Consider the following 57,258-nt stretch of genomic DNA (forward strand, 5'->3'; position numbering starts at 1 on the left):
ATGCGGCGGATCACCCTCGCGCCCTTGCGCGTCGGGAATCACGAGATCCCGGCGGCCAGCTGGGTGATCGGCGCCTTGGCCGCCGCCAACCGGGACCCGGAATTCTGGGGCGCCGACGCCGACGAGCTGCCTGGACCGGCCGAACGCGCACCAGAACGTCTCGCTCGGCGCGGGCATCCACCACTGCCTCGGCGCCGCGCTGGTTCGGATGGAGGCCCGGATCGTGTTCCCGCGCTTCGTGACCCGCTTTCCCGCGGCCACGGTGGTCGATCAGACCTGGAACGGTCGGATCAACCTGCGTGGCGTCGCGATCTTGACGGTCGCGGTGTAAGTCCGCCCAGCCGACTCGGATCGAAGATTGCGATCCGACCATCGCAGTTCCCGATCGAATCGACCTCGTCAGCGCTCTGACCTGGGCACGCAGTCGGAAGTCTGTTCTGAGAGAGCGGATTTCACAATTCGTAGTGTCCGGTGCCGAATACCGTTGACCCACGTTGCGAGTGGTGCTGTGAAAATGAGATCGGGGATTGTGATGACCAACAGTGCGAGTTCTTCGATGGGCCGGGAATTACCGCTGCGTGGTGCGGTGAACGCGCGGGACCTGGGTGGGTTGCGAACAATGGACGGGCGGCAGGTGCGTCGCTTGCGGGTGCTGCGATCGGATCTGCTCACCGGGCTGGATGCTGAGGACATGTCGTTCCTGCTGACCGAATGCGGGCTTCGCACGATCGTCGACCTGCGCGCACCGGGCGAGATCGCCACGGACGGAACAGGTGCGGTGGTCGACGCCGTCGCTCATTACCGGAACCTGCACGTCTACGGCGCGGACCGGGTACGCCTTGACCTCACCGAGGTCTCGCCCGACGGGAGCATGTTCGATCGGTATTGCGAATACCTCGAGCACAGCAGTGAGAACATCGCCGCCGTGCTGCGTCTGCTCGCCGCGCCGGGGCAGTTGCCCGCGCTGATCCACTGCGCCGCGGGCAAGGATCGCACCGGCGTGGTGATCGCCCTGCTGCTCGCGGTCGCCGGGGTGCGCGCGGACGACATCATCGCCGACTACGCCGCCACCACCCCGAACATCGCGGCGCTACGGACCCGAGGGGGACGGGCAGCCGGCCCGGGGCCCGACGCGGTCGACCGGCTCCCCGCCTGGGTTTTCGCCGCCGACGCCGACACCATGCGTCAGTTCCTGGCCCACGTGGACGCCGTGTACGGCGGACCCACCGCGTGGGCGATCGACGCCGGGCTCGACCTCGCGACGCAACGGCAGCTGACCGCCAACCTGCTTTGTGACTGAGGTCACAGATAGACGGCGATTTCGTCCCATTCTTCCCAGAACATTTTCGAATGCTTGGGAAGTTCTTTACCATTGTCAGGACTCTGTGTCTGGAGTCCGATCTCTTTCGAGCAAAGTGCTGCAGATCCGCCGTTCGCTCGCAGCTCAGCATCAATTGCCAGTGCATGTTCGACCGATGAACCGGGAGCTCATCCGCCCCGGCGAAGGAGAATGATGACCGACAATGATCCGGGCACCACAACCACGGCGACAGCGCGCACGCTGTCGCATGCGTCACTGAAATCGGTTCTCCAGCAAGACCTTCCAGCGTCAATCGTGGTCTTCCTCGTCGCACTACCGCTGTCGCTCGGGGTCGCGCTCGCCTCCGGTGCGCCGGTCGTCGCCGGGCTCATCGCCGCCGCCGTCGGCGGTGTGGTCGCGGGATTGCTCGGCGGCTCCAAGGTCCAGGTCAGTGGGCCGACCGCGAGTCTCGCGGTCGTGGTGGCGGGAGCGGTCCAGCAATTCGGTTGGGCCGCCATGTGTTTCATCACCGTGGGGGCGGGTGTACTGCAGATCCTGTTCGGGCTCAGTCGGATTGCCCGAGGCGCGCTAGGCATCGCGCCGGTCGTGGTGCACGCGATGCTCGCCGGCATCGGGGTGGTCATCGCCCTGCAACAGGTCCATGTGCTCCTGGGCGGGACGACGGTCAGCTCGCCGTGGGCCGGCATCGTCGCGCTCCCGCGTCAGGTGATGTCGGCGCAGAAGGGCGACTTGTTCGTCGGGCTGCTCGTGATCACCGTGCTGATCGGATGGCAGTACCTGCCGCGCCGGATGCGGGTGGTGCCCGGCCCGTTGGTCGCGGTGGTGCTGGCGACGGTGCTCTCGTTGGTGCTGCCGGTGACGGTGGAACGGGTACGCCTCGACGGCTCGCTGCTCGACGGCATCGGGTTGCCCGCGCTGCCGCACGGCGGGTGGCTGCCGCTCGTGCTCACCATGCTCACCGTCGCCCTCATCGCCAGCGTGGAGACCCTGCTCTCGGCGGTGGCGGTCGACAAGCTGCGCCCCGACCAGCGCACCGACTTCGACCGGGAACTCCTCGGTCAGGGTGCGGCGAACATGACCTCCGGCCTGCTGGGCGGTCTGCCGATCGCGGCGGTCATCGTGCGCAGCATCACCAACGCCAACGCGGGCGCTCGCAGCAGGGCGGCCACCGTGATGCACGGTGGCTGGATCCTGATTTTCGCCGTCGCGCTGGTCGGCCTGGTTCGCCAGATCCCGACGGCGGCGCTGGCCGGGCTGCTGGTGCTGATCGGGGTGCAGTTGGTGAAGCTGGCGCACATCAAGCGTGCCCGCCGCACCGGCGACCTCTATGTCTACCTGATCACCGTGATCGCGGTTGTCGCGCTGAACCTGTTGCAGGGCATGGTGATCGGCCTCCTCGCCGCGGTCGCCCTGCTGCTGTGGCGGGTCGTGAAGTTCACCATCGCCGCGGCGCCGCGCACCGACGGGACCTGGCTGGTGCGCATCGCGGGCACCTGTACCTTCCTGGCCGCGCCCCGGCTCACGGCCGAACTGGCGAAGGTGCCCGCCGGTGTGGACGTGACGGTCGAACTGAGCGTGGACTTTCTCGACCACGCGGCCTGCGAACTGCTTTCCGAATGGGCCGATACCCGTGAATCCAACGGCGGCACAGTCGACTTCGTGGAGCTCGGCACCGCGAGGATGGCCCGCACCCACGACGGTCCGCCCGAACACGGACACGCGCGCAAGTCGGTCGTCGATCCGATTCGGCCATGGCGGCGCAGCGGCGGCGTGGATCCGATCGCCGCGGGGATCGCGGCCTGTCATCGCGAGCACGCGCACCTGGCCGGGTCGCGACACCGGCCCGATGCCGACACCTTCTTCCTGACGTGCGCCGACGCCCTCATCGTGCCCGACGTCATCACCAACAGCGGCCCCGGCGATCTGTTCACGGTGCGCAACGTCGGCAATCTGGTGCCGGTCGGCGGCTCCGATGTGTCGGTGGAGGCGGCGCTGATCTACGCGCTCGACAAGCTCGACGTGCGCTCGGTGGTGGTGTGTGGGCATAGCGGCTGCGGGGCGATGGAGGCGCTGTACCGGCAGGTGCAGGCCGGGCCGGGCCTCGACGACTGGCTGGCTCATGCTCAGCCGACACTGGCGGCCTTCCACGCCGGGCACCCCGTCGCCGCGGCTGCCGGGTCGGCGGGCTTCGGCCCGATCGACCAACTCGGCATGGTGAACGTGGCCCGGCAGGTGCAGACACTGGTCGACTATCCGGCGGTGCGAAGTGGCATCCAGGAGCGCGGTGTCGCGGTGTCGGGGCTGTTCTTCGACCTGGCGACCGCGCGGGTCATCGAGATCACCGCCGACGGGATCGCCCACTTCGACGAGGCCCGTCGTGCCGCCGCCGAACCCGTGTAAAGGGGGATGGTTGTGGGTCACACCACAGACGGCCTGCCGTTATGGCGACACCCACTGTTTGTGCGGCACACTGGCTTTGCCAATTCTTTACCAATAGGTTGGCCTAATTCGTCCCTGGCTCTATCCCGACCCGGTTCGCCGTCGCACCGGGGTCCCCTTTGCTTCACCGTCCTCGTGATGATCGGCCTCGGCCCCGCGCCGGGAGTCGGCGAAGGAGAATCATGTCTGTCGAGAACGACCTTGCTCCGCCCCACGCGGACAGCCCGTCGAACGAGTCACCCCGCCCCGCGTGGCAACAGACGCTACTGCGTCACGACCTGCCCGCGTCCATCGTAGTTTTCCTGGTCGCGCTGCCCCTGTCGCTCGGTATCGCCGTCGCCTCCGGTGCCCCGATCGCCGCCGGCCTCATCGCCGCCGTGATCGGTGGTGTGGTCGCGGGCCTGATCGGCGGCTCGGTCCTCCAGGTCAGCGGACCGGCCGCGGGCCTGACGGTGGTGGTCGCCGAATCCATCGCGCAATTCGGTTGGCGCCTCACCTGTTTCATCGTTGTCGCCGCCGGCGTGCTGCAAATTCTGTTCGGGCTCAGCCGGATCGCGCGCGCCGCACTCGCGGTGGCCCCCGTGGTGGTCCACGCCATGCTCGCCGGTATCGGTATCACCATCGCCCTGCAGCAGATCCACGTGCTGCTCGGCGGTTCCTCGCACAGCACCGCGCTGCGCAATCTGATCGAACTGCCCGGTCAGTTGCTGTCGCTGCACGGTGGTGACGCGCTCGTCGGCGCCGTGGTGATCGCGGTGATGCTCGGCTGGAAGCACGTCCCGTCGAAGCTGCGCGCGGTACCGGGTCCGCTGGTCGCGGTGCTCGTCGGCACCGCGCTGTCGCTGGGCCTGCCCGATATCGAGCGCATCGCGCTGAGCGGATCGGTTTTCGATGCGCTCGGTCTGCCGGAACTGCCGTCGGGCAACTGGTCGGCCGTGGCCATGATGGTGCTGACCATCGCGTTGATCGCCAGCGTGGAGAGCCTGCTCTCCGCCGTCGCGGTGGACAAGATGCACACCGGTCCGCGCACCGGTTTCGACCGGGAGCTGATCGGTCAGGGCACGGCGAATGTCGTCTCGGGCATGGTCGGCGGCCTGCCGATCACCGGCGTGATCGTGCGCAGTGCCACCAATGTGCAGGCGGGCGCCCGGACCAGGGCCTCGACTGTCCTGCACGGACTCTGGATTCTGTTGTTCTCGGTGGCGTTGGTCGGCCTGGTGGAACAGATTCCGAAGGCCGCGCTGGCGGGCCTGCTGATCGTGATCGGCATGCAATTGGTGAAGCTGGCCCACATCCGGTTGGCCCGGCGCACCGGCGACCTGCTCGTCTACGTGGTGACCGTGCTCGGCGTGGTGTTCACGAACCTGCTCGAAGGCGTGGTCATCGGGTTGGCGCTGGCGTTCGGGCTGTTGCTGTGGCGGGTCGTGCGCGTGCAGGTGACGGCGGCGCCGCTGCCCGACGGGAGCTGGCAGGTCCACATCGACGGATCGTGCACCTTCCTCGCGTTGCCGAAACTGTCGGGCGAACTGGCGAAGGTGCCCGCAGGCGTCGATGTGACGGTCGAGATGATCGTCGACTTCCTCGACCACGCGGCGTTCGAGGCGATCGAGGACTGGCAGCGTCAGCACGAAAGTACCGGCGGCCGTGTAGATTTCGTCGAAATCGGGCACGCCCGGATGGCCGACACCCCGTCTGCGCCGCCGACTCGTGGATTCGGTCGCGCCGCCATCGACGAGATGCTCCGTCCGTGGCGCCATCACAAGTCCGGCGGCGACGCGATGACGGCGGGTATCGCGGCCTTCCATCGCGGCAACGCGCATGTGGTGCGCCCGCACCTGGACGGGATGCATCAGGACCCGGATTCGTTCTTCCTCACCTGCTCGGATTCGCGGATCGTGCCCAATGTGATCACCAACAGCGGCCCGGGTGACCTGTTCACGGTCCGCAATGTCGGCAACCTGGTCCCGGTCAGCGGCGACGATTCGGTCGAAGCCGCGCTGACTTTCGCCCTGGACTCGCTCGCGGTCCGTTCGGTGGTGGTGTGCGGGCACTCCTCGTGCGGAGCGATGAAGGCGGTCCACTCCGCCGCCGACACCGACGGCGGGCTCGGTTCCTGGTTGCGCCACGCCGAACCGACGCTGCGACGGTTTCGCGCGGGTCATCCCGTGGCCGTGGCTGCGAGGGCGGCGGGCTACAGCGAGGTGGATCAGCTGAGCATGGTCAACGTGGCCGTGCAGCTCGAGACGCTCGGCAGCAATCCCGCCGTGCGACGCGCGGTGGCCGAACGCGGGTTGGCGCTGTCGGGGTTGTTCTTCGACATCGCGGGTGCGCGGGTGCTCGAGGTGACCCTCGACGGGGTCAGCGCGATGGACGATCACGCGCAACCGGCCGTCACCGGGTGATGCGTACCTCCGCCGGCGCCGCGGCCGTGCGCGAAGGCGGAGCAACGCTGTCGCCGGTGAGCGAACAGGTATGGCGCGACTCGGCGCCGGTCGGACTCGTAGTCTGGAATCCATGACCAGCGATCCGACCGCCGCCGAGCGCGTCACCGACGGCCCCGACTCCGCGGACACCGATTCCGCCGCCGGACCGGGGCGGTGGGACGGGTTCAAGGATCGCTGGCGCGCCTCCCGGGAACACATCGCGCAGCGCCCTACCCTCGACCTCGGCTACCGCATCGCCGTCGGCGCGGTCGGTGGGCTGGTACTGCTCATCGGGATCGTCACGATCCCGTACCCCGGACCCGGCTGGGCGCTGGTGTTCGCGGGATTCGGCATTCTGGCCACCGAGTTCGTCTGGGCCCATCACACCCTGAACTGGGTGCGCGGCAAGTACCGGATCGTCATGGACTGGTACACCTCGCGCGGCTGGTTCATCAAGGTGCTCGGCGCGGTGGGTACGTTCGCCCTCGTCCTGGTGACGTTGTGGCTGCTCGGTACATTTTCGATGGTCGCAGGGTGGATCGGAGTCGATTGGCCATGGTTGCGCAGTCCCCTGATGTCGTGAGCACGGTTCCCGGTCGGCTGCTCACCGACCCCGAGTGGGTCGCGGCCCGGATCGACTCGATGAGCGATACCTGGGGCACCGATGTCCCTCGGGTCGCGGGCACCCTGTGGTGGTGCATGGTCGCCTCGACCCTGGTCGAGCAGATCGCTGTCGCCTACGCGGCGGGCACGCCCGCTCCGGTCGCCGCGCTCGGCGACTTCGACTGCGCGGTCCGCCCGGACGGCGGTGTCGAGCACGCGCTGTTCCGTCGGGTGCCGGTCGATGCCACCGGGCGCTCGGTGCGCTCGGACGTAGGCGGCGACACCGGCGCGACAGCGGCAGAGGAGGTCGCGACCGCTCTGCGTGACACCTTGACCGCCGTGATCACCCAGGTCGCGGCCGTTTCCGGGGCCGGGATCGCCTCGCTCTGGGCGGTCGCGGCCGATGCCATCGGCAACCGGGCGCTCGACGCGGGCGCCCCGGAGGCCGCGACCCGCCTGGCGGCCGACGTGGGTTCGCGTCTGCCCGCACCACGGTTCGTCACCGTGGGGGGCCGCACTTTTGTGCGGCGCACCTCGTGTTGCCTGGTCTACGAGGCGCCCGGTCGGCAGATGTGCACGAGCTGCCCGAAACGTTCGCCCGAGGATCGAGCCGAACGACTGGCTGTCGCCGCCCGCGCTCGGTCCTGAATCGACGTCGCGGCCGCTCGGATCAGCCGCGTGTCCCGCATCGTCGGTGGCCCTGGTCGCCGTCGCCGACGAACACGCGGTCCTAGGTCCATCGACACGCCCACTCAGCGGTCCCGATAGCATGGGCGGCGCAGGATCCCCTGCGTGACCTACGCTGTGCGACCTGCCGGATGACCCCGGCACCGACGTCAAGGAGAACATTCCCGTGACCACCTCTGCACCCATCAGTCCCGTCGCTCTCGTTCGGGTGCCGGCCGGGACTACCGCGGGCGCAGCGGTGCGGGAAGCGGGCCTGCCCACCAAGGGTCCGGACACGGTCGTCGTCGTGCGTGACAGCGACGGCGCCCTCAAGGATCTGTCCTGGATCCCCGCGGAGGACGCCGACGTCGAGCCGGTTCCCGCGAACAGCGAGGACGGGCGCAGCGTGATCCGGCACTCGGCCGCGCACGTGCTCGCCCAGGCGGTGCAGCAGGAGTTCCCCGACGCGAAACTCGGTATCGGCCCGCCGATCAAGGACGGTTTCTACTACGACTTCCAGGTGGACAAGCCCTTCACCCCCGAGGACCTGGCCAAGCTGGAATCACGGATGAAGAAGATCGTCAAAGGCGCGCAACGCTTCTCCCGTCGCGTCGTCGAGGTGGACGAGGCCCGCGTCGAGCTGGCGAACGAACCGTTCAAGCTGGAACTGATCAGCGACAAGTCCGGTATCGACGATCCCGAGATCATGGAGGTCGGCGGCAACGAGCTGACCATCTACGACAACCTCGACCCGCGCACCGGCGACAAGCTGTGGGGCGACCTGTGCCGCGGCCCGCACATCCCCACCACCAAGTTCATCCCCGCCTTCAAGCTCACCCGCTCCTCGGCCGCCTACTGGCGCGGTGACCAGGACCGCGAGGACCTGCAGCGCGTGTACGGCACCGCGTGGGAATCCACCGAGGCGATGGACGCCTACCTGGAGCTGCTGGCCGAGGCCGAGCGCCGCGACCACCGCAAGCTGGGTCTCGAGCTCGATCTGTTCTCCTTCCCCGACGAGCTCGGTTCGGGCCTGCCGGTGTTCCACCCCAAGGGCGGCATCATCCGCAAGGAGATGGAGGAGTACTCGCGTCAACGCCACATCGACGGGGGCTACGAGTTCGTCAACACCCCGCACATCACCAAGGGCGCGCTGTTCGAGACCTCCGGCCACCTGGACTGGTACCGCGACGGCATGTTCCCGGCGATGCACCTCGACGCCGAGCTCAACGACGACGGCAGCGTGCGCAAGCCCGGCCAGGACTACTACGTCAAGCCGATGAACTGCCCGATGCACAACCTGATCTTCCGCGCGCGCGGCCGCTCCTACCGCGAATTGCCGCTGCGGATGTTCGAATTCGGTTCGGTGTACCGCTACGAGAAGTCCGGTGTGGTGCACGGCCTGACCCGCGTGCGTGGCATGACCCAGGACGACGCGCACATCTACTGCACCAAAGAGCAGATGCACGCCGAGCTCACCACGACCCTGAATTTCGTGCTGTCGCTGCTCAAGGACTACGGCCTCGACGACTTCTACCTCGAGCTCTCCACCAAGGACCCGAAGAAGTTCGTCGGCTCCGACGAGCTGTGGGAAGAGGCCACCGAGACCCTGTCGAAGGTGGCGTCGGCCTCGGGCCTCGACCTCGTGCCCGACCCGGGCGGCGCCGCGTTCTACGGCCCGAAGATCTCCGTGCAGGCCAAGGACGCGCTCGGGCGCACCTGGCAGATGTCGACCATCCAGCTCGACTTCAACCTGCCCGAGCGGTTCGACCTCGAATACACCTCCTCCGACGGCACCAAGCAGCGCCCGGTGATGATCCACCGCGCCCTGTTCGGCTCGATCGAACGCTTCTTCGGCGTGCTCACCGAGCATTACGCCGGTGCGTTCCCCGCCTGGCTCTCGCCGGTGCAGGTCGTCGGCATCCCGGTGGCGGAAAACTTTGCCCCGCACCTGGATTCGGTGATCGAGCGGTTGCGCGACGCCGGGGTGCGGGCACAGGTGGACCGCAGCGACGACCGGATGCAGAAGAAGATCTTCAACCAGACCGCGCAGAAGGTGCCGTTCATGCTGCTGGCGGGCGCGCGCGACGTGGAAGCCGACGCGGTGAGTTTCCGGTTCCGCGACGGTACCCAGGTCAACGGTGTGCCCGTCGCCGACGCGATCGCCACCATCACCACCTGGGTCGCCCACCGCGAGAACGCCTCACCCACCGCCGAGGGGTTCGAGGTCGTCTCCGCGGTGGGTCGGGCATGAGCGGTCAGCGCCCGGAGACGGGAGCTCGCGTGATCACGCAGGGCGCCCGCGCATGCCGAGAGGATGCAGCATCATGAGCGAGAACCTCGCGCCCGACGCCGGGTCGATCGTCGACGCCGGGGCGGGTCAGCCAGACCGCCTCCAGCGGTTGTGGACGCCGTACCGGATGTCCTACATCACCGGTGAGGTGAAGCCCAAGGACGCGACCGGGCATCCGTTCACCGACATCCCGAAGATGTCGGACGAAGACGGCCTGATCATCGCCCGCGGCGAGAATGTCTACGCCGTCCTCAATCTGTACCCGTACAACCCCGGGCACATGATGGTGGTGCCGTATCGCCGGGTCGCCGACCTGGAGGACCTCACGCCCGCCGAGAGCGCGGAACTGATGGCCTTCACCCAGCAGGCCATTCGCGTGATGAAGCAGGTCTCGCGGCCTGCCGGATTCAATGTGGGCCTCAATCTCGGCGGCGTGGCCGGTGGTTCGCTCGCCGACCACCTGCACCAGCACATCGTTCCGCGCTGGGGCGGGGACGCGAACTTCATCACCGTGGTCGGCGGGGTGAAGGTGATGCCTCAGCTGTTGCGCGAAACGCGGCAGCTGCTGGCCCAGGCGTGGGAGGCGTAGATGTGTGATCATCGCGAAGTCGCACACAGCGCAGCCGATCCGGTGCGGGTGTCCCGCAGGTCGCAGGAGGAATAGAGACCGTGCTCAGCTTCTTCGGCCGCGAGACGTTCGCGAAAGCGACTGCGCCGCTGGGCAAAGCGCTCGTGCGAACGGGGCTCACCCCGGACGCGATGACACTGATCGGCACCACCGCGACGATCGCCGCCGCGGTGACCCTGTTCCCCTCCGGGCACCTGTTCTGGGGAACGATGGTCATCTGGCTGTTCGTCATGTTCGACATGCTCGACGGGGCGATGGCCCGCGCTCGCGGTGGCGGCACGAAGTACGGCGCGGTCCTCGACGCCACCTGTGACCGGGTGGCCGACGGTGCGATCTTCGCCGGACTCGCCTGGTGGGCGGTCTATCACGAGCACAGCAGGCAACTGTTCGCGCTGACGTTGATCGTGCTGGTCACCTCGCAGGTGATCTCCTACGCCAAGGCACGTGCCGAGGCGAGCGGCCTGTCCGCCGACGGCGGACTCATCGAACGCCCGGACCGCCTGGTCCTTGTGCTGGCCGGCGCCGGGCTCACCGGCATCGGCGGGCACTGGGGGATCGACTGGCTGACCTGGGCCATCTACGTGGCCATGTGGGTGCTGGCGGTGCTGAGCATCGTGACGGTGTTCCAGCGGGTGCTGGCAGTGCGCAATTCGCCGGGTGCCCGGACGGTCATCGCGCCGACACCGCAGCCGGACGCGGCAGAAGGATCGGCTTCGTGAGTCTCAAAGATCGGTTGAGTGACTGGGGGTACGCCGCAGGCTGGCGACTCGTGCGATCGGCGCCGGAAGGGTTGGTGCGCAAGGTCTTCGATCGCGGTGCCGATCGTGCGGTCAAGGGCGGCGGACCGGAACAGTTGCGCCGCAACCTGTCTCGCGTTCTGGGCGTGCCCGCCGACCAGGTGCCCGACGACCTGATGCGGGCGAGCATGCGCTCCTACGCGCGCTACTGGCGTGAAGCGTTCCGGTTGCCGTCGATGGACCACACCGCGATCGACTATTACGTCGGCGGTTTGGAGAATGTCGACGCCGCGCTGGAACAGGGCCGCGGTCTCATTCTCGTGCTCCCGCACTCGGGCAACTGGGACATGGCCGGTGTGTGGCTGGTGCAGCATTACGACAACTTCACCACCGTGGCCGAACGGCTGAAGCCCGAATCGCTGTTCGAGCGTTTCGTCGCCTACCGCGAGAGTCTCGGTTTCGAGGTGTTCCCGTTGACCGGTGGCGAGCAGCCGCCGTTCGCCGCACTCGCCGAACGCCTGCGACAGAACCGGATCGTGTGCCTGATGGGCGAACGGGACCTCACCGGCAAGGGGGTGCCCGTCGACTTCTTCGGCGAGCGCACCTGGATGCCCGGCGGTGCGGCGAAACTGGCCATCGAGACCGGTGCCGCGCTGGTGCCGGTGCACGGCTGGTTCACCGTCGACGACGACGGCACCGAGGGCTGGGGCCTGAAAGCTGAACCGGCACTGGATGTTTCCGGTGGTGTGGCGGCCGCCACGCAGGCACTCGCCGACCGGTTCGCCGCCAATATCGCCGAGCACCCCGCCGATTGGCACATGCTGCAACCGCTCTGGGAGGGCGACCTGTCGCCCGAACGACTGTCGCGGATCACCGCGCAGGACGCGGGGGGCCCGCGGTGAAGATCGGGATGATCTGCCCGTATTCGTTCGACGTTCCAGGCGGCGTGCAGGCCCATGTGGTCGAGCTCGCCCGGGTGTTCATCGAACGCGGGCACAAGGTGAGCGTGCTCGCCCCCGCCTCCGACGACACACCGCTGCCCGACTTCGTCGTCTCGGCGGGGCGCGCGGTCGCGATTCCCTACAACGGGTCGGTGGCGCGGTTGTCGTTCGGCCCGATGGCCTACACCAGGATCCGCCGCTGGATCGACAGCAACGACTTCGACGTGCTGCACATCCACGAGCCCAACGCCCCGAGCCTGTCGATGCTGGCGCTCAAGATCGCCGAGGGCCCGATCGTGGCGACCTTCCACACCTCGACCACGAAGTCGTTGGTGCTCAGTACCTTTCAGGGTGTGCTTCGCCCGTATCACGAGAAGATCAGCGGGCGGATCGCCGTGTCCGAGCTGGCCAGGCGCTGGCAGGTCGAGGCGCTCGGATCCGATGCGGTGGAGATCCCCAACGGTGTCGACGTGTCGGCGTTCGCGCGCGGCGAGCCACTCGACGGATACCCGCGCGCGGGCCGCACGGTGCTGTTCCTCGGTCGCTACGACGAACCGCGCAAGGGCATGGACGTGCTGCTCGGCGCACTGCCCGCGCTCATCGAACACCATCCCGACGTGCAGATCCTCATCGTGGGGCGCGGTGACGAGGAACGGTTGCGCCGCGAAGCGGGCGAGCACGCGGGGCATCTGCGGTTCCTCGGACAGGTCAGCGACGAAGAGAAGGCCGCCGCGCTGCGCAGCGCCGATGTGTACGTCGCGCCGAACCTGGGTGGTGAGAGCTTCGGCATCATCCTGATCGAGGCGATGGCGGCCGGGACACCGGTGGTCGCGAGCGAGCTCGATGCCTTCCGGCGCGTGTTGCGTGACGGCACAGCGGGCATGCTCACCCCGATCGGCGACTCCGACGCGCTGGCCACCGCGATCGACACGCTGCTGACCGACGACGAGACCCGCGAACGTCTCGTGAGCACCGCGACCCAGGTGGTCGCGGGCTACGACTGGCCGGTCGTGGCCGAACAGATCCTACGGGTGTACGAGACCGTCACCGTCGGCGACAACCGGGTGCGGGCCGCCGGATGATCACCTTCTCCGCGACCACCGTCCTCGTTCTCGGGCTGATCGCGCTGCTCGTTCTCGCGCTCGGCGTGTGGGCCTACTCCACCGCCAACCGACTCGACCGGCTGCACGTGCGCTCCGACCAGTCCTGGCAGGCACTCGATGCCGCCCTCGCCCGTCGCGCTGTGGTGGCGCGCGCGGTGGCCATGTCGGAGGCCGGTCCGGTGAGCACCGATCCGAGCCGGGCCGAGCGGGCCGCGCAGCTCGCGTCGCTGGCCGATCGCGCCGAACGTGTCGACCGCAGTGACCGGGAAACGATCGAGAACCAGCTCTCCGCCGCGCTGTCGCTGGTCGACATCGAACACCTGCGACCCCAGTTGGTCGCCGAACTCGCCGACGCCGAGGCCCGTGTGCTGATCGCGCGCCGCTTCCACAACGACGCCGTGCGCGACACTCTGGCGCTGCGCACCCGCAGGCCCGTGCGCATTTTGCACCTCGGCGGCACCGCGCCGCTTCCGCACTATTTCGAGATCACCGAACGCGCGACGCCCGCCGCGGCCACCGGCCTCGTCGTCCACACCACCCGCACCACCGCACGGGTGATCCTGCTCGACGAGCAGAACCGTGTGCTGCTGCTGCGCGGTCACGACCCGATGATCCCCGAGGTCGCCTTCTGGTTCACCGTCGGCGGCGGCGTCGAACCGGGGGAGAATCTGCGCGACGCCGCGGTCCGGGAAATCTACGAGGAAACCGGACAGCGCGTCGACCCCGCATCGCTGCGCGGCCCGCTGTGGCGTCGCGTCGCGGTGTTCCCGTTCAACGGCGAACTCGTGCGCTCCGAGGAACTGTTCTTCACGCTGCGCTCGCCGGGCTTCGAATGGCGCCCGGCCGACCTCACGGCCCTGGAACGTCGGACCATCACCGACCACCGCTGGTGCACCGCCGACGACATCCGCGCTCTCGACGCCGAGGGCGAGGCGGTCTACCCGTACCACCTCGACGAGCTACTCGCCGAGGCCGTCACCGCGGCCACCGACGACACCCAGCACGTGGTCCGCTCGATCCGCTGACGCGCACGCCGATATTCCCGTGCGTTCTCCGCTGTGCGGTTGTTATGGTGCGGGCGTGAATTCTCCGGAGGCGTCCAGAAGGTAGCCGTCCGGCCTACGGGCTGGGCGGCGTTGTGTGCGGGCACGTAGTTCATCGGATGACCGGTGCGACGTGTCGTTCGCGACGCCGGATGATCGTCGATTCCTCGCGGCCGGGCCACTTCTGGCCCGGTACCGCCATCGTCTCGGACACCGCGTCGGCTGCGTGGTGTCCGGTATCCGGAGAGTGGATAGTCATGCCCATCGGGGTTTTCGTGCTCGCTGTCGCCGTATTCGCGCAGGGCACATCGGAATTCATGATGTCGGGGCTGGTGGCGCAGACCGCTGCCGACTTCGGGGTCTCGTTCGGGACAGTGGGGTTGCTGACCTCGCTGTACGCCGTCGGTATGGTGCTCGGCGCACCGACGATGGCGGCCACGGCGGGCCGCCGGCCGCTACGACGTTCGGCGACGACCTTTCTCGCACTGTTCTGCCTGGCGCATGTCGTCGGCGCTGTCACCGATGATTTCGGGCTGCTGGTGGCGACGCGGGTGGTGGCCGCGGTGGCCAACGCGGGATTCCTGGCGGTCGTGTTGGCCGCCCTGCCGCGGTTGGTCGGCGCGGCACAGATCGGGCGGGCCACCTCGGTCGTCGTGTCCGGGGTGACGGTGGCCATCGTCGCGGGCGTGCCCGCCGGAACGGTGCTCGGCCAGCTGTGGGGGTGGCGGTCGGCGTTCTGGGCGGTGGCCGTGGTCGGGGCGGTGGTGCTCGTGCCGATGATGCTGACGCTCCCGCGTGCGGATCGTGAGCAGTCGGCGGGTCCGATTCGGTCGGTGTCATCGGAGTGGGCGGTGCTCGGGGTGCGGCGGGTGCGGGTCGCTGTCGTCGTCGGAATTCTGGTCAATGCCGCCACCTTCGCCGGATTCACCTACCTCGGCACGATCGTCGCGCGGATCGCGGGGGACACCAGTGGGTGGGTGCCGGTGGTGCTGGGGCTGTTCGGTGTCGGCTCCTTCGTGGGTGTCACGCTGGCCGGACGGCACAGCGATCGCCACGGTGAGGCCGTCATCGCCGTGGGAACGGTCGGGCTCGTCGCCGTCTGGGTGACGGCCGCCCTGGTCTCGCATTCGATCGCCGGGGTGGCGATCATGACCGGCCTGGTGGGAGCTGTGGCCTTCGGTGTCGGATCGACGCTGATCGCGACGATCGTGCGGACCGCCGCGCCTACCGCTCCCCGGCTGGCCGGTGCGTTGGCGACCACAGCGCTCAATATCGGTGCGGTGCTCGGCCCCCTCGGTGCCGGGGTGGTCGTCGACCGGGTCGGCGATCCGGTCGTCGCGCTGTGGTGCGGTGCTGCGTCGGCCACTGTCGCGGCAGTGATCGTGCTGGTCGAGCGCCGCGGACGTCACGGGGAACAGATCGGCGCCGGGGTCGGCGTGCGATGAATCACTCGGGCGCCGAGCGGTGCCACAGAGCAGGCCAGCTGGGGGCGGTTTTCGCATCTACGCTGGTCGCGGCAAGGCCAGTGGTGCTCAACTGGCTATGAAGCTCGAATTCGGGCAGCTCTAGAATCGACGGTGACCCGAACCCGAGCGACTTGATTGGCGCCCATGACACAGGAGACAGCCGTGACTACGCCTGAGACCACCAACACCGTCGGCACCGCCCGCGTGAAGCGCGGCATGGCCGAGATGCTCAAGGGTGGCGTGATCATGGACGTGGTCAACGCCGAGCAGGCCAAGATCGCCGAAGACGCGGGCGCCGTGGCCGTGATGGCGCTCGAGCGGGTGCCCGCCGACATCCGTGCTCAGGGCGGCGTGTCCCGGATGAGCGACCCGGACATGATCGACGGCATCATCTCCGCGGTCTCCATCCCCGTGATGGCCAAGGCCCGCATCGGTCACTTCGTCGAGGCGCAGATCCTGCAGAGCCTGGGCGTGGACTACATCGACGAGTCCGAGGTCCTCACCCCCGCCGACTACGCCAACCACATCGACAAGTGGAATTTCACCATTCCCTTCGTCTGTGGCGCCACCAACCTGGGTGAGGCGCTGCGTCGCATCACCGAGGGCGCGGCCATGATCCGCTCCAAGGGCGAGGCGGGCACCGGCGACGTGTCCAACGCGACCACCCACATGCGCACCATCCGTGGCGAGATCCGCCGCCTGACCTCGCTGTCCGAAGACGAGCTGTTCGTGGCCGCCAAGGAACTGCAGGCGCCGTACGAGCTGGTCCGCGAGGTCGCCCAGACCGGCAAGCTGCCGGTCGTCATGTTCACCGCCGGTGGTATCGCCACCCCCGCCGACGCCGCGATGATGATGCAGCTCGGCGCCGAGGGCGTGTTCGTCGGCTCGGGCATCTTCAAGTCCGGCAACCCCGAACAGCGCGCCGCCGCGATCGTCAAGGCCACCACCTTCTACGACGACCCGGACGTGCTCGCCAAGGTGTCGCGCGGCCTGGGCGAGGCCATGGTCGGCATCAACGTCGAAGAGATCCCGCAGCCGCACCGCCTCGCCGAGCGCGGCTGGTGATCTCGCGCCCGAATCCGTTCGGGTAGTGAAACATTCGCCTAGGGGGCGTCGCGATCGCGACGCCCCCTGGGCGTTTTCGCGCAGTGACTCAGCTCCGCACGACGGTTGCGCTGTGCGGTCGGGGCATGGGGGTCAGGGCGGTGCGAGCCGGGTGACCAGGCCTCGGTCCCCGTCCACGCGGACCCGGTCGCCGGTGCGCAGCACCTTGGTGCCCACCAAGGTGTTGACCACACAGGGGAGACCGAATTCGCGTGCCACCACGGCGCCGTGTGACACCGAGCTGCCGATGTCGGTGACCAGCGCGCCGATGACGGTGAAGTACGGCGTCCATCCCACGTCGGTGACCGGCGCGACCAGGATCTCGCCGGGCTGCACGTTCCGTGCGTCGACGATCGACTTCGCCACGCGCACAACACCTTCGACGCTGCCCCGACTGGCGGGCCTGCCCACGATCTGGTCGTCGGTGATCGCGTGCGGTGGTGGGGCGATCAGCGGGTTCGGCCTGCCCACCGACACGTCGTCGAACTCGAGGCAGTCCTGGTACGCCAATGCCTCTCGGCGCCGCAGCGCGCACTGCACGAGGTCGGCGATGTCGTCCGCGCCGGCGACGCGAGGCAACTCGGCGCGGTCGAAGAAGAAGACGAGGTCGGCATCGGGCAGTCGCCCCGACTCGGCCAGCACCGCACCCAGGTGGCGGTAGCCCAGCTTCAGCGCGTGCGCCATCAGCGCCATCTTCGATTTCGTTCGCTCGCGTCCGCGGGCGCCGCCCTGCGCCAGCCGGGCGAGCAACCTGATGGTCGCCGATCCGGGTGTCGGCTGGGGCGCGGGCAGCGGTGCGCGGTATGCCGGGTCCAGTGCGGAGCGCAGCATGACCTGCATCATCGCTCCCAGGCCGCCGGGGTCCTCGGCCCAGGACGGATCGCGCATGCACAGCTCGCGGTACCCGCGGTGACCGTGACGAGCCGAGAACCGCCGCAACGCCTCGCCACCGGGGTGGGTCGCCGTCCGCAGCCCGGTCACCGCGTCGGCCGGCTCCGCCGCGAGGAACTTCTCGGCGGCCGCAGGGTCGGCGGCGATGGTGCGCACCACCGCGTCGAGCTCCTCCAGCATGAGCGCGCTCTCGACATCTGAGGCGCCTGCCATCAGCAGGGTCGCCTCGGTGCGGCCCTCGTCCGCGCCGAGCCCGTTCTCCACCGCCTGTTTGATCAGCACGCTCTCGAGGATGTTGGCCGCGACCGCCGCACGCGAGGAGGACCGCACGTGCGTCAGCGTGATGTCGCAATACTCTCCGACACCGAATTCCAACTGGCGCAGTATTTCTCGCGGGTCCTCGCCCGTCGGGATCCGGAACGCGGCGATCTTCGCGTCCAAACGGCGGATCGCAGGCCCGGCGGACAAGGCATGCGTGGTCAGCCGGATCGTGTTGACGAGCCTGCGGACGAACGGTTTCGGCGGTTCGGCCTTCAGTTCGTCGACCACCCGGCCGCAGATCGAGGTGGAGAACTGCTCCAGCGAGTTGCCCAGCAGGCCCGAGCTCAACGCCGTGCCTTCGGTCAGGTTCAAGAACATGTGCCCGTAGAAATAGCCGACCTGCAGCCACGGCCGCTCATAACTCGGCTGCGCCCGCGCCACCACCTGCGTCATCTGCATCGCGTAGTCGATGGCATAGCCGGATACCGAGGCGGTGAGCGGGCAGAAGGCCCCCGGCATCATCTCGCCGATGTTGCAGCGCGTGTACACGTGGTCGGCGCCCGCGAGGGGCGAATCCATCTCGTTGAGATCGCCGGGCAGGGTGGTGATCGGTCGCGCCTGCAGCCACCACAGCGTGCCGGAGCGGTCGATCGCCCACTCGAGATCCATCGGCCTACCCCAGTGTTGCGCGGCGCGCAGCGCATCGGCCCGGACAGCCGCGATCTCCTCCTGCGACAGAACGGGCGTCGCGCCGACCTCGTGCACGGCGGTGTCGCCGCGGGCATCCAGGACGATGTGGTCGGGTGAGGCCGTACCGTCGACGAGTGCTTCGCCGAGCCCGGCGATGGCGTCGATCACCAGGAGATCGCGTCGGCCGGTCGTCGGATCCGCGGTGAACACCACACCGGCGGCACGCGCGTCCACCATCTGCTGCACCACCAGATGCATGGTGGCGGTCGATGTTTCGCTATAGGACGCGACTCGTCGGGAATGTACGGACGCGACGCACTTGTCCACGGCCTCGGCGAAGCCGTCGACGGAGTCGACATTCAACACCGTGTCGTACTGGCCGGCGAAGGACTGGTCGTCGCCGTCCTCGCCGACCGCCGAGGAGCGGACCGCCACGGACGTCGCCCCGGCGGCGGCCAGCTCCGAGAACCGCTGCGCCGCAGCGTCGATGCCGCCCCGCGTGGAGGCGTCGGCGATGACGAATCCGGCCGGCACGGCGAGTCCGAGACGACGCAGTTCGGCGAGTCCGGCCGCCTTGCCGCCGTAGCTGTCGTCGACGACCTGGTCGAATTCGATCGTGGTCAGCGGCATGAGGATCCTCCCAGCGCGTCCACGATCTCGGCGAGCGCCTCGACGGCGATCGGCCCCGGTTGATAGAGGCAGAGCCGGTCCGACACACCGTCGACCCGATCGCGAATGTGCGCGGCCACCTCGGCCGGCGTGCCGCACGCGGCGATGGTGTGGAGGATGTCGTCGTCGATCAGGGCGGCCATCTCCCGCCACCGCCCCTGCTTGGACATCGCGTTGAGCTCCGGCTGCAGATCGCCCCAGCCGTGGGCGTCGAGCACCGGCCGGTAGGCCGGGGTGGAACCGTAGAACGCCAACAGCATTCGGGTGGAGGCATGGTCGTCGCCGACCGAGACGATGATCTCCGGCACGACCTCGAAGTCGTCCTCGGAGCGTCCGGCGGCGGCCAGACCGGCCCGCACGTTCGGCAATGTCGTCTCGTGCAGGAATCGTTTCGTCCCGAACGGCATCACCAGCAGACCGTCGGCCACCTCCGCGGTTGCCCTGGTCAGCCGCGGCCCGAGCGCACCGAGATAGATCGGCGGCGGACCGTACGGGTTCGGCCCGGGGACGAACGTGGGCGTCATCAGGGTGTGCCGGTAGTACTCACCGCGAAAGTCCAGTGGCGCACCGTCGTTCCAGGTGGCGAAGATCGCTCGGAGCGCCCCCACCATTTCCTTCATCCGCGCGACCGGGCGGTCGAACTCGGCCCCGTAGCGCTTCTCGATCTGCGCGCGTATCTGCGTGCCCAGGCCCAGGATGAACCGACCCTCGGTGAGCAGCTGCAGATCGTTGGCCTGGTGTGCCAGCTGAATCGGATTGCGAGGCAGCGCGATCGCGACGTTGGACATCACGTCGAGCCCCTTGACCGCCGATGCCAGTACCAGCGGGGTGAACACGTCGAACGGTCCTTCGAAGGTGAACACGCCGCAGGCGCCTGCCTCCCGGAGCACGGTCGCGCGTTCGACCGCATCCGTGGGCCCGTAGAGCGCTGTCATGATCTTCATCGCGTTGTACCTATTTCGCCACGTCGGTCCAGTCGGAGAAGCCCGACGGATAGTGCGGTCCGATCACGCCGTGCTCGAACAGGCCCGCGCCTTCGCGCGTCTGCCCGTCGGCTTCGGTGCACACCGCCCGGCCCACGTGGTCGATCAGGCTGAACGGCGCTCTGGCCATCACCTGCGGATCCGTCATGTCGTAGCTGACGCGTTCGGCGAACGGTCCGTCCTTCCAGGTGCCGTGGGCCCACGAGGAGTCGCCGCCGTACCCGGAGCCGAACGCGATGGGCGCGAACAGCTTCGATTCGACGTCGAGTTCGATCCGATCACCTGCCCGGTTCATGAACTCGACGTGCGCGCCGGTCGGGATGCGCGTGCCCGGCTGGTAGTGGATCCTCGCGCGCACACCGTCGAGTTGCTCCACGCGGCCGTCGCGCCATCGGCGGGTGCAGTCGTAGAGGCTGCGGTGACCGTCGGGATCTTCTTGCAGGATCAGGAACAGCTGATAGTCGTCGAACGCGAGCGGCAGATAGAGCCACCACATTCCGCGGAACGCCGCATCCGGGCGGCCGGCGGGTTCGGGCGCGCCGATCGGGCGGATGCCCCAGGAGCGATCGCGGCTCGCCACGCTCGTGTCGGGCGCGACCGTCAGCCGTTCGCCGTCGACCTCGATCCAGCCCTCCCACGAACCGACCTGGGCGAAGCGGCACGCCTGCAATGTCACTCGCCGCTCGGTCAGCATCTCGTGCGGTCGCTCCAAGGCGGCGGGGAACAGTCCGCGCCAGGTCAGGTCCGCGGCGACGCCCTCGGTCTCGGCCAAGGTCAGGCGTAGTTCCTGCAAGGGTTCGACGACTTCGATCCGGTAGCCGTTGACGTGCTGGTGCAGGCGGTCGTCGTCGATGGCATCGCTCAGGCGCACCGCGGTCTGGGTGTCACCGCGGCGGACGACGAAGTAAGCGTCCTTGACGCCGAGGCGGGGGTAGTAGCCGATTCCGGTCAGCACCATGAAACGCCCGTCACGGTCGAGCACGTTGAAGTAGGAACGATCGTAGAAGTTCCGATCGGAGATGGCCGGCCAGGTGAGGGGCGCCGGCGCCTGATGCAGGGGGTACTCGTCGAGCGGGCTCAGACTCACAGGGTCTCCCTCAAATATGATGCATGTCGTATTGGAATTATGCTGTGATCATGACAACAGAAGGCGACAGCGAAGGCAAGAGGTCGGCGCCACCCACCCCGGGTCGGCCGCGCGACAGCCGGATCGATGCCGCGATCATCGCGGCCACCAGGGAGCTGATCCTCGAAACGGGGTATCCCGCGCTGTCGTTGTCGGCGATCGCCGCGCGCGCCGGGACGACCACGGCCGCCATCTACCGGCGATGGTCGAACAAAGCCCAGCTCGTCCACGAGGCCGTGCTCTCCGCGGAAGCCGTTGCGCCCCCGGGAACTTCGGGCGGCGATATCCGCGCCGACATCCGGGCATTGGTCGAAACAGTGCGCACGATGTTCGACAGCCCCGAGGTGCGCTCAGCGCTACCGGGACTGATCGCCGACACCGTCGCCGCCCCCGAAGTCCACGCGATGATGATCGACCGACTGGCCGGCGACCTCGCCGCCTTCGAATCCCGCTTCGGCCACGAACGCCGCGCCGATGATCAGCTGCCCATGCTCGCCGAAGTCGTCGCGGGCACCGCGATCTTCCGCATCCTCATCCGCCGCGACGCCGCCCTCGATGACACCTGGGTGGACCAGATGACCGAATTGATCACCGACCGCTGGCCTCCGGGGCCGGAGCGCCGCAGCTAGCGTTTTTCTTGTTCACGATTCTCGTCGGGCACGTGACGGTTCGCCCGAGTCCGGCGATCAGCAGTCCGGATCCGCCGCGTCGACGAGCAGTTGATGCGGCTGTTCGTTGTGACTGTGCAGTCCTGGAAAAGATTGTATTCGGGGCGACGGTGGCGGGCGCCCGGCGGCTCCCGATGACATCGGCCCCGATCTCGGCCCAGGTCAGCGTCGTTTCCGACTCGGTGTCGCGCTACTTCGGTTCCGAGAAGCAGTTGACCGCCGGACGGACCCACCGGTGTTTTCAGAGGATTCCCTGTTCGTGGGCGTAAATGGCGGCCTGGGTGCGGTCGCGCACGCCGAGCCGGTTGAGGATGCTCGAAACATGGTTCTTGACGGTCCCCTCGCTGAGAAAGAGAGATCGGGCGATTTCGCGGTTGGCCGCGCCGGTCGCGAGCAGGCGCAGGACGTCGGTTTCGCGATCGGTGAGGGCGAGGGTGGCCCGGGGGATTCGGGAGCGGACCATGGCGGCGAGGCGGGCAGTGACAGCCGCGGAGTACTGGTCGACGCCCGCGTGTGCGAGGCGGATCGCCTGGGCGAGTTCGGTGGCGGGGAGGTCTTTGAGCAGGTAGCCGGACGCGCCCGCGTGCAGGGCCGCGACGATGTAGCCGTCGTCGTCGAAGGTGGTGAGCATCAACACTGTTGCCCGGCCACGGAGTAGCGAGGCAGCCTCGACGCCGCCCATGCCGGGCATACGCACGTCCATCAGCACCACGTCCGGGGCCAGTGTGGCAGCGAGTTGTACTGCCTCGGAACCACTGTCGGCGATGCCGACTATCTCGATGCCGGGTTGCAGGGCGAGTAACGCGGCGATCCCTTCGCGAATCAGGCGCTCGTCATCGGCGATCAGGGTGCGCACCTTCGGCACGATGCCCGACCTGCGGCGATCGTGTCCGGTCATCGCGCCACCGCCGGGATCGTCGCGAGAAGACGAGTTCCCCTGGGGCTGGACGTGATGCGGACGTCGCCGCCGAGGGTGTCGAGACGTTGCCGCATCCCCGTCAACCCCTGCCCCTCGACTGTGCCGGGCGCGAAACCTGTTCCGTTGTCGGTGATATCGAGCACGCCGGTGATATCGGTGAGGTCGACGCGGACCACGACGGAGGTGGCGCCGGAGTGCCTGCGCGCGTTGGTGAGCGCTTCCTGCGCTGCGAGATACAGGGCGAGGCGGACAGGTTCGCGAACGGTGTCCTCGGTCCCGGTGAGATCGAGGGTCACGGCGAAGCCTGGGTCGTCGAGCCGCGCCGCGAGGGCGTGGAGCGAAGTCGCGAGGGTGAACTCGGCGTGGTCGGCGCGCAAGGTGCCGACCGCACGGCGGACCTCGTCGAGGGCAAGTCGCGCGGAATTGCGGCCCTCGGCCAGTGCTCGGTCGGCGGTATCGGTGTCCAATGGTCGGTAAGCGACGGATTTTTCCAGCTGGATCGCGGTGACCACGAGGTGGTGGCCGACAGTGTCGTGGATATCGCGGGCCATTCGTGTCCGCTCGGCAACCGTGGCGAGCGATACCGCCTGGTCGGCGTACTCGCGCAGCCGGGCATGGGCGTCGGACAGTTCGATGAGCAACGATTCGGCGCGTCGACGCCCGGCTTGCTCGCGTTCGGCGATGACGGCGATGGCGAGAGCGAAGACGACGCCGATCGTGAGCATCAGCAGATCCGAAAGGGCCTCGGGATCATCACGGAAAGCCGGTCGCCCGATGACCAGTGTTGCGGCGAGTAGTAGCCCGCCTCCGGCGAGTGCGTACGCGACACGATGCCCAACGGTGAAATATGCGGTGAGCGGGAGCAATACGAACAAGACCTTCGCATTGCCACTGCTGTCGAGCGCGGTGATCACGGTGTAGAGGGCGGCGCGCAGGACAAGCCCAGCCAGAGCGTCTGCCCGCGTGCGCCGCCCGAGGGGCATCACGCTGGACGCGAGCGGCACGGCGGTACCCCACGGCCTCGTGCACCGCCCCTCGGTGATCTCCAGCGCCCCAGCGACGACGAGTGCGCAGGCGAAACCACTCAACCGTGCGGGGTCGATGGGCGCGGTCGAGGCGACCGCGAGCCCGGCGATCAGCACTGAGACGTAGAGAAAGCACGCCACCCAGGTCAGTGCGCGCGGCCGATACATTGCCTGAGCTTATGGGGCGGATTCGCGGCACGACCAGGGTCGGCGGCGAATGTAGCCGAAAGTCATGGGTCGCCCGGCACTTACCGCAGTGACCACCGGATTCCTACCGTCGGCCACAACATCGAGAAGGGATTTCGACATGGACACCCGAGCTCTACTGCGCCTGGGCGGCATTTCCGGCCTCATCGGCGGTACCACCATCGCCCTCGCCGGCGCCACCGAACTGATCGTCGACGGCAAGACACCCCTCACCCAGATTCTCAACGGCGTGGCCGTTCCCTTCGGAATCGGTCTGCTGGTCGCGCTGTACTCAGTGCTGCATCAGCGCCTCGGCCGCTTCGGAGCGCTCGCCTTCGCCGTACAGTTTCTCGGCTTCGGCTATTTCGCCGGCGTGGCCTTCGCCAAGAACTTCGTCCTGGTCTACCTCGACAAACCGATAGTGGACGAGCTGCTCACCACCCCCGCCAAATCCGCATTCCTCGCCACCGCATTCCTCGCCCTGACCGGAACGCTGCTGTTCGGCACAGCACTGCTCCGTAGCGCGGCAGTCCCACGCGTAGCCGCGATCCTTTACACAGTCGGCCTGTCCGTCCTGTGCCTGACCTTCCTCCTTCCCGCACCGCTGGTCCGTGTCGGCCATATCGCAGCCGGGGTCGGCATGATGTGGCTGGCCTGGACCGTGTGGTCGAGCCTGACACCGAACCAGGCGGCTATCACCACCGACCGGCAGTCGCCGGTGCCGGATGCGGCCCGATAGCGATCCCGGTCCAGCGCTCACTACGGCTGGCCCGCCGCGCCCTCGGTGTCGGTGGTGAGAGCGTCGGCGAAGTTTTCGGCGTAGCCGAGGATGAGTTGGCGTTGGGCGGGGAGCAGGACGGCCAGCTCGTGCCAGGCGATGGCGGTGGGGGTGCCGTAGAGGTGGGTCAGGTCGGTGACCAGGGCGGCCGCCTGTTCGGGGGTGGGCGGGTGCGGGCGGGCGAAGGCCAACAGGGAGGCGCCGATGGCGATGTGGCGGTAGCCGTGGGTGGCCATGCGGCGGATGACGGTGTGGTTGTCGTAGGTGCTCCAGTCGTCGGCGAAGTACCCGTTGGGGATGCCGGCGATGGCGAGGTCGTCGCGGTCCACCGGGACACGCTGGATCAGGACGACGTCGTCGACCACGCGGTCGGGGCAGCGGTTGGCGGCGACGAGCGCGGTGAGTTCGTCCTCGGACGCGTTGCGGGTGTCGCGCAACGCGTCCCAGGGGACGCGGGCGGACGGGTTGTCCAGCAGCGCGGCGATCCTGGAGACCGTGGCGTTCTCGGCGTGGTGGGTGGCGGCGGGGTCGTCCGGATCGTCCTGGCCGTCGCCTTCCACGAGCCCGAGAGTGGCGTGCATGCTCGTGTACGCGCATTGGCCGAGGTCGTCGAGGGTGCACAGGATCCGGGCGTCGGGATGGTCCATGCGCACCAGTTCCAACGCGTCGAGCAGTTGGGCGAAGGTGGTGACGTCGTCGAGGCGGGCAACGGTGTTGGAGTCCAGCCGGTTACGTCGAACGGGTGGTTCGCCCGGCTCGAAAGTCGTCATCTGCACGGTGACATCCTGGCACGGCCGTCGGCGCGTCGTCGTGATCCCGCGGACGGTGTTCGATCTGGGCCGCGTGCCGCGCCGCGCGTGCACGGTCGGCGCGAGGATGGCCGGAATCGCTGCCGATTGGGCATACCGTACAGTCGGTCCGTGAGCGCGCTCGACTTGTCCCTGCTGGTCGTCGCGGGATTCTTCACCGGCCTGATCGGGTTCATCACCGGGATGGCCTCGATCGTCTCCTATCCGGCGCTGCTGGCCGCCGGGCTGCCGCCCGTCGCGGCCAATGTCACCAACACCGTCGCCATGGTCGCTGTGGGCGTCGGGGCGACCGCCAATTCCGGGCGCGAACTCGTCGGACGAGGGCCCACGCTGGTGCGCTGGGCGGTGCTGGCGGCGGTGGGCGGGGTCCTCGGCGCGCTCGCGCTGCTGGTCGCTCCGGACGGCGCGTTCGAGGTGATCGTGCCGTTCCTGGTCGCCGTGGCCTCGCTCGCGCTGCTGGTGCAACCACTGGTTCGCCGCCATGTCGGCGAACTCAGCGCCCCCTGGATCGTGCCGGTCGGCATCCTGCTCACATCGGTGTACGGCGGCTATTTCGGCGCGGGCGCGGGCGTGATCTACCTGTCGATGATGATGCTGTGCACTTCCGAATCCATCTGGAGCGCATCGATTCTCAAGAGTTTCCTGCTCGGCATCGCGAACCTGGTCGCCGCGATCGGGTTCGCGGCTTTCGGGCCAGTGCACTGGGGTGCGGCACTGGCACTCGGCGCGGGCGCGCTGGTGGGTGGCTGGTGTGGTCCGCCGGTGGTGAAAGTGATCCCGCCGAGCGTGTTGCGGGTGACGGTCGGGATCTGTGGACTCGGTCTCGCCGTGTACCTGGCCGGCTAGGCGTACCGGCTCCGCTCCGGCCGTGCGCGGTCGAGGTCCGCGGTTCGCCTGTCGGGGCGCGGTTCGGTCCGTATTCTGAAGACGGTGCACCACTCAGATAGTGAAATCGCCATCCACGCAACAGAAGTCGCTTCGGCAGTGATTCGCTCGGCGTTCCACGCGCCACTGACTCACTACGCCAAACAGGGCGATGATTTCGCCACGCAGGCCGATATCGCGGCCGAGAAAGCCATCCTCGATGTCCTCGCGACCACGTGTCCGGGCGACCGCTTCGTCGGCGAGGAGTCCGGAGTCACCGGGTCGGACCGTAGCGAACGAACCTGGTTGATCGATCCGCTCTGTGGCACAAGGAATTTCGCCGTCGAGACCGCGTTCGTCGCGGTCAATGTCGCCTTGCGCGAGGGTGACGCGGTGACGGTGGCGGCAACCGCGGATCCGTTCGCCGACGAGGTGTTCTGGACCGCGGGCCAGGGAGCCTTTCGGCGGGCCGACGGTCGCGACGAGCCGCTGCGACCGCACGCGGGAAGCCATCTGGTCGATGTCGATCTGGACCAGCCGTTCCCCTGGTCGACCCCCGCGCGACTCTTCGACGCCGAAGGTTTCGCGGGCGAATTCCATCCGCGAGTGTTGTCGACCTCCCTGGCCCTCGTCTGGGTCGCCGCGGGACGGCGCGCCGCCTACATCACCGGCGGCGATCTGCGCGACAGTGTGCATTTCAGCAGCGCGATCGCGGTATGTCAGGCGGCGGGCTGCGTGGTCACCGGCCTCGCCGGGCAGCCACTGCACACCGCGCCGCACGGGCTGATCGCGGCGGCGGACGCGCGAACCCATGCCCGGCTCGTCGACGCGGTGGCGGGTCTGCGCTCCGGGTAGTGCTGGGGTGCATCACAATCCGGCGCTTCTCACAGACCCACATTGTCTGTGTCTCAGAGTTTCCTCAACATCGCTGGGTAGCGTCCGGGCCGTGGCATCGAGGCCTGCGCTGTGTGGCGCCGGTCCTCCGCCGTCGCCCAGAGGGCGAGATTCCGACCCGACGTAAGGACGAGTGCATGAAGTTTCGTAGGACCGGACGAGTCGCGATCGCAGGACTGGCTGTGGTCGCCGCCCTCGGCCTGAGTGCGTGCAGCGACGACAAGGGCGACAAGCCCGCGCCCAAGACCACCACCAGTGCCAAAGCCGAGACCTCGGCCGCCTCGAACCTGCCCGCCGTGCCGACGGTCGAGCAGCTCAACGAGCAGCTCAACACCGCGCTGGACCCGTCGGTCCCCAACGAACAGAAGCTGGACTTCGTGCAGGGCATCGAGGCAGATCCCGAGCTGCCCAACCGCCTGGCGCAGGCCGTTCAGGACAACAATGTCCAGGTGCAGGTCACTGAGGTGACCTCCTTCGGTGACAGCGTCAACGCGAAGGCCGACTTCACCGTCAACGGCCAGACCAATGTCGTCGATGTGCCGTTCGTGGCCGAAGAGGGCAAGTGGAAGGTCCAGAAGTCGTGGGCCTGCGGCATGCTGACCAACCTGGGTCAGACCTCGGTCGCCTGCGCCTGATCGTCTGGGCTCGAGCCCCGTTCGGATTCTCCGGACGGGGCTTTCGCCTACCTGCCCGCCGGTGTGCCCGGCCTGCCGCTGACCCTGCGAGGTCAACTGCGCAGTGCCGCCCGATCGGGGTGATCCCAGCGAACGGTCCACGTCGCCCGCTCGGGATTCTCGGCGGTGTGATCGCGCACGGCGGGCAATGTCCAATGCTGCTCGGCGGGCGTGCGCCGCAGCGCGGCTTGCTCGCTCAGCTCCAAGCGGATCGCGAGATCGAAATCCAGCCCGCGACCCAGCAACATCGGTCCCGCGAGCACCAGCACCAGATCGGCCTGCGCCACTCGGATCGCCGCCCGTGCCGACCTGTCTCGGTGCTCGTCCCACAGCGCGGGCAACCAACGCCCGTCGGTCCGCATCGCTTCCACGATCTCGCGCCGCATCGCCTCGTAGTCGAACCAGGCTGTGCGATAAGACCATTCGTCATCGCGCCCGTATTCCATGCGTAGTGACGCTGGCCGGACGAAGTCGTGCGTCGACACCACCGCCGCCGATCGACCCCGGTCCGTGAGTGTCTCCACGATCCGGCGACCGAGTTCGACGGGCCCGGCGGCGTCGGCGCCGTCGACCGCCAGCACCCGTCGCCCCGGCAGTTCGACCAGCCTGTCGGCGACGAGCCGGGCGAGGGCAGGGGGAGAGGTGGGAGTGAAGGTCGGCACCGGACCATCACAGCAAATTTCGGGGCGCCGTGCGGAGCCGGACATACCGCCCGGTCGGCGAGACGATAATCTCGAGCGCATGGCGACAATTGAAGAGGCGCTCGCGATCGAGCGGCTGGAGCGCGACATCTTCCGCGGCGCGTCCACGCAGTCCCAGCTACCGCGCACCTTCGGCGGCCAGGTGGCAGGACAGGCGCTGGTCTCGGCGGTCCGTACCGTCGATCCCGCTTTCCAGGTGCATTCGCTGCACGGCTACTTCTTGCGTCCCGGCAACCCGGAGGAACCCACCGTCTACATGGTGGAGCGCATCCGTGACGGCCGGTCCTTCTGCACCAGGCGCGTCACCGGGGTGCAGGACGGGCAGGCGATATTCACCATGTCGGCCTCGTTCCATCACGGTGACGAAGGGCCTGAGCACCAAGACGTGATGCCGGCGGTCGACGGCCCGGACGACCTGCCCGACGCCAGCGTCACCATGACCCCGGAGCGGCTGTGGGCCATGCGCGAATGGGAGCACTGGGACATCCGCACGGTCCCGCTGGAGCAGGTCGTCGCGCGCGACGGCGCCGTCTCCCCGCAGCAGGTGTGGTTCCGGTACCGGCACCCGCTGCCCGACGACCCGATGTTCCACGTCTGCACCCTCGCCTACATGAGCGATATGACGCTGCTCGGCTCGTCGAAGGTGACCCACCCCGACGAACCGACCCAGAACGCGTCGCTGGACCACGCCATGTGGTTCCTGCGCCCGTTCCGCGCCGACGAGTGGCTGCTCTACGACCAGTCCTCACCCTCGGCCGGCTTCGGTCGCGCGCTGACCGGCGGCAAGATCTGGGACCGCGACGGCAACCTGGTCGCCGCCGTCGTTCAGGAAGGCCTGATCCGCACGCCGCGCCACAAGTGAGCGTGAGCGGGCCCACATCGGCCGCGCTCGTAAGCTCAACGGCTGTGAACGCAACCTCGACCCCCACCCGGCCGACCATCGGTGTCCTCGCGTTGCAGGGTGACGTGCGCGAACACGTTGCCGCGCTGGAGCACTGCGGGGCCGAACCGGTGCTGGTCCGACGCCCTTCGGAGCTGGCGGCCGTCGACGGGCTCGTGCTGCCCGGTGGTGAGTCGACCGCGATCTCCAAGCTGTTGCAAGCGTTCGACCTGCTCGAGCCGTTGCGAGCGCGGCTGCGCGACGGGCTGCCCGCGTTCGGTTCCTGCGCGGGCATGATCCTGCTCGCCTCGGAGGTCCTCGACACCAGGGCCGACGCCCAGCATCTGTCCGGTATCGATATGACGGTGCGGCGCAACGCGTTCGGTCGTCAGGTCGACTCCTTCGAGACCGATCTGGACTTCACCGGCCTCGACACGCCCGTGCGCGCGGTCTTCATTCGCGCGCCGTGGGTGGAGCGGGTCGGTGACGGCGTCGAGGTGCTGGCGCGGGTGCCGCACGGTCCCGCGCAGGGGCGGATCGTCGCCGCCAGGCAGGGCAATGTGGTGGCGACCTCGTTCCATCCCGAGGTCACCGGCGATCTTCGCGTGCACGAACTGTTCGTCGACCTGGTCCGCATCGCGCGGTGAACGCCCGCGTCGGCGGGCGTGGCGGGTCCGAGTAGGCTGGATCGAGCTTGTCCGCCCGGGCAGACGCGCAACCGACTTGAAGGAAGTAGGGCATGAGCGGCCACTCCAAATGGGCCACCACCAAGCACAAGAAGGCGGGAATCGACGCCAAGCGCGGCAAACTCTTCGCCAAGCTGATCAAGAACATCGAGGTGGCGGCCCGCACTGGTGGTAGTGACCCTGCGGGCAATCCGACACTGTTCGACGCCATCCAGAAGGCGAAGAAGACATCGGTCCCCAACGACAACATCGAGCGCGCCCGCAAGCGCGGCGGTGGTGAAGAAGCAGGCGGCGCCGACTGGCAGACGATCATGTACGAGGGCTACGGGCCCAACGGCGTCGCCGTGCTGATCGAGTGCCTCACCGACAACCGCAACCGCGCCGCGGGCGAGGTCCGGCTCGCGATGACCCGCAACGGCGGCAACATGGCCGATCCGGGTTCGGTGTCGTACCTGTTCGCCCGCAAGGGTGTGGTGACCCTCGAGAAGAACGGCCTGTCCGAGGACGACGTCCTCGAGACGGTCCTCGATGCGGGTGCCGAGGATGTCAACGATCACGGCGACGTCTTCGAGATCATCTCCGAGCCCGGCGATCTGATCGCGGTGCGTTCGGCGCTGCAGGCCGCGAACATCGATTACGACTCCGCGGAGTCCGGTTTCCAGGCCTCGGTGTCGGTCGCGGTCGACGCCGAGGGCGCGCGCAAGGTGTTCAAGCTGGTCGACGCGCTCGAGGACAGCGACGATGTGCAGAACGTGTACACCAATGTCGACATCTCCGACGAGGTCGCCGCGGAACTCGACGAGGAGTAGTTCGTCCGGTCCGCTGAATCGCCCCGGCCGTGAATTCGGCTGGGGCGATGCACGTTCGGGCTAAGAAGCCCGCTGCTCGTAATAGCCCGACATCGACGGGTAATAGTCGGCGAAATCCGGTCGTTCGGTCTGCGTGCACGCGGCGACGAACATGTCCGCGTAGTACTCCCAGCCCGGACCGATCTGCGGGATCTCCGCCAGTTGGTATTCCGAGGTCAGATGGTGGACCAGGCGCAGTGCGGTGGCCGCGCCGATGTCGAGCAAGGTCACCTCCATCCGCCACAGTCCGATCTGGTCGGTCGAGGAGAGTCCGAGGTGGATCGGTGGGGTGCAGTCGTCGATGCGCATATCCGACCAGGGCTCACCCTCCTCGAACCGCATCTGCACCCGGATGGTGTTGCCGGTCCCGGCCGTACCCTCCCAGGTGCCGTACCACCCCGAGGTGAGATGCGGGTCGGTCAACCGCGCCCACACCTCCTCGATCGGCAACCCCAAGGACCGAGCGATCACCAGATCCCGCCCGTCGGGCGTCGCCACGATGTCACCGGTGGGTATGGCCATGAGTGGTTCTCCTCGCCTGGGACGGACCGACTACCTCGACCGTACTCGTGGTCGAGGTCGGTTCCCCGGCACAATGCGCACATGATGCGAATCGAAGCGGTCCGGGGCGATATCACCGAGCAGCAGGTGGACGCGGTGGTCAACGCCGCGAACTCGTCGCTGCTCGGCGGCGGCGGCGTCGACGGGGCGATCCACCGTAAGGGCGGCCCGCAGATTCTGTCCGAGTGTCGCGACCTGCGGGCCTCGCACTACGGCAAAGGTCTGCGAACCGGACAGGCGGTGGCCACGACAGCGGGCCGATTGCCCGCGCGCTGGGTGATCCACACCGTCGGGCCCGTGTGGTCGGCGACCGAGGACCGATCCGCGCTGTTGGCCTCGTGCTATCGCGAATCCTTGCGTGTGGCAGACGAATTGGGAGCGGCCACGGTCGCGTTCCCGGCGATCTCCACCGGAATCTTCGGCTGGCCGATGGACGACGGCGCGCGGATCGCGATCGAGACGGTGGCCGCGACCGAGACCGGTGTGACGCAGGTGCGGTTCGTGCTGTTCGACGATCGTGCGCTCGACGTCTTCACCGCGGCGCTCGGGTAGCGCTCGCCTCGGTTTCGCGGTTCACCGCCGTCGGGAGTCCGCGCGGGGTCGGCGGAGCGCGATGACGGTCGCGTCGGCGACAGCGCCGAACGTGTCGGACCACGGTGGCACACTGGCGGCCATGACGGAAACCACTGTGCCGTTTCGGGTTCGGATCCCGGTTCGCGTGTCCGATCTCGACCCTCAACTGCACGTCACCGGCTCGGCGTATCAGCAGTTCGCCGACCACGCGCGGTTCGCGTGCGTGACCGAGGCGGGCGTCTCGGTGCCGGACTTCCTGGCCGCGGGGGTGGGGCCGGTCAATCTCGAGCTGAACGTTCGCTATCTGCGTGAGTTGCGGGCGAACGACACGGTCGAGGTCGACTGTCGGTGGGAGTGGGGCCAGGGCAAGACCTATCGGGTGGAGCACACGCTCACCAGGGGCGACGGTGAGGTTGCCGCGACGGTGTCCTATGTGAGCGGTCTGCTCGACCTGCGAGCGCGCAAGTTGGTCGCGGATCCGGCGCAGGTTTGGGCCGAACACGCCCGCGATCCCGCATTGCTCGGGCTGCCGCCGCTACCGGCGTGAGGGGGTCGTGTCGTTGGTCGGCCGGAACCGGGTAATGCTCTAGACTTTCGAACAATTGTTCGTGTCTTCGAAGGGGTAGCCGGTGCGGGTGATGGGCGTCGACCCCGGGCTCACCCGGTGCGGGCTCAGCATGGTGGACAGCGGGCCGGGCCGTAAGGTGGTCGCCCTCGATGTCGGGGTGGTGCGGACACCGCCGGAGGCCGAGCTGGCATTGCGGCTGATGGCGGTGGCGGATGCCGCCGAGGAATGGATGGATACCCATCGGCCCGAAGCTGTCGCGATCGAGCGGGTGTTCGCGCAGCACAATGTGCGCACCGCGATGGGGACCGCGCAGGCCGGTGGTGTGATCGCGCTGGCCGCGGCGCGGCGCGGGATCCGGGTGGCGTTCCATACGCCCAGCGAGGTGAAAGCCGCTGTCACCGGGAACGGTACCGCGGACAAGGCGCAGGTCACCGCGATGGTGACGCGGATTCTCGGGTTGCAGGTCGCGCCGAAACCAGCGGATGCCGCCGACGCGCTCGCGCTGGCGATCTGTCATTGTTGGCGGGCGCCGCTGATGGACCGGATGGCGGCCGCGCAAGCACAGGCGGATGAAGTCCGCCGCCGCTACGAACAACGGCTCGCCGAACAACGGAAGGTGGTGCGCGGGTGATCGCGTCGGTACGCGGTGAGGTACTCGAGATCGCGCTCGATCATGTGGTGATCGAGGCCGCGGGCGTCGGATACCGGCTCAACGCCACTCCTGCCACCCTCGCCGGGCTCGCCCGCGGCGAGCAGACCCGCCTCTACACCGCGATGATCGTGCGCGAGGACTCGATGACCCTGTTCGGGTTCGCCGACACCGAAGCGCGCGAACTGTTCGGGCTGTTGCAGACGGTGTCGGGCGTCGGCCCGCGCCTGGCGATGGCGGTGCTGGCCGTGCTCGAACCCGAAGCATTGCGAAAAGCGTTGGCCGAGAGCGATGTCGCCGCGCTGACCCGGGTCCCCGGCATCGGAAAGCGCGGCGCCGAGCGCATGGTCGTCGAACTGCGTGACAAGGTGAACCAGGTGGCCGTCCCCACCGGTCCGCCCGGCGCGCAAACACCGAGCACCCCTGTGCGCGAACAGGTTTCCGACGCGCTCATCGGCCTCGGATTCCCGGCGAAGCAGGCCGAACAGGCCGTCGACACCGTCCTCGCCGACCAGCCCACCGCCACCACCTCGGTGGCCTTGCGCGCGGCTCTCGGCCTGCTCGGCAAGAACAGGTAGATCGTGGACGACGACTTCGACCACGTCGCCGAGAGCGACGAGTCCGACCTCACCGCCCGGTATCTCAGCACCGACGGCGAAGCCGAAACCGGCCTGCGTCCGACCTCGCTCGACGAGTTCATCGGCCAGCCCCGCGTGCGCGAACAGCTCGCGCTGGTCCTGCGCGGCGCCCGCCAGCGTGGCGCCACCCCTGATCATGTCCTGCTGTCGGGCCCGCCCGGCCTCGGCAAGACCAGCATGGCGATGATCATCGCCGGCGAACTCGGCACCGCCCTGCGCATCACCTCGGGTCCGGCGCTGGAACGCGCGGGCGACCTCGCCGCCATGCTGTCCAATCTGGTCGAGGGCGATGTCCTGTTCATCGACGAGATCCACCGCATGGCTCGCCCCGCCGAGGAGATGCTGTACCTGGCGATGGAGGACTTCCGTGTCGACGTGGTGGTCGGCAAAGGCCCCGGCGCGACCTCGATTCCCCTCGACATCGCCCCGTTCACCCTGGTCGGCGCCACCACGCGCTCGGGTGCGCTCACCGGCCCGCTGCGCGACCGCTTCGGCTTCACCGGCCACATGGATTTCTACGATCCCGCCGAACTGCTGCAGATCCTCACCCGCTCGGCCCGCATCCTCGGTGTGCAGATCGACCACGACGCCGCTGCCGAAGTCGCCGGACGTTCGCGCGGCACCCCCCGTATCGCCAACCGGCTGCTGCGGCGCGTGCGCGACTACGCCGAGGTCAGGGCGGACGGCATCATCACCCACCCCATCGCCATGGCGGCGCTCGAGGTCTACGACGTCGACGCGCTCGGCCTCGACCGGCTCGACCGGGCCGTTCTCGGCGCGCTCGTGCGTGGATTCGGTGGGGGACCGGTGGGTGTCTCGACCCTGGCGGTCGCGGTCGGGGAAGAGGCGGCCACCGTGGAAGAGGTCTGCGAACCGTTTCTGGTGCGCGCCGGACTCGTCGCCCGCACCCCCCGCGGCCGGGTCGCGACCGCGGGCGCCTGGGAGCATCTGGGCTTGGTACCACCGCCGGATCTGGTGATCGGCGCCATCGAAGTGCGTGGGCGCGAACCGCAACCGAGCGCCGACCGCATCGACTGAGATAGCTCGGCTCCGGGCGGCACGGCGCCGCGACGTCGTCTACTGTCGATTCGGTGGCAGTCCTAGAGGTGGTGCAACGACTTCCCGAGCCGTTGCGTTCCCTGCTCCTGAAGCATCGGGAACTCCTGAAATTCGCCGTGGTCGGTGCGATCACCTGGTTCATCGACACCGGGGTCGTGTACGCGGTGAAACTGACCGTGCTCGGTGACAAGCCGCTCACCGCGCGCCTGCTCGGCGCGCTGATCGCGACCATCGCCTCCTACATCCTCAACCGCGAGTGGTCGTTCCGCGCTCGCGGGGGCAGGCAGCGCAGTCACGAGGCCGCCCTGTTCTTCACGGTCAGCGCACTGGGTATCGCGGTCACGATGATTCCGCAGGCGATATCGCTCTACGCGCTGAATCTTCGGGTGCCGCACGTGGACCCGACCGTGCAGATGGTCGCCAACTTCGTCTCCGGCCAGATCCTCGGCGTGCTGCTGGCGATGGCGTTCCGCTTCTGGGCCTTCCGCCGCTACGTCTTCCCCGACGACCTGCGCGAAGCGGAACTCCACAGCATCCAGGGCTGAATTTCGGCGGCTGGCGCCGCGGGTTTTCGGCCTGTTCCCTCGATCTTCCCTCCCGCCGGGTACTCCTTCGTCGCACCCTCTGGTCGGTCCAGATCGAGGCGGCCGAAAACCGGCGGCTGCGCCGCCATCATTTGGCTACCGGCGTCTGCCTCCTCGCGTCGCGGACGGCCGGGGGCTATCAGTGTCGGCGTTCGGCGTGTTCCAAGGCGGTGATAACCAGGTCGATGAAGGCGTCTACTTCTTCGCGGGAGTAGCCGCGGGTGCCGAGGCGGGTGTCGGTGAAGCGGACGCCGCGGACGTCGGTGGTGGTCAGGCTGCCGGGGCCGTTGTGGGCCAGGGTCGCCGCGACCAGGTCGAGGAAGGCGTCGACCTCTTCCTCGTGGTAGCCGCGCCTGCCGACGGCGGACTGGGTGAAGCGCATGCGGTGCACATCGTCGGGGGTGAGCATCTCGGCGACATCGTCACCCGCCCGCGCCGCCGGAACCGGGGCGCCACCCTTCTGTCGGTATTCGAGTTCGGTGCGCACCCGGTCGAGGAAGTCGTCGACCTGGTCGGCCTGGTATCCGCGCCCGCCGAAACGCGGTGCCCCGAAGTGCACGTGGCGGATGTCGTCGGCGGTGAGCGCGCCCTGTCCGACGAGGGTCGCCGACACCTGTTCCAAGAAGGCGTCGACCTCGTCTGCGTGGTAGCCGCGATGCCCCAGGGTCGGCATGGCGAAGTGCGTGCGGCTCACATCGTCGGGCGTCACAGCGGTCATTGTGTCAGGATTGCCCTTCTATCCCACGGCTTTTCGTTATCGGGCAGTGGCTCGCACGCCGTCGATGAACAGCCGCCGCACGGCGTGACTGTACACCGACATCGAGGTCGGATCAGGGGTTCGCATACCGGCGACCAGCCCGGCGACGATCATGCCCAGTGCCGCCTTGGCCGTGTTGGCGGTGTCGATATCGGTGCGCAGGTAACCGACCCGCACGCCGTGGTCGAGGTAGCGCGTCATGAGCACCTCGGTGGCGTCGAGCAGGCCGTACACCCGTTCGGTGAGTTCGTCGTCGATGCCGGTGGCGTGGAACAGCAACAGGTGCGCCGTGCGCGGATCATCGAGCAGCACGCGGTTGAGCGAGTCGCCGAGCCGGTCGATCATTGCGGCGTATTCGTCCAGGGTGGTGGCGTTCTCGGGTTCCATATCGCTGTCGAGCGCACCGAAGATGCGCCCGCTCACCTCGTCGATGACGTGGTCGATGATGTCGCGCTTGTTGGCGAAATAGCGATAGAAGGTGCCGTGCCCGATGCCCAGGCGCGTAGCGATGTCGGCGATGCCGGTGGCGTGATAGCCCTTCTCCGCGAAGCAGTCGAACGCGGTATCGATGATCTCCCTGCGCAATTCGGCTTTGCGCTGGTCGATTCGCGAGGGTGGCTTCGTCACATTGACGATGTTACAGTCGGTGTAACCAGAATGACGTGTCATTCTCAAAACTCGGTATGGAGGTTCGGCGTGGCACCTCAGTTCGACGCGGTGGTGGTAGGGGCGGGTTTCGGCGGCATCGGTGCCGGTATCGAACTCGGTCGGCTCGGGTTGGGTGATTTCGTCATCCTGGAGCGGGAGGACGACCTGGGCGGTACGTGGCATGTGAACAGGTATCCGGGCCTGGCGGTCGACATCGCCTCGGTGACCTACTCCTACTCGTTCGAGCCGAACCCGCGGTGGACCCGGCTGTTCGCGCCGGGCGCCGAGTTGAAGAAGTACGCCGAGTACGTGGCCGACAAATACGACCTGCGCAGGCGGATGCGGTTCGGGACCGTGGTCGACGGCGCGCGCTGGGACGAGGAAAACCAGCAGTGGGTGGTCACGATCGCCGGTGGTGAGACGCTGACCGCGCGCTATCTGCTCGCGGCGACCGGGTTCCTGTCCCAGCCCTACACCCCGCCGTTCCCCGGCATCGAGTCCTTCGCGGGCAAGATCATCCACACCACCGACTGGGACGCCGACTACGACCTGACCGGTCGCAAGGCCGCGATCATCGGTACCGGCGCCACCGCGGTGCAACTGGTGCCCGAGGTCGCCGAGCGGGTCGACGAGCTGACCGTGTTCCAGCGCACCCCGATCTGGGTGGTGCCCAAGGTCGACGCCCCGATTCCGGGCGCGGTGCGGGAGCTGTTCGCCAGAGTGCCGCTCACCCAGAAGGCGGCACGGCTGGTCAACACCGGCATGCTCGAGGCGCTGATGGTCGTCGGTGTGCTGCACTACAAGCAGGCCAAACCCCTGAACCGGGCGGCCGCCCTGCTGGCCAAGGCGCACCTGTTCGCGCAGGTACGCGACAAGCGGACCAGGGACAAGCTCACCCCGCACTACGACTTCGGCTGCAAGCGCCCGACGTTTTCCAATCAGTACTTCAAGACGTTCAACCAGCCGCACGTGCGGCTGGAAACGAATTCGATCGACCATGTGGAACCCGACGGCATCGTCACCGCCGACGGCCACAAGACCGAGATCGACACCCTGCTGCTCGCCACCGGTTTCAACCTGTGGGATGTCAACTTCCCGGCTATCGAAATAGTCGGCCGCGACGGCGTGAACCTCGGAAAGTTCTGGCGCGACAACCGCTTTCAGGCCTACGAGGGCATCACCGTGCCCAAGTTCCCCAACTTCTTGAGCCTCAACAGCCCCTACTCCTACAGCGGGCTGTCGTACTTCACCACCATCGAGGCCCAGATGAAACACATGGGCAGGCTGTTCACGGAGCTGTTCCGCCGCGGCGAGCACACCTTCGAGGTCACCGAACAGGCCAATGCCGAGTTCCTCGACCGGATGACCGGCAAGCTGGGTTCCTCGGTGTTCTACGGCGGCGACTGCGCCACCGCGCGCAGCTACTACTTCAACCAGCACGGCGAAGCGGCCCTGCTGCGCCCGACCAGTACCGCCGCCGCGCACCGCGAGGCCGTCACCTTCCCGCTCGACGATTACACCTACGGCGGCATCGCCTGAGCACCCGCGGCTCCGGTTCGCGCACGCGCGGGCCGGGGCTGTTTCGCGCACGCGTCGGTGTCCGGTGTGTCGCCGCGGCGGGGAACTGGCAGACTGTCAGGCGTACTTGCACGTCCACCACTGACTAGGGACTGACTTCGACGATGGACTTCCTGTTTCCGCTGCTGATCCTGGCCCTGCTCGTGCCGATGTTCTTCGGTATCCGCAAACAGAAGCGTGAGGCCGAGAAGGTCTCGACGATGCAGGAGGCCTTGAAGGTCGGTGACGCTGTCGTCACCACCTCGGGCCTGTACGGCACCGTCGTCGACCTCGACGAGAACACCGTCGACCTGGAGATCGCCGAGGACGTCGTCACCACGTGGCTGCGTCAGGCGATCCGCGAGGTGCGCGCCGAGGAGCCGACGATCGAGGAGACCCCCGTGGTCACCGACGCGCCCGCCGAGGAAGTCGTGGAACAGACCGAGACCCGGCTGACCAAGGACTGACCAGTCCCTTTTCCCCGCCCGGGCGCACTGGCGTTGCGGGCCGGGCACCGTTGTGCCCACCGATCCAGCCTCGACTTCCGCCTAGGAGATGACCTGCTGTGCCACCTTCCCAAGGATCGGCGCATCCGTTCCGGTTGCTCGGCGTCTACGCCGCGCTGCTGGCCGTGATCTACGCGCTGGTGTTCTTCACCGGTGACCATTCCCCGTCGGCCAAGCTCGGCATCGACCTGCAGGGCGGTACCCGCGTCACGTTGACCGCGCGGACCCCCGACGGCAACAAGCCGAGCCAGGAAAGCCTGAAGAAGGCCCAGGAGATCATCGACGCCCGCGTCAACGGTCTCGGTGTCGCCGGCTCCGAGGTGGTCATCGACGGTGACAACCTGGTCATCACGGTGCCCGGCGATGACAGCCAGCAGGCACGCGCGCTGGCCACCACCGCCAAGCTCTACATCCGCCCGGTGCTGTTCGCGACCGAGCCGCAGGCAGGCGGGGCGGCCCCGCCCGCGACCGGCACCGCGCCGCCGGGTGAGACCGCGCCGCCGGCGACGGACGCTCCGGTCCCCGCGCCCGGCGACGCGACCCAGCCCGACGCCTCGACCCCGTCCGCGGGCGAGGCGTCGACCACTCCGGCGCCCCAGTCACGGGTGTTCCCCGCGCAGGCACCGCCGACGCCGACGCCGCCGCCCGGTGGTCTCACCGTCCAGCAGCAGCAGGCCAAGGAGATCGCCGACGCCAAGGCGCTGCGCCAGAGCACCGATCAGCAGGTTCAGCAGGTCGCGATGGCGTCCATGGACTGCACCAAGGCCGATCCGCTGACAGGCAACGACGACCCCGCGTTGCCGCTGGTCACCTGCTCGCAGGACGGCACCGAGGTGTTCCTGCTCGGCCCGAGCCGGATCGACGGTCAGGAGATCGCCGACGCGAGCTCCCAGCTGAACTCGGCGCAGGCCCGCCACGAGGTGAACCTCGAGTTCAAGTCCGCGGGCTCCGATGCCTGGGCGACGCTGACCGGTGAGTACGTCAACAAGCGGGTCGCGTTCGTGCTCGACTCGAAGGTTGTCAGCGCGCCCCAGGTGCAGGAGGGCCCGCAGCTGGGTGGTCGCACCTCGATCTCGGGTAGCTTCACCGCCGACAGCGCGTCCGAGCTGGCCAACACCCTGAAGTACGGTTCGCTGCCGCTGTCGTTCCAGACCTCGGAGGCGGAGACGGTCTCGGCCACGCTCGGCCTGTCCTCGCTGAAGGCGGGACTGCTCGCCGGTGCCATCGGCCTGATCGCGGTGCTGATGTATTGCCTGCTGGTCTATCGCTTGCTCGGCATCCTGGCCGGGTTCTCGCTGGTCGCGGCCGGTTTCGCCGTCTACGGCATCATCGTGTTGCTCGGGCGCTGGATCGGGTTCACTCTCGACCTGGCCGGTATCGCCGGTCTGATCATCGGTATCGGCCTGACCGCCGACTCGTTCGTGGTGTTCTTCGAACGCATCAAGGACGAGATGCGCGAAGGGCGCAGTTTCCGATCGGCGGTGCCGCGTGGCTGGGCCAGGGCCCAGCGCACCAACCTGTCCGGTAAGACGGTCAGCCTGATCGCCGCGGTGGTGCTGTATATGCTCGCCGCCGGCCAGGTCAAGGGCTTCGCCTTCACTCTCGGTGTCACGACCGTCCTCGACGTGATCGTGCTGTACCTGGTGACCGCACCATTGATGATGCTCGCCGCGCGGTCGCCGTTCTGGGCCAAGCCGTCGGTGAACGGTCTCGGCGTGGTGCAGCAGATCGCCAGGGAAACCGGCGCGGGCAGGGCCCGGCCGAAGGAGATGTCACGATGACCAACGCCAATTCCACCGGCGAACCGGTGGCACTCGACAAGCGCGGTTCCGGTCCGGCGCCGCGTCACAGCTTCCTGGAGCGGCTCTACACCGGCACCGGAGGCTTCCCGATCGTCAGCAGGCGCAAGCTGTTCTACTCGCTGGCGGCGATCTTCGTGCTGGTGTCGTTGCTCAGCATCGCGGTGCGCGGCTTCACTCTCGGCATCGACTTCACCGGTGGTTCGCGGATCCAGATCCCGGCCACCGCCGAGATGACCACCCAACAGGTGGAGGACGTCTACTCCGACGCCCTCGGCCACGGCCCGGTCTCGGTGCAGAAGGTCGGTTCCGGTGCCAGCGCGACCATTCAGGTCCGGTCCGAAACGCTCGACATCGCGCAGATCGACGCGGTGACCACCGCGATGGTCGCGGAGTTCGAGCCCAAGGACGCCTCCGGTGCGGTGAGCCGCGACGCCATCAGTGTCGCGGACATCAGCGAGACCTGGGGTGGGCAGATCACCCAAAAAGCCCTGATCGCGCTGCTGGTGTTCGTGGTGGCGACGATGATCTACATCGCGATCCGCTTCGAACGGGACATGTCGATCGCGGCGATCGTGTCGCTGTTCTTCAACCTGATCGTCACCGCGGGTATCTACTCGCTGGTCGGGTTCGAGGTGACACCGGCCGCGGTGATCGGTTTGCTCACGATTCTCGGCTTCGCGCTCTACGACAACGTCGTGGTGTTCGACAAGGTCGAGGAGAACACCCGCGGTGTGATGCACCTGAACAAGCGGACCTACGCCGAGCAGGCCAACCTCGCTGCCAACCAGACGCTGATGCGCTCGATCAGCACTACGATCATCGGCATCCTGCCGATCATCGGCATGCTGGTGATCGCGGTCTGGTTGCTGGGTGTTGGCACCCTGAAGGATCTCGCGCTGGTGCAGATGGTCGGCATGATCGTCGGCGCCTACTCGTCGGTCTTCTTCGCCGTGCCGGTGCTGGTGTCGATCAAGGAACGCTGGGGTCCGGTGGCCGCGCACACGAAGAAGGTCCTGGCCAAGCGGGCAGAGGGCACCGTCGGTGCTCGGGTTCCGGTGGGTGCGGGCGCTTCGGCGGCCCGAGGTCCGCGACCGACCGACAGCGGCGCGCCGCGACCGGGTTCTCGTCCGAGCGGAAAGCGCCAGAAGCGCAGGCACTGACTTCACCGACGAGCAGGGGTCTCATCATGCGACGTAGCACGATTCGACTTATCACGGTGCTGGCCACGGCGGCGGTGACCACCTCCGTGGTGGCCGGGTGCTCGACCAAGAACCAGGTGCCCTCCATCGGGTACGCGGTCGACGCCACGGTCGCCAGCTACAACGGTGCGAGCACGCTCGGCGCGAGTAGCGGTGCCGCGGCGGTGTTCGGCCGCGTGCTGACCGGGTTCTTCTACACCGGACCCGATGGTCAGCAGGTGGCCGACACCGACGTGGGCACGGCCAAGGAAGTGCCGGGCGAGACCCAGACGGTGCAGTACCGGCTCAACCCGGACGGGGTGTACTCCGACGGGGTGAAGACCTCCTGCGACGACCTGGTGCTGGCCTGGTCGGCGCGCTCGGGCAAGTTCACCCGCCCCGGCGACCGCGGGCCGGTCCCGCTGTTCGACGCGGCGAGCACCGTGGGCTACGACGAGATCGAACGCATCGATTGCCAGCCGGGATCCAAGGACGCCACCGTGGTGTTCCGCCCGGGCAAGCACTACCTGCCGTGGCGGACGCTGTTCACCGCGACCGAGGTCATGCCCGCGCACGTGGTGGCGCAGGCGGTCGGCGTGCCGAATCTCGTGGACGCCCTGCAGGCCGGAGACGGCGCGGTGATCGGCCGGATCGCCGACTTCTGGAACAGCGGCTGGACGGTGAAGTCCGGGGCGCTCGACCTGACGAAGTTCCCCTCGTCGGGTCCGTATCGGATCGAATCCTTCAGCACGAAGGACGGTTTGGTGCTGGTCGCCAACGAGAAGTGGTGGGGCGACGCGCCCGAGACGAAGCGGATCGTGGTGTGGCCCAAGGGCACCGACTTCGCCGCCAAGGCGAAGGAGAACGCGCTCGGGGTGGTCGATCTCGGGGCAGGCTCGGTCGCTGACCTGACGCTCGACGGTTTCGACGAGCAGACGGTGGCGAGCCGCGGCGCCGAACAGCTCGTGCTCGCCACCGGCGGGGTGTTCTCGCGGGTGGAGGTGCGCCGTGCCTTCGCGCAGTGCGTGCCGCGGCAGGCGCTGTTCGACACCCTGGGCAAGGCCGGCGAGCCGCCGAAGCTCGGGCTCGGTGCCGGTGTGTTGAACGCCCATGTGGTGCAGCAGGATTCGCTGTACTACCCGGCCGTGATCGGCGGTGCCGAGCGGTACCGCGGTGCCGACATCCCCGCGGCCACCGCGACGTTGGCCTCCGCAGGCACCGCGCAGCCGACGGTCCGGATCGGCTACCACGGGCCCGACGCGCGCCGCGCGCAGACCGTGGCGATGATCGCCGAGTCCTGCCGTGGGGCGGGAATCACCGTGGTCGACGCGGGTGCGCCCGACTTCACACCGGTGAAACTGCCCGAGGGCGCCGTCGACGCGGTACTCGGGGGTACCGGCGCGGTGCCGGGGCCCGCGGGGTCGAGCGCGGGTGTTGTCGCGCTGGCCGCGTTGCGGGCCGGTAGCGGACTCGATTTCGGTGGCTTTGCTAACGGTCGCTACGATGCGATCACCGATCAGCTTGCGAGCGAGACCAATTCGACCGCGACGCTGAACCTGCTGTCCGAGGCCGAGAACCTGCTGTGGGCGCAGCTACCGAGCATCCCGTTGTTCGCGACGCCGCGCATCATCGCGTTCGGCACCGGGATGCAGAACGGGATCGCCGGGCCGACACAGGCCGGTACCGGGTGGAACATGGATCGCTGGGTGTTGCAGCGATGAGTGGACGTGATGAAAGAGGGTCGATGAGCAAGCACGCGGTGGTCGAGTCCGACGATCAGGTCCGTGAGCGGACCGCCGAGGCGGCCGACGCGGTTGCCCGGCTGACCCGCTGGCACGACGACTTCCCCACGCCGGGTGTGCGTTTCGCCGATCTCACCCCGGTCTTCGCCGACGCCGCCGGGTTCCGTGCGGTCGTCGACTGCTTCGCCGCCATCGCCCCCGACGCCGACCTCGTGGCCGGGGTCGACGCGCGTGGGTTCCTGCTCGGCGCCGGAGTCGCGGCGACACTGGGCACCGGCGTGCTCGCGATCCGCAAGGGCGGCAAGCTCCCGCCGCCGGTCGTCTCGCGCGAATACAAGCTCGAATACGGTTCCGCGGCACTGGAAATCCCCGCCGACGGTGTCGAACTCGAGGGCAAGCGAATTCTGCTGCTCGATGACGTCCTCGCCACCGGCGGCACCCTCGCCGCCGCGGCTGCCCTGTTCAAGGAAGTGGGCGCCGAGGTGGTCGCCGCCGCCGTGGTGATGGAACTGGAGTTCCTGAAGGGGCGCGAGCACCAGGGCGACTACCCGGTGACCTCGATCGTCAAGCTCTGAGACCTCCTCAGCGCGCCGCGCGCAGCATCGGCCAGATGGGCGGGCCGCCGGGGACTCGGAGTTCGCCGGTCACCGTGAACCCGAAGCGCTCGTAGTAGCCGATGTTGTCGGGGTTGCTGGATTCCAGGTAGGCGGCCGCGTGTTCGGCGTCGACGCGATCGAGTGTGCTGTGGAGCAGGGCCGAACCGTAACCGCCGCCTCGGACATCGGGGGCGGAGCCGAGCATCGCCAGATACCAGTGTGGTTCGGTCGGGTGATTCTTCCTCAGTAGGTCGCCGAGCTGTTTGGCCGCCAGGGTGCGGCGGCCGAACGCGCGCCAGATACCGGGCAGCGTACGGAGTTCGGTCAGCGGCGACGGAGCCGGATGGTTGGGCGGGGTCCACAGTGCGACGCCGCCCACCGTGCCGTCCGGGCGCAGCGCGAGATCGCAGGCCTCGGCAGGCAGATAGAGGTGGCGCGCCACCGTGGCGAAGAATCGAGGCAGTCCGACGGTTCGCCGATCGAGGTCCGGCAGGATCCAGCTCATCACCGGGTCGTGTCGGAACGCCGCACCCAGCGTCCGGGCCGCCGCGTCCGCGTCGTTTCGGGTGGCTTTGCGCACCACGATCGTCGTCGCCATCGCACTCCTTCGGTTCTGGGCTCACCCGCGAGATGGCGCCTCGCGTCCAGGCTAGCGGGTGCATGACAGCGCTCACAGGAGGAAAAAGGGGTGGCGCGTCGGGGTGGCCCGGTGTTATCAATGAGGGGTCTTGTTCCCGGCGATCGGAGTCACGCGTTGATTTCTTGAGGTAGCGCTCTCGGACGGTCCGCACACCGCGCACCGTGTTTCCGTCGCACCTCCAGGGGATCCGCATGACCTCTCTTTCTTTTTCCGATCTCACCTTTCACTGGCCGGACGGCACCCCTGTCTTCGACGGGCTCGATGCTGTCGTCGGTCCCGGCCATATCGGTCTGGTCGGCAGCAACGGCGCCGGAAAATCCACCTTGTTGCGACTGGTGGCCGGCGAACTGACACCGGTGCGTGGATCGATCTCGGTGCCGGGCAGCCTCGGTTATCTGCGCCAAGACCTGGGTATGCGCACAGGTCAGCGGGTCGACGCCGTGCTCGGCATCGCCGAGGTACGCCACGCGCTGCACCGCATCGAGAACGGCGCCGGCGAGCCCGCGGACTTCGACACCGTCGGCACGGCGTGGCAGGTCGAGGACGAGGCCGTCGCGCTGCTCGGCAAACTCGGGCTCGACTACGTCGCCGGCTCGGTAAAAGATCTGGACCGCACCCTGGACACCCTCTCCGGCGGTGAGACCGTGCTGCTCGGTGTGGTCGCCGAGCTCCTGCGCGAACCCGACGTGCTGCTGCTCGACGAACCGACCAACAACCTCGACGCGGTCGCCCGTGGGCGGCTCTACGAGGTGATCCGGCAGTTCGCGGGCACCGTGATCGTGGTGAGCCACGATCGCGACCTGCTCGACCGGATGGACGGCATCGCCGAACTGCGAGCGGGCGAGATCCGTTCCTTCGGTGGCGGTTTCGGTGACTACGAGCGGATCATCGAGGCCGAGCAAGAGTCGGCGCGCGCTGCCGTGCGTGATGCGCGCAGCGATGTGCGCAGGCAGGCACGCGAACTCGTCGACGCGCGCACGAAATTGGACCGGCGGGCGCGCTTCGCGCAGAAGATGCAGGACAACAAGCGGGTGCCGAAGATCATCGCGGGCCTGCGGAAGAATGCCGCGGAGGTGTCGGCGGGAAAACTACGCAACTCCCACATCGACAAACTCGATTCCGCTCGCGAAACCCTCGACCACGCTGCGGAATCGGTGCGCGCGGACCGGGAGATCCGCATCGATCTCCCCGATACCCGGCTGTATCCGGGCCAGGACGTCTTCCACCTGCAGCAGGTCGAGTTGGCCAACGGGCCGATCGTGGACCTGCGCGTGAGCGGGCCGGAGCGGATCGCGCTGACCGGACGCAACGGGGCGGGCAAAACCACCCTCCTGCGCCGGATCGTCGCCGAGGAACCCAAGGTGGCGTGGCGGTTGCTGCCGCAGCGCCTCGACGTGTTCGACGAATCTCGAACGGTGTTCGAGAACGTCGCCGCCGCCGCGCCGCACGCCACACCGGAGCGGATCCGCGGTCAGCTCGCGCGGTTCCTGTTCCGCGGTGCCGACGCCGACATCGCCGCCGCGGCGCTCTCGGGTGGCGAACGATTGCGCGCCGCCCTGGCGACCCTGCTGCTCGCCGAGCCTGCACCGAAACTGCTGATGCTCGACGAACCGACCAACAACCTCGACCTCCCCAGCCTCGCCCACCTCACCCAGGCTTTGGCGGGTTACGAGGGCGCGCTGATCGTGGTCAGCCACGACGAGCGCTTCCTCGACGAGATCGGAGTCACCCGCAGGCTGGAGCTCACCCCGGACGGACTGGCCGAAGGCGGCCCCGTGCCTGCTACCTAGAACTCGCGGCGTACCGCTGTCGGGGCGGATCCGTGCCCGACCACCCGCGGCGAGCGGGAGCCGGGACGTAGACGCGACCACTGGTGCGGCCCTCGGGGTGGGGGTCGCACGACGAGGTGCGTGCCCCTGCGCCTCTTGACGACGAGAGTTATGGTCGCATAGACTAAAACAAAGAAGTCGCGAGAGGGAGTGGTTCGAATGGGGTACGGGAACTGGGATGACACCGCCTACCGGGCGGGTAAGACGTTTCGCGCGCGGGCGGGCGTAGACGATTTCGGGTACACCGCCGAGACGCGGGCCAAGCCGTACGACACCTGGTGCGCGCATCCGTTGCTCGATCCGTTCGGGGTCGGCAAGCGGGAGTGCCGTGACTCGGCAGAGCACGGGAACTCGCTGCCGGTGGCCGTGCTGTTCGATGTGACCGGGTCGATGGGGCGAGTGCCGCGCATCATGCAGGACAAGCTCGGGAAACTGCACGGGCTGCTGAAGAACAAGGGCTACGCGCAGGACCCGCAGGTGCTGTTCGGCGCGATCGGCGACGCCGATACCGACCGGGTGCCGTTGCAGGTGGGGCAGTTCGAATCCGACAACCGGATGGACGAACAGCTGCGAGCGATCCTGCTCGAAGGCGGCGGCGGTGGACAGAAGTCCGAAAGTTATGAACTGGCCGCGTATTTCATGGCCGAACACGTCGCGACGGATGCCTGGGACAAGCGCGGCAAGAAAGGGTATCTGTTCCTGATCGGCGACGAGCTGAACAAGCCTCGCCTGGCCGCCCGGCACATCAGGGCGGTGGTCGGTGATCATGTGCGTCGCGATGTGTCCGTCGAGTCGATCTACCGCGAACTCGAGCAGCGGTGGCACGTGTACTACATCCTGCCGAATCAGTCCTCCTACTACCGGGACCCGGAGATCGCCGAACATTGGCGGGCGTTGCTCGGGCAGAACTTCCTGAAACTCGACGACCCCGGCGCGGTCTGCGAATTGATCGCGCTGACCATCGGACTGGGCGAGAATCGGGTCGATGTCGACACCGGGCTGGCCGATTTGCGTGACGTCGGGTCGGGTGAGGAAGCCGACGCGGTCGGCCGGGCGCTCGGTGCGAAGCCGGGACGGGCCGTGCGCGCTCTGCCGCCCGGTCGTTGAGATCGAAAGGACAAGGGGTACTGCGATGTTCGGTGCCGAACACCTCGTCGTCGTCGATCTCGGATTCGGCGACGCGGGCAAGGGTGCGACGGTCGACTGGTTGTGCTCGGCCGAGGCCGATCTCGGGGTGGCGGCCGTCGTACGGTTCAACGGCGGTGCGCAGGCCGCGCACAACGTTGTGGCCGGCGGTCGCCACCACACCTTCGCGCAGTTCGGGTCGGGGACCCTCTCCGGGGTCTCGACGCTGCTGTCGCAGCACATGCTGGTGGAGCCGATCGCGCTCGCCTCCGAGTCCGAACGGCTGGCCGCGCTCGGTGTGCGTGACCCGCTCGGGCTGCTCGCCGTCGACGAGCGCGCCCTGCTGACCACGCCGATCCACATCGCCGCGAACCGTGCGCGCGAGGACGCGAGGGGTTCCTCGCGGCACGGTTCCTGTGGGCGTGGAATCGGCGAAACCGCTTGGTACGCACTGGAACACGACGGGCCGACCGTGGCCGACTGTCGGGTGCCGACCGTGTTGCGCGCCAAGCTGGATCGGCTGGCCGCGCACTACGACGACCTCGTCGGGCCCAGCGCGCACGGCTACGAATCGATCGACGCCCTGGTGGCGATGTACCGCGATTTCGCACGGGCCGTCCGCATCACCGACGCGGATGAACTCGCCCGGTTCGCGCGCGAGGGGCGATTGGTGTTCGAAGGTGCGCAGGGAGTGCTGCTCGACGAGTGGCGTGGCCTGCACCCGCACACGACCTGGTCGACGGTCGAGCCGCGCAACGCGCGCGCCATGGTCCGCGAAATCGGCGGCACCGCCGCGGTTCTCGGCGTCACTCGTACCTATATGACCCGGCACGGCGCGGGTCCGCTGCCCAGCGAGGCGCCGATGGGATTTCCCGAACCGCACAACGACACCGGGCACTACCAGGGTGCGTTCCGGCAGGGACACCTCGACCCGATCCTGTTGCGCTACGCCGTCGACGTGTGCGGTGGGATCGACGGATTGGTCGTCAACCACCTCGATGTGACCGCAACGCTCTGTGCCGCCCAGGCATACGACACGCCCGCGGGCCGGATAGCCGAACTCGTCCCCGGCCGGTGGCGTGATCTCGAGCATCAGCAGCGGCTCACCCACCAACTTGCCGATGTGACACCGGTTCTCGCGCCGATCGTCGGCGACCCGGCGACGTGGTTGGCCGAACACCTGCAGGTCCCGGTGGTGCTGACCGGCCACGGGCCGGATCGGCGCGACCGCACCCCCGAGTCGCGGCGCGGCCCCCGTGCGTGCCGAACGGAGGCGGTGGCCCGATGAACTCCGCGAGGCGGGCACAATCGGGGCGCACGTATCGTGAAATGCGTTATCGGTCAGCAACAACGCACTGTGGTCCGGCGCCGCGCCCTCGAACAGCGCAGTGCGCTCGAGACAGCGCACGGCGCTCGAGGCAGGATGGGATGACGTGGAGCAATCCGTTGTGTCGATCGATGTGGTGACGTTGCGGTGCTGGGAAGCCGACAACGGCGTTCGCATCGGCATCGCCCCCCGTGAGTTCGAGCCGTTCACCGGCGAACTCGCACTACCCGGCGTGCTTCTCGGCCGCGGCGAACGTCTCGTCGACGCCGCCCGGCGCGCCGTCCACACCAAACTCGGCGTCCCGGCGGAGGCAGTCGGCGCGGTCGGCCAACTCGTCACCTTCGACGAACCCCATCGCGACCCGCGCGGCCCGACGCTGGCCATCGCCATGTGGGCGGTAGTCGCCGAACACGAAGGACCCGCCGAGTGGGTGGGCTTCGACGAGGTCCCGCCGTTGGCCTTCGACCACAACCGCATCGTCGATACCAGCCGTGCTCTGCTGGCCGGACTCCTCTGGAAGGACGCGACCCTCACCCGGGCGCTGGCCGGCACCGAGTTTCCCGCCACCCGAGCTGTCGACCTAAGCACGTCCCTCCACGGCACCCGGCCCGACCCGGCCAATCTCAACCGCACGCTCGCCGCCATCCCCGGTCTGGAGCGCACCGGCGAACGTCGGCGGGTCAAGGCGACGGGGCGGCCTGCGGTCGTGTGGGCGTTCGACGTCGACGAGCACCGACCCGCGCGCGTCGACGAGGGCAGCTCCGCCTCCTGAGCCGCCGTTGGGCCTTGCTCCTCGACGCGTCCTGCGCACTGGGACGACACCGGCGACCCCGCGAGGTGCGAGTCGAATCTGTTATGGCGTCAGCGGTTGCCTGTGCCGCTGAGCATTTCGGGCCTGCTTTCAGTGTTCGAATGCTGTCGGGTCGAGATCGTAGAGGGCGTAGGTGCGGCGGAGCACGGGATAGGAAACATTGCGGACAGGGACATTTCCGGCGGTGTGCCCGTATTCGGTGCCCGCGTGAGCGTGGCCGTGCAGGGCAAGGGTGGCCGAAGCCGTGTCGATAGCCTCGCCCAGGGCTACGCAGCCGAGGCCGGGGTAGATCGACAGGGGTTCGCCGGTGAGAGTTTCGGTGGTGGGGGAGAAGTGCGTGAGCGCGATGCGGGTGGGGGTGTCGAGAGCGCTGAGGACGCGGTGGAGGCGGTGCGCGTCGATCAGGCCGCGACGCAGGAGGGCGCGATGCTCGTCCGTGCCGTTCTCCGGGTCGCCGGGGTGAGCGGGGAAGCCGCCGGTCCCGCCCATGACTCCGGCGATGCCGATGCGGTGACCGCCGACGGTGCGAGTCGTCGAATCCCCGTCCAGCACTTGAACGCCGATGCCGGTGAGCATGTCGATGACGAGGCCTGCGCAGCCGCTGTCGTGGTCGTGATTGCCCAGAACCGCGATGACCGGCACGGCGATGTCGACCAGTTCGGCACACAGCAGTTCGGCCTCGTACTCCGTGCCGCTGTCGGTGAGATCACCGGCCAGCAGCAGCATGTCGGCGTGCGTGCCCAGACGGAGGAAATCGGAACGGAACCTGCCTGCCACGGCCGGGCGCATGTGCAGGTCGGCGGTGGCGGCGATGCGGACGGGCGCTGTGTTCCCCACCTGCCAAGATGGCCACAGACGGCGCGCTGTGTCAACGGATTTCGGGCCGACCAGGCGGGGCTGTCGGCCGCCGACGATCCCGGCGAGTCGGTCACCGATGTCGCTCCCGCGATCGAAGAGTCGGCGATCGAGCGCTCGGGCCCGGTTTCGACTACCTCGACCAGGTCGCGCTGGGGGCCACGCACGGCGATGCCTCCTGTACCCGATCGGCCGCGATTCGACGGGTGGATGTGCTGATCGGCCAGATCGTCGCGGCGGTCGGCCGATGCGCTCGCGCCGACCCGCGCGAACAGCGGACCGCGCGGGTCACCACCGAGCACAACCACCTCCCCATCGGCGACACGGCGGCCGCCCCCGCCGAAACCGCTGACTTCGTCGTCACCCGCAGCGTCGGCTTTCCCGGTACCGCCACCAGCACATATACCTCGATAGGAATCACCCCCACCGCCTCAGGCCACCGCTCCGGCGAGTCCGCCCTCGGCTGATGCGACATAGTGCTGCGGCAGCGCTTCGTGATGGCGATCCCACCGGGCCGCCCCGCCGCACACACCTTCGCGCAGGAGCTCCGGGCCCACGAACGCGGAATGGCCGGGGCGCGCCCGAACCCGGCGACGGACCTGGCCGAGACCGACAACGAACAGCATTCGTCCACGTCGAAGCTCACTTCCTGCCCGAAATCAGCAGTCGATCTACAGCGAAAGAGTGCCGCGTCGCTGTCGAGGCACTACCGTCGCAGGCCTGTGACCCCGGTGACTCGAACACCAGGTCGGTGCGGGGACTAAAGTTGAGGACCCGGGCGGTTGCAGCACTCGGCCGACAGGTCCGAATGCAGCGTGAGAGGTGGTGGCATGACTCGACAACTCGGCGAGGCGAAGGTCGGGCAGGATTCCACCGGCGCCACGCCAAGCCAAGGTGCCCCGGCGAAGACCCCCGAACCCGCCAAGCAGTCCCCGACGGCCTCGGTGCCGAGTTCGGCTTCGCGGCGGGTGCGTGCTCGGCTGGCCCGGCGGATGACCGGTCAGCGCGGGATCGCCGCGGTCAAGCCGGTCCTCGAGCCCTTGGCGACCGTCCATCGTGAGCTGTACCCGAAGGCGAATCTGGGCCTGCTCCAGCGCGCCTTCGATGTCGCCGACGAGCGCCACGCCAAACAGTTCCGCAAGTCCGGCGACCCCTACATCACCCACCCGCTCGCGGTCGCCAACATCCTCGCCGAACTCGGCATGGACACCACCACCCTGGTCGCCGCCCTGCTGCACGACACCGTCGAGGACACCGGCTACTCGCTCGAGCAGCTCAAGGAGGAGTTCGGGCAGGAAGTCGCTCACCTCGTCGACGGCGTCACCAAGCTCGACAAGGTGAACCTGGGCGCGGCGGCCGAGGCCGAGACCATCCGCAAGATGATCATCGCCATGGCCCGCGACCCCCGCGTGCTGGTGATCAAGGTCGCCGACCGGTTGCACAACATGCGCACCATGCGTTTCCTGCCGCCGGAGAAGCAGGCCAAGAAGGCCAAGGAAACCCTGGAGGTGATCGCGCCACTGGCGCATCGCCTCGGCATGGCCACCGTCAAATGGGAGCTCGAGGACCTCGCCTTCGCGATCCTGCACCCCAAGAAGTACGACGAGATCGTGCGCCTGGTCGCCGACCGCGCGCCCTCCCGTGACACCTACCTGGCGAAGGTGCGCGCGGAGATCACCAACACCCTGGCCGCGTCGCGGATCAACGCGATCGTCGAAGGCAGGCCCAAGCACTACTGGTCGATCTATCAGAAGATGATCGTCAAGGGCAAAGACTTCGACGACATCCATGACCTGGTCGGCATGCGCATCCTGTGCGAGGAAGTGCGGGACTGCTACGCCGCGGTCGGTGTCGTGCACTCGCTGTGGCAGCCGATGGCGGGCCGGTTCAAGGACTACATCGCCCAGCCCCGCTACGGCGTCTACCAGTCGCTGCACACCACCGTCGTCGGCCCCGACGGCAAGCCGCTGGAAGTGCAGATCCGCACCCAGGACATGCACCGCACCGCCGAATTCGGCATCGCCGCGCACTGGCGGTACAAGGAGACCAAGGGCAAGCACTCCGGTGACGCCGCCGAAGTCGACGACATGGCGTGGATGCGTCAGCTGCTCGACTGGCAACGTGAGGCCGCCGACCCCGCGGAGTTCCTGGAATCGCTGCGCTTCGACCTGAAGTCGCCGGAGATCTTCGTCTTCACGCCCAAGGGCGACGTGATCACGCTGCCGCAGAAGTCGACGCCGGTCGACTTCGCCTACGCCGTGCACACCGAGGTCGGGCACAAGTGCATCGGCGCGCGCGTGAACGGGCGCTTGGTGGCACTGGAACGGCAGCTCGAGAACGGTGAAGTTGTCGAAGTGTTCACCTCCAAAGCACAGAACGCCGGACCCAGTCGTGACTGGCAGAAGTTCGTGGTCTCCCCGCGCGCGAAAGCCAAGATTCGCCAGTGGTTTGCCAAGGAGCGGCGCGAGGAGGCCCTCGAAAGCGGCAAGGAGCAGATCTCCAAGGAGGTCCGCCGCGTGGGACTGCCGCTGCAGCGGTTGATGAGCGTCGAGGCGATGACCGCGGTCGCCCACGAGCTGCACTACAGCGATATCTCCACCCTCTACACCGCCGTCGGGGAGCACCAGGTCTCGGCGCATCATGTGGTGCAGCGGCTCATGGCCCAGCTCGGCGGCATCGGCGATGTCGAGAACGAGTTGGCCGAGCGGTCGACTCCGTCGACCACGCCGAGTCGACAGCGCGTCACCGGAGATGCCGGCGTGCTCATCCCCGGCGCGCCGGGGACGGTCGCGAAGCTGGCCAAGTGCTGCACGCCGGTACCGGGCGACGAGATCATGGGCTTCGTCACCCGCGGTGGCGCGGTGAGCGTGCACCGGACCGACTGCACCAACGCCGATTCCCTGCAGGAACAGTCGGAGCGGATCATCGACGTCGAATGGGCGCCCTCGCCCTCGTCGGTGTTCCTGGTGGCCATCCAGATCGAGGCGCTCGACCGCACGCGCTTGCTCTCGGATGTGACCAAGGTGCTGGCCGACGAGAAGGTCAACATCCTGTCCGCCTCGGTGGCCACCCACGGCGACCGCGTCGCGATCAGCAAGTTCACCTTCGAGATGGGCGATCCCAAGCATCTTGGCCATCTGCTCAACGTGGTGCGCAACGTCGAGGGCGTCTACGACGTGTACCGGGTGACCTCCGCCGCCTGACCCGACCACAGCCCGGGCACTCTCGCTTCGCGAGGGTGCCCGGGCTGCTGTCGGCGCAGGTGATCGCCGAAAATTTGCTGACCGCAGCGGGTTTGCCGGGGGCAGTGAAAGGGCCGATTAGGGCAGCGGTTGGGATACCCGGAATCTGTTACGGTTTAGTGCGTTTCAACGCTCCACTGGTCAGCCGAAACGGACTGTGATGCGGATCGATATGGCTCGTTACACGACACGACTCACGGGGACGCTGATCGCGTTCACCGTCGCTTCGCTGTCGGTTACGGCGGGGGTGGCCGGCGCGGAAGACGGTACACCCACTGCGCCGTCCCCGCAGGTATCTCTCGCCGCGTGTCCGGCGCTGTACGCCTTGGGAATCCAGGGCACGGGGGAGTCCTCGCCCGACGCGGCGCCCAGCACCGACACCGGGATGCTGTCGACGGTGTTCCGCCCGATGCTGGCCGGTGCGGCCGACAAGGGGCTCGTCGATCGTGCGTACGTGCCCTACGAGGCGGGTTTCGGCGGGGCGGTGCGGGGCGGCGCGGTGCCGTACACGCAATCGGTGGCCGGGGGTGTGGAGCGTCTCCGCTCGATGGCCACCGAGGTGGTACGGCGCTGTCCGGACACCCGGATCGCGGTCGTCGGATATTCCCAAGGCGCGCATGTCGCCTCGCTGTTCGCCCAGGAGGTCGGCGCGGGCACTGGCGCGCTGTCCGCCGACAAGGTCGCCGCGGTCGCGCTGTTCGCCGACCCCACCCGCGCCGAGAACGCGCCGCTGTTTCCCGGCGCGCCCGACCGCACGGCACCCCTGGCGGCACCGGGAACCTCCGGCGAGGCCCTGGCCGACATCGGGGCGGTGCGCCAGGCGGTCGCGAGCGGTGGCGGACTCGGACCGCACAGCGACCAGGCCGACGACTTCGGCAAACTCACCGGTCGGGTCGCAAGCTTCTGTGCCACAGGCGATCTCGCGTGCGACGCACCGCAGGGAGCGCCGATCGTACGGGCCGTCACCAACCTCATGAGCCAGTCGAAACTCTCCGGCGGCGACCCGATCGGCTCGTTGACCTCGATCGCGCAGGCGCTGGCCTTCACCTCCATCAAAACCGCTACCGCGGTGGTCGAGGAGGACATCTCCGGCAGCGCGCTCGCCGATGTGTCGGTCTCGCCGAAGAAGTCGATCTCACAGCGACTGTCCGACGCCTCGGACCCGAACAGCACGCTCGATGTCAACGCCGCCTACCGCGCTTTGCTGAAGGTGGGCATGATCGGGCTCAATGCCGTCGCCACCGTGGTGAAGACGGTGATCACCCCGGCGAGCATCAGCGAATTGGCCACGGCCACACTGTCGAATCCGTTGGCCGGGCTGACACTGCTCGGGACGAAACTGGCGGGCGCGGTCCCACAGCTCGTGCCGCCGACCACCGGGGTGCGACTGGTGAACGAGGCGTTCGCCGCAGTCCAGCAGAACGTGACCGACAACGCCGAACTCCTCGACGTCACCACCTGGGTGCGCTACTGGAACACGCTGCAACGCCATGATGCCTACTCGCGCATCGGTGTCGGCGCCGACGGTGCGACACCGACCCGGTACGTCGGTGCGTGGTTCGCCGCCCTCGCCCACGACGCGGCAGGCGTTTCCGGGAAGGGCGCGGAACCGGTCGGCGGGTCCGACTCGCGTGGTATGGGAATCTTTACGAGCCCGACCGGCGCGTCTACGAGACCAGAACCCTCCGGTGAGGGACAATTTCCTTTCGGGACAGGAGCCGATGGCGCCTCATCCGGCGGCGCGACGACTCCGCCTGCCGCGACACCCGTAACCACCGCACCCATCACCCGTCCGTTCTCTGTGAACTGATCACCGAGAGGTCTTCGATGCGAACTGTGCCCGGCGCCGTGGAAAGGGGGAAATGTTGAAGTCGTACAACGAATTGTCGCGCTGGTACTCGGCGCTGGAGCCCGAGACCGATGCCGGTACCCCCGCGCGCCCGGACACCACCGAACCGGAGGTGGGCGACGACGACAGCGTCGACCGATATTCGAAGGGCTCCGAGCCCGACGTGACCGCCGAATCGGCCCCGGAACGTGCCGTGGCAGGGCAGCGTCGGGCCGGCGACACGGTCGAACCGTTCAGCCTGGATCTCGACGATCCGCCCCACATCACCGGCGATTCACACAACCGAGACGCCGCGCAGCAGTCGAGGGTTGCCGGTGACGACTCGCGCGGCGGGAACACCGAACCCGAGTCGTCCGTCGCCGACGACCGGGACGGCGAGATCGTGGAGTCTCGAACGAACGTCGTCGACGCCGCGAACAGCCGACGCATCGAGCATCGCTCGAACGCGAAGGTCGAGTCGTTCACCCGGCCCACCGAGTTCGATGACACGACAACCGGACCCGCCGACTTCGGCGTGGCCGAGTACGGCAAGCGGCAGTACCCGGTCGAACCCGAGCCCGTTCCGTCGCCGCCGGCGCAACTGTCCCGGCGTCGCAGCGACTTCACCGGCGGCTGGTCGGACTGGGTCGCCGATCCCGCCCCCGGCCCCGACGACGACTACGACGCCGAACTCGTCCAGTTCCCCTGGCCCGAGGCCGCCGCCGACGAATACGACGACGCCCGAGTGCTCGAACCCTCCGGCGCGCTGCGGGCGAGCCGCAAACGGCAGCGGGCGTGGGTGGTGCTCGCGGTCTCGGTCCTCGTGCTGATCGTCGCCGCGACCGGGGTGTTCTTCCTGCTGTTCGG

54 protein-coding genes (1 of these 54 cut by a window edge) are annotated in these 57,258 nt (G+C 68.2%); 42 read left to right on the forward strand and 12 right to left on the reverse strand.

Annotation, left to right across the window (positions count from 1 at the left end):
- The first annotated feature begins 208 nt into the window (after positions 1-208).
- From ACFWUR_RS06375 to pdxS, 14 genes are all read left to right on the forward strand, one after another.
- On the forward strand, positions 209-331 hold the full coding sequence (locus ACFWUR_RS06375; protein ID WP_378902808.1) for a hypothetical protein: 123 nt from the start codon (positions 209-211) through the stop codon (positions 329-331).
- A gap of 201 nt (positions 332-532) precedes the next feature.
- Entirely contained in the window at positions 533-1,300 is a 768-nt protein-coding gene (locus ACFWUR_RS06380; RefSeq protein WP_378902811.1) for a tyrosine-protein phosphatase, read from the forward strand.
- 210 nt (positions 1,301-1,510) lie between these two features.
- Positions 1,511-3,721 carry a SulP family inorganic anion transporter gene (locus ACFWUR_RS06385; protein ID WP_378902813.1) on the forward strand — a complete coding sequence of 737 codons (2,211 nt, stop codon included), beginning with the start codon at positions 1,511-1,513 and terminating at the stop codon, positions 3,719-3,721.
- Positions 3,722-3,942: 221 nt separating this feature from the next.
- On the forward strand, positions 3,943-6,162 hold the full coding sequence (locus ACFWUR_RS06390; RefSeq protein WP_378902816.1) for a SulP family inorganic anion transporter: 2,220 nt from the start codon (positions 3,943-3,945) through the stop codon (positions 6,160-6,162).
- Positions 6,163-6,274: 112 nt separating this feature from the next.
- Entirely contained in the window at positions 6,275-6,766 is a 492-nt protein-coding gene (locus tag ACFWUR_RS06395; protein WP_378902818.1) for a TIGR02611 family protein, read from the forward strand.
- Positions 6,763-7,434 (forward strand): (2Fe-2S)-binding protein, encoded by a 672-nt coding sequence (locus ACFWUR_RS06400; protein ID WP_378902821.1) that lies wholly within the window; start codon positions 6,763-6,765, stop codon positions 7,432-7,434. Before ACFWUR_RS06395 ends, ACFWUR_RS06400 begins: the two co-directional genes overlap by 4 nt.
- A gap of 205 nt (positions 7,435-7,639) precedes the next feature.
- Positions 7,640-9,703: a threonine--tRNA ligase gene (thrS, locus tag ACFWUR_RS06405; RefSeq protein ID WP_378902824.1), complete on the forward strand. Its 2,064-nt coding sequence runs from the start codon at positions 7,640-7,642 to the stop codon at positions 9,701-9,703.
- A 73-nt stretch (positions 9,704-9,776) separates the two neighbouring features.
- Positions 9,777-10,331, forward strand: coding sequence for an HIT family protein (locus tag ACFWUR_RS06410; RefSeq protein WP_378902827.1), 555 nt, complete (start codon positions 9,777-9,779; stop codon positions 10,329-10,331).
- 80 nt (positions 10,332-10,411) lie between these two features.
- On the forward strand, positions 10,412-11,089 hold the full coding sequence (gene pgsA, locus ACFWUR_RS06415) for a phosphatidylinositol phosphate synthase (protein WP_378902830.1): 678 nt from the start codon (positions 10,412-10,414) through the stop codon (positions 11,087-11,089).
- A complete protein-coding gene (locus ACFWUR_RS06420) occupies positions 11,086-12,009 on the forward strand; it encodes a phosphatidylinositol mannoside acyltransferase (RefSeq protein ID WP_378902833.1) in 924 nt (307 codons plus the stop codon). The genes pgsA and ACFWUR_RS06420 overlap by 4 nt, the downstream gene beginning before the upstream one ends.
- On the forward strand, positions 12,006-13,130 hold the full coding sequence (locus ACFWUR_RS06425) for a glycosyltransferase family 4 protein (protein ID WP_378902836.1): 1,125 nt from the start codon (positions 12,006-12,008) through the stop codon (positions 13,128-13,130). Before ACFWUR_RS06420 ends, ACFWUR_RS06425 begins: the two co-directional genes overlap by 4 nt.
- Positions 13,130-14,176: an NUDIX domain-containing protein gene (locus ACFWUR_RS06430; RefSeq protein WP_378903443.1), complete on the forward strand. Its 1,047-nt coding sequence runs from the start codon at positions 13,130-13,132 to the stop codon at positions 14,174-14,176. The genes ACFWUR_RS06425 and ACFWUR_RS06430 overlap by 1 nt, the downstream gene beginning before the upstream one ends.
- 275 nt (positions 14,177-14,451) lie before the next feature.
- Positions 14,452-15,639, forward strand: coding sequence for a Cmx/CmrA family chloramphenicol efflux MFS transporter (locus tag ACFWUR_RS06435; protein WP_378902839.1), 1,188 nt, complete (start codon positions 14,452-14,454; stop codon positions 15,637-15,639).
- Between the two features lie 165 nt (positions 15,640-15,804).
- Positions 15,805-16,725 carry a pyridoxal 5'-phosphate synthase lyase subunit PdxS gene (gene pdxS / locus ACFWUR_RS06440; protein WP_378902842.1) on the forward strand — a complete coding sequence of 307 codons (921 nt, stop codon included), beginning with the start codon at positions 15,805-15,807 and terminating at the stop codon, positions 16,723-16,725.
- A gap of 132 nt (positions 16,726-16,857) precedes the next feature.
- Here pdxS and ACFWUR_RS06445 read toward each other — a convergent pair whose 3' ends face one another.
- The 3 genes from ACFWUR_RS06445 to ACFWUR_RS06455 are packed head-to-tail and all read right to left on the reverse strand — an operon-like array spanning position 16,858 to position 21,345.
- The gene (locus ACFWUR_RS06445; RefSeq protein WP_378902845.1) at positions 16,858-19,236 is read right to left on the reverse strand and encodes a PEP/pyruvate-binding domain-containing protein; all 2,379 of its coding nucleotides are present in this window, start codon (positions 19,234-19,236) and stop codon (positions 16,858-16,860) included.
- Positions 19,227-20,219: a TIGR03617 family F420-dependent LLM class oxidoreductase gene (locus tag ACFWUR_RS06450; RefSeq protein ID WP_378902848.1), complete on the reverse strand. Its 993-nt coding sequence runs from the start codon at positions 20,217-20,219 to the stop codon at positions 19,227-19,229. The genes ACFWUR_RS06445 and ACFWUR_RS06450 overlap by 10 nt, the downstream gene beginning before the upstream one ends.
- Before the next feature lie 10 nt (positions 20,220-20,229).
- Positions 20,230-21,345 (reverse strand): hypothetical protein, encoded by a 1,116-nt coding sequence (locus ACFWUR_RS06455; protein WP_378902851.1) that lies wholly within the window; start codon positions 21,343-21,345, stop codon positions 20,230-20,232.
- Between the two features lie 50 nt (positions 21,346-21,395).
- Between ACFWUR_RS06455 and ACFWUR_RS06460 the strand changes: the two genes are divergently transcribed.
- The gene (locus ACFWUR_RS06460; protein WP_378902854.1) at positions 21,396-22,013 is read left to right on the forward strand and encodes a TetR-like C-terminal domain-containing protein; all 618 of its coding nucleotides are present in this window, start codon (positions 21,396-21,398) and stop codon (positions 22,011-22,013) included.
- Positions 22,014-22,293: 280 nt separating this feature from the next.
- Here the strand turns inward: ACFWUR_RS06460 and ACFWUR_RS06465 are convergent, their stop codons facing one another.
- Positions 22,294-22,950 carry a response regulator gene (locus tag ACFWUR_RS06465; protein WP_378902857.1) on the reverse strand — a complete coding sequence of 219 codons (657 nt, stop codon included), beginning with the start codon at positions 22,948-22,950 and terminating at the stop codon, positions 22,294-22,296.
- The gene (locus ACFWUR_RS06470) at positions 22,947-24,164 is read right to left on the reverse strand and encodes a sensor histidine kinase (protein WP_378902860.1); all 1,218 of its coding nucleotides are present in this window, start codon (positions 24,162-24,164) and stop codon (positions 22,947-22,949) included. Before ACFWUR_RS06470 ends, ACFWUR_RS06465 begins: the two co-directional genes overlap by 4 nt.
- Positions 24,165-24,303: 139 nt before the next feature.
- Between ACFWUR_RS06470 and ACFWUR_RS06475 the strand changes: the two genes are divergently transcribed.
- Positions 24,304-24,921, forward strand: a complete 618-nt coding sequence (locus ACFWUR_RS06475) for a hypothetical protein (RefSeq protein ID WP_378902863.1) — start codon at positions 24,304-24,306, stop codon at positions 24,919-24,921.
- A gap of 20 nt (positions 24,922-24,941) precedes the next feature.
- Here the strand turns inward: ACFWUR_RS06475 and ACFWUR_RS06480 are convergent, their stop codons facing one another.
- Positions 24,942-25,730, reverse strand: a complete 789-nt coding sequence (locus ACFWUR_RS06480) for a hypothetical protein (protein WP_378902866.1) — start codon at positions 25,728-25,730, stop codon at positions 24,942-24,944.
- Between the two features lie 150 nt (positions 25,731-25,880).
- Between ACFWUR_RS06480 and ACFWUR_RS06485 the strand changes: the two genes are divergently transcribed.
- The 3 genes from ACFWUR_RS06485 to ACFWUR_RS06495 all read left to right on the forward strand — a co-directional run bounded on the left by ACFWUR_RS06485 (position 25,881) and on the right by ACFWUR_RS06495 (position 28,162).
- The gene (locus ACFWUR_RS06485) at positions 25,881-26,615 is read left to right on the forward strand and encodes a sulfite exporter TauE/SafE family protein (RefSeq protein WP_378902869.1); all 735 of its coding nucleotides are present in this window, start codon (positions 25,881-25,883) and stop codon (positions 26,613-26,615) included.
- An 84-nt stretch (positions 26,616-26,699) separates the two neighbouring features.
- Positions 26,700-27,488 carry an inositol monophosphatase family protein gene (locus ACFWUR_RS06490; protein ID WP_378902872.1) on the forward strand — a complete coding sequence of 263 codons (789 nt, stop codon included), beginning with the start codon at positions 26,700-26,702 and terminating at the stop codon, positions 27,486-27,488.
- A gap of 176 nt (positions 27,489-27,664) precedes the next feature.
- Positions 27,665-28,162: a hypothetical protein gene (locus tag ACFWUR_RS06495; protein ID WP_378902875.1), complete on the forward strand. Its 498-nt coding sequence runs from the start codon at positions 27,665-27,667 to the stop codon at positions 28,160-28,162.
- Positions 28,163-28,254: 92 nt separating this feature from the next.
- Here the strand turns inward: ACFWUR_RS06495 and ACFWUR_RS06500 are convergent, their stop codons facing one another.
- Positions 28,255-28,863: a hypothetical protein gene (locus ACFWUR_RS06500; RefSeq protein WP_378902878.1), complete on the reverse strand. Its 609-nt coding sequence runs from the start codon at positions 28,861-28,863 to the stop codon at positions 28,255-28,257.
- Positions 28,864-28,942: 79 nt separating this feature from the next.
- Here ACFWUR_RS06500 and ACFWUR_RS06505 point away from each other — a divergent pair, with 79 nt between their 5' ends.
- The 3 genes from ACFWUR_RS06505 to ACFWUR_RS06515 all read left to right on the forward strand — a co-directional run bounded on the left by ACFWUR_RS06505 (position 28,943) and on the right by ACFWUR_RS06515 (position 31,277).
- Positions 28,943-29,764, forward strand: coding sequence for an acyl-CoA thioesterase (locus ACFWUR_RS06505; protein WP_378902881.1), 822 nt, complete (start codon positions 28,943-28,945; stop codon positions 29,762-29,764).
- Between the two features lie 44 nt (positions 29,765-29,808).
- Positions 29,809-30,429, forward strand: coding sequence for a pyridoxal 5'-phosphate synthase glutaminase subunit PdxT (gene pdxT, locus ACFWUR_RS06510; RefSeq protein WP_378902884.1), 621 nt, complete (start codon positions 29,809-29,811; stop codon positions 30,427-30,429).
- Positions 30,430-30,521: 92 nt separating this feature from the next.
- Entirely contained in the window at positions 30,522-31,277 is a 756-nt protein-coding gene (locus ACFWUR_RS06515) for a YebC/PmpR family DNA-binding transcriptional regulator (protein ID WP_378902887.1), read from the forward strand.
- Positions 31,278-31,337: 60 nt separating this feature from the next.
- On the opposite strand, the gene ACFWUR_RS06520 is transcribed toward ACFWUR_RS06515, so the two are convergent.
- Positions 31,338-31,838 carry an SRPBCC domain-containing protein gene (locus tag ACFWUR_RS06520; RefSeq protein ID WP_378902890.1) on the reverse strand — a complete coding sequence of 167 codons (501 nt, stop codon included), beginning with the start codon at positions 31,836-31,838 and terminating at the stop codon, positions 31,338-31,340.
- An 81-nt stretch (positions 31,839-31,919) separates the two neighbouring features.
- Here ACFWUR_RS06520 and ACFWUR_RS06525 point away from each other — a divergent pair, with 81 nt between their 5' ends.
- From ACFWUR_RS06525 to ACFWUR_RS06550, 6 genes are all read left to right on the forward strand, one after another.
- Positions 31,920-32,429 carry an O-acetyl-ADP-ribose deacetylase gene (locus ACFWUR_RS06525; protein WP_378902892.1) on the forward strand — a complete coding sequence of 170 codons (510 nt, stop codon included), beginning with the start codon at positions 31,920-31,922 and terminating at the stop codon, positions 32,427-32,429.
- 121 nt (positions 32,430-32,550) lie between these two features.
- Entirely contained in the window at positions 32,551-32,997 is a 447-nt protein-coding gene (locus tag ACFWUR_RS06530; protein WP_378902894.1) for an acyl-CoA thioesterase, read from the forward strand.
- Positions 32,998-33,079: 82 nt separating this feature from the next.
- Positions 33,080-33,649, forward strand: coding sequence for a crossover junction endodeoxyribonuclease RuvC (gene ruvC, locus ACFWUR_RS06535; RefSeq protein WP_378902897.1), 570 nt, complete (start codon positions 33,080-33,082; stop codon positions 33,647-33,649).
- Positions 33,646-34,245 (forward strand): Holliday junction branch migration protein RuvA, encoded by a 600-nt coding sequence (ruvA, locus tag ACFWUR_RS06540; protein ID WP_378902900.1) that lies wholly within the window; start codon positions 33,646-33,648, stop codon positions 34,243-34,245. The genes ruvC and ruvA overlap by 4 nt, the downstream gene beginning before the upstream one ends.
- 3 nt (positions 34,246-34,248) lie before the next feature.
- Positions 34,249-35,343, forward strand: coding sequence for a Holliday junction branch migration DNA helicase RuvB (ruvB, locus tag ACFWUR_RS06545; RefSeq protein ID WP_378902903.1), 1,095 nt, complete (start codon positions 34,249-34,251; stop codon positions 35,341-35,343).
- A 53-nt stretch (positions 35,344-35,396) separates the two neighbouring features.
- Positions 35,397-35,909, forward strand: a complete 513-nt coding sequence (locus tag ACFWUR_RS06550; RefSeq protein WP_378902906.1) for a GtrA family protein — start codon at positions 35,397-35,399, stop codon at positions 35,907-35,909.
- Positions 35,910-36,087: 178 nt separating this feature from the next.
- On the opposite strand, the gene ACFWUR_RS06555 is transcribed toward ACFWUR_RS06550, so the two are convergent.
- Both ACFWUR_RS06555 and ACFWUR_RS06560 read right to left on the reverse strand, forming a co-directional pair.
- Complete coding sequence (locus ACFWUR_RS06555) at positions 36,088-36,666, reverse strand: DivIVA domain-containing protein (RefSeq protein WP_378902908.1); 579 nt, start codon at positions 36,664-36,666, stop codon at positions 36,088-36,090.
- 36 nt (positions 36,667-36,702) lie between these two features.
- The gene (locus ACFWUR_RS06560) at positions 36,703-37,332 is read right to left on the reverse strand and encodes a TetR/AcrR family transcriptional regulator (RefSeq protein WP_378902911.1); all 630 of its coding nucleotides are present in this window, start codon (positions 37,330-37,332) and stop codon (positions 36,703-36,705) included.
- Between the two features lie 69 nt (positions 37,333-37,401).
- Between ACFWUR_RS06560 and ACFWUR_RS06565 the strand changes: the two genes are divergently transcribed.
- The 6 genes from ACFWUR_RS06565 to ACFWUR_RS06590 all read left to right on the forward strand — a co-directional run bounded on the left by ACFWUR_RS06565 (position 37,402) and on the right by ACFWUR_RS06590 (position 44,713).
- Positions 37,402-38,892 (forward strand): flavin-containing monooxygenase, encoded by a 1,491-nt coding sequence (locus ACFWUR_RS06565; protein WP_378902914.1) that lies wholly within the window; start codon positions 37,402-37,404, stop codon positions 38,890-38,892.
- 143 nt (positions 38,893-39,035) lie between these two features.
- The gene (gene yajC, locus ACFWUR_RS06570; protein ID WP_378902917.1) at positions 39,036-39,377 is read left to right on the forward strand and encodes a preprotein translocase subunit YajC; all 342 of its coding nucleotides are present in this window, start codon (positions 39,036-39,038) and stop codon (positions 39,375-39,377) included.
- Between the two features lie 98 nt (positions 39,378-39,475).
- Positions 39,476-41,197, forward strand: coding sequence for a protein translocase subunit SecD (gene secD / locus ACFWUR_RS06575; RefSeq protein ID WP_378902920.1), 1,722 nt, complete (start codon positions 39,476-39,478; stop codon positions 41,195-41,197).
- Positions 41,194-42,378 carry a protein translocase subunit SecF gene (gene secF, locus ACFWUR_RS06580; protein WP_378902922.1) on the forward strand — a complete coding sequence of 395 codons (1,185 nt, stop codon included), beginning with the start codon at positions 41,194-41,196 and terminating at the stop codon, positions 42,376-42,378. Before secD ends, secF begins: the two co-directional genes overlap by 4 nt.
- A gap of 26 nt (positions 42,379-42,404) precedes the next feature.
- A complete protein-coding gene (locus tag ACFWUR_RS06585) occupies positions 42,405-44,117 on the forward strand; it encodes an ABC transporter substrate-binding protein (RefSeq protein ID WP_378902925.1) in 1,713 nt (570 codons plus the stop codon).
- 23 nt (positions 44,118-44,140) lie between these two features.
- A complete protein-coding gene (locus ACFWUR_RS06590) occupies positions 44,141-44,713 on the forward strand; it encodes an adenine phosphoribosyltransferase (protein WP_378902928.1) in 573 nt (190 codons plus the stop codon).
- Positions 44,714-44,720: 7 nt separating this feature from the next.
- On the opposite strand, the gene ACFWUR_RS06595 is transcribed toward ACFWUR_RS06590, so the two are convergent.
- Positions 44,721-45,332: a GNAT family N-acetyltransferase gene (locus ACFWUR_RS06595; protein ID WP_378902931.1), complete on the reverse strand. Its 612-nt coding sequence runs from the start codon at positions 45,330-45,332 to the stop codon at positions 44,721-44,723.
- Between the two features lie 233 nt (positions 45,333-45,565).
- Between ACFWUR_RS06595 and ACFWUR_RS06600 the strand changes: the two genes are divergently transcribed.
- The 4 genes from ACFWUR_RS06600 (at position 45,566) to ACFWUR_RS06615 (ending at position 50,427) form a co-directional block, all read left to right on the forward strand.
- Positions 45,566-47,164 carry an ABC-F family ATP-binding cassette domain-containing protein gene (locus ACFWUR_RS06600; protein WP_378902934.1) on the forward strand — a complete coding sequence of 533 codons (1,599 nt, stop codon included), beginning with the start codon at positions 45,566-45,568 and terminating at the stop codon, positions 47,162-47,164.
- Between the two features lie 198 nt (positions 47,165-47,362).
- Positions 47,363-48,310, forward strand: coding sequence for a hypothetical protein (locus ACFWUR_RS06605; RefSeq protein WP_378902937.1), 948 nt, complete (start codon positions 47,363-47,365; stop codon positions 48,308-48,310).
- 25 nt (positions 48,311-48,335) lie between these two features.
- Positions 48,336-49,616 carry an adenylosuccinate synthetase gene (locus ACFWUR_RS06610; RefSeq protein ID WP_378902939.1) on the forward strand — a complete coding sequence of 427 codons (1,281 nt, stop codon included), beginning with the start codon at positions 48,336-48,338 and terminating at the stop codon, positions 49,614-49,616.
- Between the two features lie 145 nt (positions 49,617-49,761).
- Entirely contained in the window at positions 49,762-50,427 is a 666-nt protein-coding gene (locus ACFWUR_RS06615; RefSeq protein ID WP_378902942.1) for an NUDIX hydrolase, read from the forward strand.
- Between the two features lie 129 nt (positions 50,428-50,556).
- On the opposite strand, the gene ACFWUR_RS06620 is transcribed toward ACFWUR_RS06615, so the two are convergent.
- On the reverse strand, positions 50,557-51,303 hold the full coding sequence (locus tag ACFWUR_RS06620; protein WP_378902945.1) for a metallophosphoesterase: 747 nt from the start codon (positions 51,301-51,303) through the stop codon (positions 50,557-50,559).
- Positions 51,304-51,527: 224 nt separating this feature from the next.
- Between ACFWUR_RS06620 and ACFWUR_RS06625 the strand changes: the two genes are divergently transcribed.
- The 4 genes from ACFWUR_RS06625 to ACFWUR_RS06640 all read left to right on the forward strand — a co-directional run.
- Positions 51,528-51,788: a hypothetical protein gene (locus tag ACFWUR_RS06625; protein WP_378902948.1), complete on the forward strand. Its 261-nt coding sequence runs from the start codon at positions 51,528-51,530 to the stop codon at positions 51,786-51,788.
- A gap of 363 nt (positions 51,789-52,151) precedes the next feature.
- Complete coding sequence (locus ACFWUR_RS06630; RefSeq protein ID WP_378902950.1) at positions 52,152-54,524, forward strand: RelA/SpoT family protein; 2,373 nt, start codon at positions 52,152-52,154, stop codon at positions 54,522-54,524.
- 211 nt (positions 54,525-54,735) lie between these two features.
- Complete coding sequence (locus ACFWUR_RS06635; protein ID WP_378902953.1) at positions 54,736-56,373, forward strand: cutinase family protein; 1,638 nt, start codon at positions 54,736-54,738, stop codon at positions 56,371-56,373.
- 52 nt (positions 56,374-56,425) lie between these two features.
- Positions 56,426-57,258 carry the 5' portion of a hypothetical protein gene (locus ACFWUR_RS06640; protein WP_378902956.1) on the forward strand. It continues 448 nt past the right edge of the window, so the window shows 833 of its 1,281 coding nt (coding positions 1-833); its start codon is at positions 56,426-56,428; the stop codon falls past the right edge of the window.

The organism is Nocardia sp. NPDC058633 (assembly GCF_042717045.1).
Lineage (GTDB): Bacteria > Actinomycetota > Actinomycetes > Mycobacteriales > Mycobacteriaceae > Nocardia.

What these genes read in the sequence shown, in the direction of transcription:
- ACFWUR_RS06525 (WP_378902892.1), top strand. Translation starts at nt 31,920, where the DNA reads ATGATGCGAATCGAAGCGGTCCGGGGCGATATCACCGAGCAGCAGGTG.
- ACFWUR_RS06530 (WP_378902894.1), top strand. Translation starts at nt 32,551, where the DNA reads ATGACGGAAACCACTGTGCCGTTTCGGGTTCGGATCCCGGTTCGCGTG.
- secF (WP_378902922.1), top strand. Translation starts at nt 41,194, where the DNA reads ATGACCAACGCCAATTCCACCGGCGAACCGGTGGCACTCGACAAGCGC.
- ACFWUR_RS06395 (WP_378902818.1), top strand. Translation starts at nt 6,275, where the DNA reads ATGACCAGCGATCCGACCGCCGCCGAGCGCGTCACCGACGGCCCCGAC.
- ACFWUR_RS06595 (WP_378902931.1), bottom strand. Translation starts at nt 45,332, where the DNA reads ATGGCGACGACGATCGTGGTGCGCAAAGCCACCCGAAACGACGCGGAC.
- ACFWUR_RS06385 (WP_378902813.1), top strand. Translation starts at nt 1,511, where the DNA reads ATGATGACCGACAATGATCCGGGCACCACAACCACGGCGACAGCGCGC.
- ACFWUR_RS06630 (WP_378902950.1), top strand. Translation starts at nt 52,152, where the DNA reads ATGACTCGACAACTCGGCGAGGCGAAGGTCGGGCAGGATTCCACCGGC.
- ACFWUR_RS06465 (WP_378902857.1), bottom strand. Translation starts at nt 22,950, where the DNA reads ATGACCGGACACGATCGCCGCAGGTCGGGCATCGTGCCGAAGGTGCGC.
- ACFWUR_RS06460 (WP_378902854.1), top strand. Translation starts at nt 21,396, where the DNA reads ATGACAACAGAAGGCGACAGCGAAGGCAAGAGGTCGGCGCCACCCACC.
- ACFWUR_RS06410 (WP_378902827.1), top strand. Translation starts at nt 9,777, where the DNA reads ATGAGCGAGAACCTCGCGCCCGACGCCGGGTCGATCGTCGACGCCGGG.
- ACFWUR_RS06505 (WP_378902881.1), top strand. Translation starts at nt 28,943, where the DNA reads ATGGCGACAATTGAAGAGGCGCTCGCGATCGAGCGGCTGGAGCGCGAC.
- ACFWUR_RS06605 (WP_378902937.1), top strand. Translation starts at nt 47,363, where the DNA reads ATGGGGTACGGGAACTGGGATGACACCGCCTACCGGGCGGGTAAGACG.
- ACFWUR_RS06495 (WP_378902875.1), top strand. Translation starts at nt 27,665, where the DNA reads ATGAAGTTTCGTAGGACCGGACGAGTCGCGATCGCAGGACTGGCTGTG.
- ACFWUR_RS06435 (WP_378902839.1), top strand. Translation starts at nt 14,452, where the DNA reads ATGCCCATCGGGGTTTTCGTGCTCGCTGTCGCCGTATTCGCGCAGGGC.
- ACFWUR_RS06470 (WP_378902860.1), bottom strand. Translation starts at nt 24,164, where the DNA reads ATGTATCGGCCGCGCGCACTGACCTGGGTGGCGTGCTTTCTCTACGTC.
- ACFWUR_RS06450 (WP_378902848.1), bottom strand. Translation starts at nt 20,219, where the DNA reads ATGAAGATCATGACAGCGCTCTACGGGCCCACGGATGCGGTCGAACGC.
- yajC (WP_378902917.1), top strand. Translation starts at nt 39,036, where the DNA reads ATGGACTTCCTGTTTCCGCTGCTGATCCTGGCCCTGCTCGTGCCGATG.
- ACFWUR_RS06445 (WP_378902845.1), bottom strand. Translation starts at nt 19,236, where the DNA reads ATGCCGCTGACCACGATCGAATTCGACCAGGTCGTCGACGACAGCTAC.
- ACFWUR_RS06585 (WP_378902925.1), top strand. Translation starts at nt 42,405, where the DNA reads ATGCGACGTAGCACGATTCGACTTATCACGGTGCTGGCCACGGCGGCG.
- ACFWUR_RS06555 (WP_378902908.1), bottom strand. Translation starts at nt 36,666, where the DNA reads ATGACCGCTGTGACGCCCGACGATGTGAGCCGCACGCACTTCGCCATG.
- ACFWUR_RS06590 (WP_378902928.1), top strand. Translation starts at nt 44,141, where the DNA reads ATGAGCAAGCACGCGGTGGTCGAGTCCGACGATCAGGTCCGTGAGCGG.
- ACFWUR_RS06635 (WP_378902953.1), top strand. Translation starts at nt 54,736, where the DNA reads ATGGCTCGTTACACGACACGACTCACGGGGACGCTGATCGCGTTCACC.
- ACFWUR_RS06515 (WP_378902887.1), top strand. Translation starts at nt 30,522, where the DNA reads ATGAGCGGCCACTCCAAATGGGCCACCACCAAGCACAAGAAGGCGGGA.
- ACFWUR_RS06390 (WP_378902816.1), top strand. Translation starts at nt 3,943, where the DNA reads ATGTCTGTCGAGAACGACCTTGCTCCGCCCCACGCGGACAGCCCGTCG.
- ACFWUR_RS06520 (WP_378902890.1), bottom strand. Translation starts at nt 31,838, where the DNA reads ATGGCCATACCCACCGGTGACATCGTGGCGACGCCCGACGGGCGGGAT.
- pdxS (WP_378902842.1), top strand. Translation starts at nt 15,805, where the DNA reads ATGACACAGGAGACAGCCGTGACTACGCCTGAGACCACCAACACCGTC.
- ACFWUR_RS06480 (WP_378902866.1), bottom strand. Translation starts at nt 25,730, where the DNA reads ATGACGACTTTCGAGCCGGGCGAACCACCCGTTCGACGTAACCGGCTG.
- ACFWUR_RS06610 (WP_378902939.1), top strand. Translation starts at nt 48,336, where the DNA reads ATGTTCGGTGCCGAACACCTCGTCGTCGTCGATCTCGGATTCGGCGAC.
- ACFWUR_RS06600 (WP_378902934.1), top strand. Translation starts at nt 45,566, where the DNA reads ATGACCTCTCTTTCTTTTTCCGATCTCACCTTTCACTGGCCGGACGGC.
- ACFWUR_RS06375 (WP_378902808.1), top strand. Translation starts at nt 209, where the DNA reads ATGGAGGCCCGGATCGTGTTCCCGCGCTTCGTGACCCGCTTTCCCGCG.
- ACFWUR_RS06380 (WP_378902811.1), top strand. Translation starts at nt 533, where the DNA reads ATGACCAACAGTGCGAGTTCTTCGATGGGCCGGGAATTACCGCTGCGT.
- ACFWUR_RS06475 (WP_378902863.1), top strand. Translation starts at nt 24,304, where the DNA reads ATGGACACCCGAGCTCTACTGCGCCTGGGCGGCATTTCCGGCCTCATC.